We start from the raw sequence: 57,671 nt of genomic DNA, 5'->3' as shown, positions 1-57,671 counted from the left end.
GCTGGTGCGCAGCTTGGCGTCCAGGTTGCTCAGGGGTTCATCCATGAGCAGCAGCTTGGGCTCGATGACGATGGCCCGGGCCACGGCTACCCGCTGGCGCTGCCCACCGGAGAGCTGGGCCGGACGCCGGTTTTCATAGCCGGCCAGGTCCACCAGGGCCAGCGCCTCCCGCACCCGACGCTCCACTTCCGGCCCCCGCAGTCCCCGCATGCGCAGGCCAAAGGCCACATTTTGGAAGACGCTCAGGTGGGGAAAGAGGGCATAGCTCTGGAAGACCAGGCCGATGTCCCGCCTGTTGGGCGGCAGGCGGGTGTAGTCCTGGCCGTCCACCAGGACCTGGCCCCGGCTGGGTTCGATGAAGCCGGCGACGGTGCGCAGGGTGGTGGTCTTGCCACAGCCGCTGGGCCCCAGGAGGGAGACCAGCTCGCCCCGCTCCACGCTCAGGTGGAAGCCATCCAAGACCGGCACGTTGCGGTCATATGCGACTTGTAGGTCGATCAGTTGAAGATAGGCCATAACGCTCACAGGTACCTGACAGTTACACGTATTGCGACAGCCCCAGGAGCCGCTCCGTCCCCTGCACCAGGATCACCGAAAAGACGATGAGCAGGGTGGAGAGGGCGGCGACGGTGGGGTCGAAGTAGTACTCCATGTAGACCAGCATGGAAATGGGCAGGGTGGTGACGCCCGGGCCGGTCAGGAAGAGGGAGATGGGTACGTTGTTGAAAGAAGTGATGAAGGCCAGGATGAAGGCCGCGGCGATGCCGGCCTGGATGTTGGGCAACACCACCAGGAAGAAGCTGCGCAGGCGCCCCGCGCCCAGGCTGATGGCCGCCTCTTCGATGGCCGGATCCAGGTTGCGCAGGCTGGCCGAAACCACCCGCACGCTGTACGGGAAGAGCACCGCGGTGTGGCCGATGAGCAGGCCGGTGAAGACGTCGAAGTTGCCCAACAGCACGAAGAAGCGCAACATGGCGAAGCCCACCACCAGTCCCGGCACCAGGATGGGCGAGGAGAAGAGGGTCTCCAGGAGCCCTTCCCCCGGAAAGCGGAAGTGGACCACCACGTAGGCCACGGGCACGCCCAGCAGCAGGGCGATGGCCGTGGCCAGCAGGCCCACCCCCAGGCTGATCCAGAAGCTGTCCACGAACTGGGAAGTCTGGAAGACGTTGCTGAACCAGTGGAGGGAGAAGCCGCCCCGTGGGGGGAAGGCCAGGGTGGCCTCCGCGCCAAAGGCGGCGATGAAGATGATCAGGAACGGGCCCAATAGAAAAAGGTAAACGGTAATCAGGCTGACGTAGAGCCAGCGGGATGTTCGCATCATCCTATACCATCTTGGGTCGGAAAAGTCGCAGGAAAAGATTCACCAACAACGTGGTCACCAGCATGACGCCGGCCACCACCGTCGCACCCTCCCAGTCGATGGCCACCAGCGCCCGCTGGCGCAGCAGGGTGGCCAAGACCAGCACCCGATTCCCGCCCAAAATGGCCGGGGTGACGTAGGCGGTGATGGCACCGGTGAAGACCAGGGTCCCTCCCATCACCAGGCCGTCCGCGGAGAGGGGGACGATGACCCGGAAGAAGGTGGTGAGCTCCCCCGCGCCCAGGCTACGGGCCGCCTCCACCACTTCGTGGGGGATGTTTTCCAGGGCGCTCACCAGGGGCAGGATCATCAGGGGCAGGAAGAGTTGCAGCAGCCCCACCACGATGGCCGTCTCATTGAAGAGCAGCCGGCGGGGTTCTTCGGTCAGGCCCAGGGCCAGCAGCACCTGGTTGATCAGGCCAAAACGCCCCAGGATGATGAGCCAGGCGTAGGTACGGGCCACCGGATTGGTCATGAGGGGGAGAATGACCAGGGACATGAGCAGGGAACGGCGCCGGGGCGGCATCTGCGCGATGAGATAGGAGGCCGGATAGCCCAGGAGCGCGGCCAACACCGTGACGATCACGCCCAGGCGCAAGGTGCGCCAGTAGATGATCTGGGCGTTGCGATCCTGGAAAAAGGCCAGGTAACCGGCCAGGGAGAAAACGCCGGCCTCGTTTTGAAAGCCGCCGGCCAGGGTCACCAGGATGGGCAACAAAAAAAAGATGCTCAGAAAGAGCAACGCCGGCGAGACCAGGATGAGGATGGTACGGGTTTGATTCAGTTGACGCATAACGGCTGCGGGGGATCCACAGATTTCATCTCCAAGCTCTGTGGATCCCCCCTCCTCCTGCTACTTCAGCATGATCTCGTTCCAGCGCTCCAGCCATTCCTCCTGGTAGGCATTCAGTTTGGCCTGGTCCAGGAAAATCAGGCTGTTGATCATCTCATCCCCGTAGGTGAGCAGCCCGGCCACATCTTCGGGCACCTCCACCGTCATGTTGGTGGGCGAATCCACCAGGTCCAGGGCCATGGCCGTCTGCACCTCGTTGGAGATGAGGAAGTCGATGTACTTATGGGCCAGGTCGACCTTCTGGCTGCCGGCCACAATGCTCACCACGCTGGGCGTGCCCGGGATGCCCTCCACCGGGATCACCCGCTGGAGGGGCAGGCCCGTCTCCAGCAGGTTGCCGATGGCAAAGCTGGAGTAGGGCGCCAGCCAGACTTCCTCCTGCTGGAAGAGGGAGACCAGCTCCGAGCTGCGCTGGTAGGTGGTGACGATCTGGTCGGCCAGTTGGGGCAGGCGCTCCCAGGCCGGCTCAGTGTTGTCGATGTCGCCGCCAAAGGCCTTGGCCAGCATGACGATGGTGGCCGGCCCGTTGGTGGTGGCCAGATCCGGCACGGTGACGTAGCCCTTGACGTCTTCCCGCAGCAGATCGGCCCAGGAAGTGATGGGCTCGGCGATCTTGTCGGTGCGATAGATGAGCAGGTAGCTGCTGATGGCGTAGCCGACGCCCGCGTTCTGGCCGATGGGATCCTTGGCCCAGTCGTAGAGCTCGTCGTAGTGGGTGAGCAGGCTGGGATCGATGGGCTGGAGGACGCCCTCCTCCAGGGCCCGCACGGTGAAGGAGCCGGCAAAGTGGACCACGTCCACGTTGGGGTTGTCCTTGCGGGCGATGAGCTTGGTCAGCCGCTCCGAGTTGTTGCCCGTCTCGTAGACGATCTTGACGTTGTACTTCTCTTCAAACGGACGGGTCAGGTTCTTGTCGATGAGGTCCTGGTTGAAGCCCCAGGTGGAGACCACCAGTTCCTGGGGTTCCCCGGCAGGAGCCGCCTCGGCTGCGGGCGCTTCCTCACCGGCCGCCGCCGGCGCTTCGGCCGCGGGCGCGCCGGTTGGCGCCGGCGCCACACAGGCCGTGACGAGCAGGCCGACCAGGGTGACAAGGGTCAGGATCAGGGAGAATCTGCGCATATTGCCTCCTTTTTGCGCTGTTGAAGAAGGGGTGCTGGATGGCTGGAAAGCAGCCTGCATCGATCCGCTATGAAAAATCCGGGGCGGAGGCCCCCGGGGTTCGCCGCCAGGACAGGAAGCAAACCGGCAGTTTCTCCTGGATAAAAGCTGCCGGGCGGGGGTTTGTGATTATTATAACAAAGAGCCCGAGGGAGGCCAACCTTACGGATTGCCGGATCAAGAGCCATCGCAGGTCCGGTTTCCATACCGGACCTGCGAAATCATGCATGCCATTTCACAAGACGATCAGTGACTCTTCTGCAAAAAGGGTATTTTTAAACGCAAGGGCGCAAAGGCGCAAAGAAACGCAGAAGAGAATCACCGAATCAGCGTTCATCTGCGTGGGTCAGCGTCCTAATTGGACCTTTTGGCGGCAGAGCCATCAGTACTCATCCGTCCATGATGGCCAGCCGTTGGGCGATGGGGCCGGCCCAGGCCAGCAGCCGCTCGTCGTCGCCGAAGGGAGCCACCAGTTGCAGGCCCAGGGGAAGTCCTGTTTCGGTGCGGCCGGCCGGCACGGTCACCGCAGGCATGCCCGCGTGGGTCCAGGGGAGGTTCATGTTGGGGTCGCCGGTGGCGTGGAGGCCGGCCGGCGCGGGGCCGGTGGCTGCAGGGCAGGCCCAAAGGTCAATGCCTGCCTGGGCCATGAGGTTTGCCAGCTCCTGTCGCAGCTCGAGGCAGTGGGCCCAGGCCGCGGCCAGTTCGTCCGGTCCCACGGTGAGCCCGGTGCGGATGGCCTCCAGGGTCTGGGGCCGGTAGAGGTCCACGTACTGCTCCCAGAAAGGGGCATGTTCCTGGGCAAACTCGGCAAAGATCAGGCGCCGATGCAGCCGATTCAGCTCCTGGATGTCATCCAGGGCGGCCACCCGTCGTACCTCGTAGCCCCCCACCTGAAGCCACAACAACTGCTCCTCGAAGGCTTCCAGGGCCGCGGGCTCCGCCTGGGCCAGGTAGGGGCCGTCGGGCACCCCCAGGACGGGCAGCGCCTCGGGCTGCACAGGCTGCCAGCCTTCGCAGAGAACCGCCGCGGCCAGGGCCATCCCCGCCACATCCTGGGTGAAGAGGCCCACGTGGTCCACCGTACGGGAAAAGTAGATGATGCCCTCGGTGGCGATGCGCCCCAGGGAGGGCTTGAAGCCCACCACGCCACAGTAGGCGGCAGGTCGGATGACGGAACCGATGGTCTGGGTGCCCAGGGCCAGGGTGCAGAGGCCCGCAGCCACGGCCGCGGCAGAACCGCTGCTGGAGCCGCCCGGGGTGTGGTCCAGATTGTGGGGGTTGCGGGTGGGCCCCGGCTCAAAATAGGCGAACTCGGTGGTGACCGTCTTGCCCATGATGAGCGCGCCCGCCTCCCGCAGCTGGCGCACACAGGTGGCTTCGGGGCCGGCAAAGAGCTCCGGCGGCAGTTGGCTGCCGGCCCGGGTCACGAAGCCGTCCACGTGGATGATGTCCTTGACCCCTACCAGCGCACCGTACAGGGGCGGCCGGGCGTGGGGATCTGGGAAGCGGTCCCGCAGGCTGCTCACATCCTGGCGCAGGCGGGCCAGTCGGCCTTCCTCGGGCAGGAAGGCCTGGATGACGGGGTTGATCTGCTCCAGGCGGCGACACATGCGCTCCACGTAGAGGGAGAGGCTGTGCTGGCCTTCCTGGAGAGCTTTGAGGGCTGGAGCCAGGGGTGCGTCGTATAGGTACATGGGTCTCCTGGATGGTGGCTTGGGCGCCGGCGGCATTCATTCGCCCGCCAGGGCGCGCAGTTCGGCTTCGGAAAGGGTAGGAATGCCCAGCTCCTGGGCTTTGACCAGCTTGCTACCCGGGTTCTCGCCCACCACCAGATAGCTGGTCTTGCTGCTGACGCTGGAAGTGACCTTGCCGCCGTGGGCTTCGATGTAGCGCTTCACCTCGTCTCGGGAGAAGGTGGGCAGGGTGCCCGTCACCACGAAGGTGAGGCCGGCCAGGGGCAAGGATTCCGGGGCGGCGGGCTCTGGGGGCGCTTCCTCTTCCACCCGAACCCCGGCCGCGGCAAACTTGCGGATCAGGGCCCGGTTGGGCTCCAGGGAGAAGTACTCGACGATGCTTTCGGCGATCTTGGGGCCGATGCCGTCGATGGCGGCCAGCTCTTCCTGGGACGCTTCCATCAGCTGGTAGAGGCTCCGGTAGTGGTCCATGATCAGCTCCGCCACCACCGACCCCACGAAGCGGATGCCCAGGCCGGTCAGCAGGCGGTGGACCGGGCGATTTTTGCTGGCCTCGATGCCGGCCCGCAGGTTCTCCACCCGCTTCTCCTTGTAGCCTTCCAGCTTTAGAATTTCGTCCCAGGGCAGGTAGTAGATATCCGCCAGGTCCTTGATGAAACCCTTGGAGACGAAGAGCTCCGCCTGCTTGTAGCCGAAACCGGCGATGTCCATGGCCTCCCGAGAGACGAAGTGCTCCACTTTGCGCACCAGTTGGGCCGGGCAGGCGTTGTTGACGCAGTAGGTGGCGGCTTCCCCTTCGGGCCGGACCAGGGGTTGGCCACAGGCGGGGCAGGTCTTGGGCATCACCCAGGGACGCTCGCTGCCATCCCGCAGCTCCACCAGGGGGCGGATGACCTTGGGGATGACGTCGCCGGCCCGCTTGACCACCACCTTGTCGCCGATGCGGATGTCCAGCTCGCGGATGTAGTCCTCGTTGTGGAGGGTGGCCGCCCGGACGGTGACGCCGCCAATCTGGACCGGCTCCAGCACTGCGTTGGGGGTGATGGCGCCTGTCCGCCCCACGTTGACCACGATGTCCAGCAGGGTGGTGACCGCTTCCTGGCCGGCAAATTTGTAGGCGATGGCCCAACGGGGGTCCTTGCCGGTGAAGCCCAACTCCTGCTGCAGGGCCAGGGAATCCACCTTGATCACCACGCCGTCCACTTCGAAGGGGAGCTGGTGACGCTGCTCGCCGAAGTCGGTGACGTAGGCCACCAGCTCGTCGAAGGCCCCATCGTCGAAGCAACGGTAATCCGGCCAGACGGGCAGGCCCAGCGCGGCCAGGTAGGCCAGGCTCCCGCTGTGGGTGGCCGGCGGGTCGTCCACCCCTTCCAGGACGACAATCTGGTAGACCCACAGCTTGATGGGCCGGGACGCGGTGATGGAGCTATCCAGCTGGCGCAGGCTGCCGGCGGCAAAGTTGCGGGGGTTGGCGAAGGTCCGGCCGCCTTCCGCTTCCTGGCGTCGGTTGAACTCCTCAAAGTCGGCCTTGTCCACGTAGGCCTCGCCCCGCACCACCAGGCGGGCCGGCGCGGTCACCTGGGCCTGGGGATCCACCGGGATCTGGAGGGGGAGGGAGCGGACGGTACGCAGGTTGGGGGTGATGTCCTCGCCGTACTCGCCGTCGCCCCGGGTCGCGCCCAGGACGAAGCGCCCATCCTGGTAGTGGAGCACCACCGTCAGGCCGTCGAACTTGGGCTCTGCCACATAGCTGAGCTGGGCATGTTGCTCCGGGGGCAGGAAGCGCTTGATCCGCTCCCGCCAGGCGTAGAGATCCTCCGTCGTGAAGGCATTGGCCAGGCTCAGCATGGGCACCGGATGTCGGGTGCGCTCGAAGCGGTCGGAAACCACGCCGCCCACCCGCACGGTGGGGCTGTCCTCGGTGCGCAGCTCGGGGTGGGCCTCCTCCAGCGCCTGGAGCTCCCGGAAAAGCGCGTCGAACTCCTCGTCACTGATGACCGGATCATCCAGGACGTAGTAGCGGTACTGGTGATAGCGGATGGCCTGGCGCAGCTTTTCCAGCCGCTCCACCAGGGCGGGGTCGGCGGTCGATGGGGCAGAGGACGTTGTCGTTTCGGTTGTCTCGCTCATGGAACCTCAACTCGGCAGCGTCAATTCGATTGAATCCATTGTCCGGCCAGGAGCCCGGACCTACGGGTAATTTTCGTAGGTCACGCAAGGATGCGTGACCTGGGTACATGAAGCGACCAGGAGACCGGACCTACGGGCCGTCTGTGACGGGCACCAGGCGGTCCACGGTCGTCCAGCCCACCAGCCCATCGGCCGCCCGGACCCGGACCCACAGGCTGCCCTCCCGGGCCACGGGAAAATCATCGTAATCGCCACTAGGCTCCAGGACGGTGAAGCGAGCACCGGCGGGATACCGGTCCAGCAGCACTGCCTCGAAGGAGGCATCGGCGTACAGGCGCAGGCCCCCTTCCGCGGCCAGGGCCGGCCGTTCCGGCGCCAGGGCTGGGGTGGGCGACGGCGTGGGAGTGGGCGATGGCCCGGGCGTGGTGATGGCCATGCCGCCCACCACAGGCGTGAGCTGCACCTCGGGCGTCCCTCCGGTTTCACCCGGCCCCAGGGTCCGCACGCCCACCACCAGGGCCACGACGACAAAGAGCAACACCAAGACAACGATGGGCCAGGTGGGCCCGCCTGAAGATCGGCCGCTGGGGCTCTGGGCCGGTTTCACGGGTTCTGCCTTGCCGGACGACCTGACCATGTTCCCTCCTGGGGCTCAGCCCTTGAGCAGGGCCAACATCTCCGGCAGCGGCCGGGTGTTGACCACATCTTCGGCCCGCAGCCAGGCCCGGCGGGCGACGCCGATGCCATACTCCAGGATCTCCATGCCCCCGGGTGCGTGGGCATCGCTGTTGATGGCCAGCTTGCAGCCCAACTCCATGGCCCGGCGGGCGTAGGCGTCGTTCAGGTCCAGCCGACTGGGGTGGGCGTTGATCTCAACCACGGTGCCCGTCTCGGCGCACGCCTGCAAGACCCGCTCCACATCCAGGGCGGAGGGCAGACGGGAGCCCAGCAGGCGGCCGGTGGGGTGGCCCAGGATGTCCACGTGGGGATTGCGCACGGCCCGCAGGCAGCGCTCGGTGATGGTCTCCCGGTCCTGGCGCAGGCCGCTATGGATGCTGGCCACCACCACATCCAACCCGGCCAGCACCTCATCGGGCAGGGCCAGGCTGCCGTCGGCCAGGATCTCCACCTCGATGCCCCGCAGCAGGCGAAAGTCCACGCCCTCCGCTTCCCACTGACGGTTGAGTTGCTCGATCTCCCGGGCCTGCTCCGCCAGCCGGGCGGCATCCAGCCCGCTGACCATGCCCAGGCCGACGCTGTGATCGCTCACATTCCAGTAGCGGTAGCCGCGGCGGCGGGCTGCTTCCGCCATCTCGGCGATACTGGCCGTGCCGTCGCTCCAGGTGGTGTGGCCATGGAGCTCCCCCTGGATGTCTGCCAGGGTGATGAGGGGCGGCAGCTCGTGGCGGCGGGCGGCCTGGATTTCACCCCGGTTCTCCCGCAACTCCGGCGGGATCCACTCCAGGCCCAGAAAGTCGTAGAGGGCCTCTTCGGTGTCGAAGAAGCGCTGGGTACCCTCCGGCTCCTGGCCGCTGCCGGTGGCGGTGAGGCCATACTCGTTGAGGCTCCAGCCCTGGCGGAGGGCCAGCTCCCGCAGGGCCACGTTGTGTTCCTTGCTGCCGGTGAAGTATTGGAGGGCAGCGCCCCAGTGGCGGGCCTCCACCACCCGCAGGTCTGCCCGCAGGCCGGTGGTGAGAATTACGCTGGTCTTGGTCTCGCCGCTGCCCACCACGTCGCTCACCTGGGGCAGGCTGCGGAAGGCTTCCATGACGGTGGAGGGGTCGTTGCTCACGCAGAGGATGTCCAGGTCGCCGATGGTCTCCCGCCAGCGGCGCAGGCTGCCGGCCACCTGGATCTGCTGGATGGCGCCAGAGGCGGCGGTGTGCAGGCCCTCCACCAGGGCCAGGGCCAGGGGACGGGCCTCGCCCAGGGGCGTCCGGCTTTCCCCGCCGCGCTGGCTCCAGAGTTCGATCCCCTTGAGGATCTTCTGCTCACTTTTGGCGCCAAAGCCTTTGAGCTCCCGGATTCGGCCGGCTTCGGCCGCCTGGCGCAGCTCCTCCACGCTGGTGATGCCCAGCTCCTGCCAGAGGCGACGGGCCGTCTTGGGGCCCACGTCCGGCACATGGATCATCTCCACCACGCCCGGCGGGACCTGGGCCTTGAGCTCCTCGAACTCGGCCACGCGGCCCTGTTCCAGCAGCTCGGCGATGGCGCCGGCAATGCCTTTGCCCACGCCGGGGATCTCCTGGAGCTTCCCCGCCGCGTGGACGGCGTTGATGTCCTGGCCGTAGGTGCGGATGGCTTCGGCCGCGTTCTGAAAGGCGATGATGCGAAAGCGGTTGGCATCCAGGATCTGGAGAATGTCGGCTACTTCCGACAGGATGTCGGCCACGTCTCGGTTGCTGAAGCGGGTGGTCTGGGACTGGCTGGACATGGCAGACGCTGGACCTTTCCATGGCTGGACACGGTGTTGTTACAGAGTGCTGTCACATGAGGTGTGGGCGCGATGGCGGGCCGGACCCCCGGCCTGCCATCGGCCTGTCGCACATCTGTGCGTGTGAGGGCCATTATAGCACGGGCGCCGGGCGCGACCAATCCTCATTCGTCCAGCCGGCGGCACCTTTTCCCTGGAAACGAAAAATTGTATCATAAAGGCGAAACCGTCAAGCCCACCCTGCAGATCCCAACCCATTTGCACCCAACAGGAGTCGCCCGATGAAACTGCAAGGCAAAGTCGCGCTGGTCACCGGGGGCGCCCGGGGGCTGGGCCGGGCCTACGTCCTGCATTTGGCCCGCCTGGGCGCCGACGTGGTCATCAACGACATCGACCTCAACGCGGCGGCTGAATACGACGAGCCCCTGACCGCCGCCACCGTCATGGAGGAAGTGGAGGCCCTGGGACGGCGTGCCCTGGGCATCCAGGCCGATGTCACCGATCCGGATGCAGTGGAAGCCATGATGGAAGAAGTCCTGGGAACCTTCGGCCGGCTGGACATTCTGGTGAACAATGCGGGCGGCGCCCTGCGCCCCCAGCCCCACCACTCGGCCTCGGACACGCCGCCCGATTATCACCGTTACATCATGGACATCAACCTCACCGGCACCATCTACTGCTGCCAGGCGGCCAGCCGCCCCATGAAGGAGGCCCGCTCCGGCAAGATCGTCAACGTGGCCTCCCAGGCAGGCCTGTGGAGCGGCCGAGATGGCGGCCACATGTCCTACAAAGTAGCCAAAGCAGGCGTGATTCAGTATACTCGAGTTCTGGCAGCTGAATTGGGACCTTTTGGCATCTGCGTGAACTGTATCGCGCCGGGATGGATCCTCTCCTCCCGGGCCATTGCCGGAGGCCGCAACAGCGAAGAAAGCCGGGCCCGGTTGGAGCCCCAGATCCCGCTGCGCCGGCTGGGTACGCCGGAGGACTGTGCCAAAGTGGTGGAATTCCTGGTCACCGACCTCTCCGACTACGTCACCGGCCAGTGCATCCCGGTCTGTGGCGGCTATGTGGCATTTTGAAGAAAGTCCGGAGTCCGCAGTCCGGGGTCTGGACTCAGGACTTCGGACTCCGGACTCCGGACTACTCCCTACCATTCACCCAGAAAGGATCATTCCATGCTGCTACAGGACAAAGTAGCCATTGTCGCCGGCGCCGCCTGGGGAGGCATCGGGGCCGCCACCGCCTACCGCTTCGCCCAGGAAGGGGCCAAAGTGGTCATCAACACCCGACAACGGGCGGAAAAGCTCGAGGAGACCGCCCAGCGCATCCGCGAGGCAGGCGGACAGGCCGTCACAGTCATGGGCGACGTCCAGGATGCCAGCGCCTGGGAGGCCATGGTCCAGGCGGCGCTGGACCACTTCGGCCGCATCGACATCCTGGTCCACAACGCCAGCCACTCCTACCTGCGACGGGCCGTTGAGTTCACCCAGGAGGAGTGGAACCATGGCCTGGCCGTCACCCTGACCGGCCCCTGGCTGGGCGCCAAGCATTGCATCCCCGAGATGGTCAAGGTGGGCGGCGGCGCCATCGTCTTCATCTCCACCGTCAACGCCACCATCACCAACCCCCACTTTGGCCTGTACGGCGCGGCCAAGGGCGGCCTCAACGCCCTGACCCGCAGCATCGCCCTGGACTACGGCCGGGACGGCATCCGCTGCAATGCCATCGCCCCGGGCCAGATTGTGGGCGAACGGGAGTCGGCCCGCATCGCCCAGGACCCGTTGGAGGACTACCTTTCCCGGGACTGCTACCCCCTGGGCCGCTACGGCCGACCCGACGAGATCGCCAACGTGGCCCTCTTCCTGGCCTCGGACCTGGCCTCGTTCGTGACGGGCATTGTGCTCACGGCCGACGGCGGTCTTACCCTCCAGTCGCCCGAAGCCCTGGTGCGGCCATCCTTCCGCAAACGCTGGCGAGACGACATCCTGGTGCCCAAACCCCTGGATGAGGTGGAGCTCCACTATTGAAGATGATAGGATGACACCAAATCCCGAGGATCTCACAGGAAAGGAAGCGAACCGTGACGATTATCGATGCCCATATCCACTATGGAGACGACGATCCGGATTTCCTCCGACTGCTGGAGGAGCTGGACATCAAATTGCTCAATATCACCCTGGTCCAAAGCCACGACAGCCGGTGGCGGGAACAGGCCGATCGCTATCGGGACCTGGCCCAGCGCTACCCCCAGCGCTTCAGCTGGTGCACCAGTATCGATCTGCCCCGCTTTGATGACCCGGACTATGCCAACTTTGCCATCCTGGGGCTGGATCGGGACTTCGAGAACAAGGCCGTGGCGTGCAAAATCTGGAAAAACATCGGCATGGAGGTCAAAAATCCGGCCGGGGACTACGTCATGATCGACGATCCCATCTTTGCTCCCATCTTCAAACATATCGCCGCCCGAGGCCGGGCCCTGCTCCTCCACATCGCCGAACCGCTGGCCTGCTGGCAGCCGCTGGACGAAAACAACCCCCATTACGGCTACTACAGCCGCAACCCCCAGTGGCACATGTACGGCAAAAGCGACGTCCCCTCCCACGCCGACCTGATCGCGGCCCGGGACCGGGTGGTGGAGAAAAACCTGAATCTGCGCATTATCGGCGCCCATCTGGGCAGCCTGGAACATGATGTGGACGAGGTGGCCAAGCGGCTGGATGCCTATCCCAACTTCGCCGTGGACATTTCCGCCCGGCTGGCCGACCTGGCCCGGCAGGACTCGTCCAAGGTGCGCCAGTTCTTCATCGACTACCAGGACCGCATCCTCTTCGGCACCGACATGGTGATGGGCACGCCCATCTCCCAAATGGCGCCGGCCGAGAAGGCAGAAGCCCTGGCACGCATCCGGGAGACCTACGAGATGCACTTCGCCTACCTGGAAAAAAGCGGCCCGGTCACCGTGCGGGGCTACGAAACCGAGGGGCTTCACCTGCCGCCCGAGGTGCTGGAGAAGGTCTATCGACGCAACGCACAGCGCTGGTATGCCGGGGTGTAGGGATTAGGGGATTGGGGGATTGGGTGGTTCGGATAACCAGGTGATACCCCTCCTCCCTTGCCCCAATCACCGAATCATCCAATCACCTAATCCCCCTGTCACCCTCAGCGCCAGCCCCAGCGCAACGTGTGCACAGCCAGCAGCAGGTACTCCAAACGGCGAACTCCACACAGGCGCAGCCGCAGGCCACATTCATGCAGAACATCCAGGATCTCCTCGTCGTAGAGGGTGGCTGGCGCCTGGAGGAGGAGCTGGCTGAGCGCCTGGGCGGCTGCCAGCAATTCTTCCCGGGCAAAGAGCTCGGCGCAGGTCGCCAGCTCGGCCAGGCGGGGTTCCTCTTGCCCCAGGTGTCGACGCCACTCCCTGGCCACTGCAGACACGGCCTGGGACAGGGCCGTACCCGGTTGACCCCGTGCCTGACGCCACAGCCGAATGAAACGCCCCTCCTGGCCCACCAGCCGGGCGACCGCCAGGGCCAGCTCCATGCGGGTGGCTTCGTCCCGGCAGTCCCGAAGTAGCGTCAGGAGGGGACGGGTGGCCCCCCGGGCCCCCAGCTTGCCCAGGGCCGAGGCGTAGGCGACCCGCAGCCCCTCATCCGATTCCTGTGCCAGCCGCGCCAGCAGCTCTGGCACCATGGCCTGATCGCCCAGGGTCCCCAGGGAGCGGGCGCTGTGGGCCTGGATGGAGCGGTAACCGGCATTCAGGCTGGCCCGCAGGGCATCCAGCGCGCCCCGGTCGCCGATCCGGCCCAGGGCCCAGGCCGCAATCACGCTCAAGGCTGGCGACTTGCCGTTGAGCACGTCCACCAAGGCCTGGGTCAGGCGTGGGTTGGGCGGCATCCGGGCGATGGCCAGGATGGCCTCAAAACGCACGTTGAAGCGGGGATCGGCCAGGGCTTCCAACAATTCGTCCACCGTCAGCGGGCTGTGGGCGTCGCCCAGGCGAGCGGTCACCCGCACCGCGTCGTGCTCTTCCTGGGCCCGGTAAAAGCGGATGAGGGAACCCATGGCCAGAAAGGGATTGCCCCGCAGGAAGATCCCCGCGAACTCGCCCATGCTCACCGGGCTGTCCCCCCGCACCTGGCGCAGAAGCACCACACTGACCAGCGGAAGCCCCAGCGCCAGGACAAACAGCGGCGTATAGGCATCCACATCCAGCAGCCAGATCCGGCCAGAGAGATCCCGGGAGCCATCCAGAATTTGCCCCCCAATCCATTGGCTGGCGCCGGCCACCAGCCCTGCCCAGGCAAAGTAGAGGGCCAGGTAGTCGTTCTTCTTGTCCGTCGGCACAATCCCCACGAAGAGGAGACGCCCGGCGCCGATGCCCCAGCCCAGGTTGGCCACCCCCTGGAAGAAGGCGATCAGCAGGGCCACGTAGAGGCTCCAACTCTCGTGACGGGGCATGGCCCACCAAAAGAGGGGCAGCAGGACAATCATCCCGGCCCCGGTCAACATGACGGGCCGACTTCCATAGCGGTCGGCTGCCCAGCCCCATAGATAACTGGATGCCAGAGTGCCGACCAGGGTGCCCAACTGCAGGAGGATGACGCTGCCTGAGCTCAGCCCCACCTTCTCTTCCATGAAGAGGGGCAAAAAGGAGGTCAATGGCGTGATGCCCAACGTCATCACCCCCAGCCCCAGCAAGTAGCGAACAAAGTTCCCGTCGTGCAGGGCGTGGAGCAGGTGCCGCTTCCGGCTGGCCTCCAGCTCCGGCCCCTGGAGGGGCGCCCCCCCGGGGATGTGGGCCGATGCCCACACGGAGGCAAAGCCGAAGAGAACCCCCACGGCAATCAGGAGCATGAAGCCGTTCAGCCCCTGGGAGCGCTCGATCACCAGGCCCGCCACCGCCACCGAGGCAACGCCGACCAGCGCCGTGAAGATGTTGCTGGTGGCGGCGTACTTGCCCCGGACGAAATTGGGGACAAATTCCTGGTTCCAGGGGTAGTAGGCGGTCTCCTCCACCGTGCGAAAGATGGCAAAGAGGGCCACCACACTGGCCACGAACCAGAAGGCCAGCTGGCTTCCCCAGTGGGCTACCACCCAGGGCGTCAGCAGCAACAGGGCCGTGACCGCTTTGCGCGCGCCATAGAACCAGAGGAAAGTGCGCTTGAAGCCAAAGCGCGCCACCGCCGGGGCCACGCCCAGGGCGACCAGGTTGGAAAAGGGAATCAGGGAAAGGATGAAACCGATGTCCGCCTTGCTCAGGTGGAGCTGGTCCAGGAACAGAACAAAGGCCGAACCGAAAAAGGTGAACTGGACAAAGACGGTGTTGGTGGCATTGGTGGCGACGCTCCAGGGCAGGCCACGGAGCTTTTCCACCGTTGTGGGTTCTGCGGGCATAGGCGTGATACCGGATGGCAGGCGGATTCTGGATCCGAGTATACCAGAATCCGCCTGTATCACCCCGTTTGCCGGGGTGGCAAACGCTTCTCCGGCATCCTACTCAGGCCAATTCCGGCGGCCCTGGCAGCAAGTTCACGTGGCCTGGTGGCGGGCTTTGTACGCTTCCACCAGCTGGATGATCAAGCGGATGTCATCCCGGGCCGACTCGACAGGGGTGCGGCATGGTATCCCCTGGGTGATGCACTGGTGGAAGTGGCGCAGCTCCCGCACGAAAGCGCTTTCCCAGTCCAGGGCCGGCTCCCGCCGGAAGGTGATCCCCTCCTCGTCGATGCCCTGAACGGTCACGGCAGAGAGGATGCCCCGGGCAAAGCCGGTGGGATACGAGACAATAACCCGCTTGTCGTCGCCATAGACCTCCAGGGTTTCCTTGAAGTCCCACAGATCGGGCAGGTCCACCCAGCTGGCCACGCAGCGGGCGCCGTTGGGGTAGGCCAGGGTCGCGCTGACGGCCCGGCCATCCAGCCAGATCTCGCTGCTGATGATCTCGGCCGGGAGCCCCAGCATGACCCGCATGCCGTACAGGTCGTGGATCATGCTGCCGGCCATCAGGTGAAAGGCTCGTTCCACCGCCGGCGACACTTCACCGATGGCCTGCTGCCGGGCCGCCCGCCGGGCTGCCTGGGTCGCTTCCATCACCCCAGCCGGGACGTCGTTAAAGCGGCGGATGTCAAACTGACGCAGGTGGAGTTCGTTACGGGGATGCAGATGATTCACCTGGACAAACCGAATGTTGGCCATGCCGGCCACTTCCCGGCGGGCGTACTCGTACGCCGGATCGTAGACCTTCATGTAGCCCACCTGTCCGACGGTGCCGGCGCGCCGCCGGGCATCGATGATGGCGTCGGCCTCCTCCAGGGAGAAGCACATGGGCTTTTCGATGAAGAGATGCTTGCCCGCCTCCAACGCGGCCACGGCCACCTCCGTCTTGGGGTCGCTCTGGCAGAGGAGGACCGCGTCCACATCCGCGGCCAGCAGGTCCCGGTAGTCGGTGAAGTGGTGGGGCACATGAAATTTGCGGGCCACGTAGGCTGCGGCGCCGGGCGACACATCGCAGACCGCGGTCACCTGGAAGAGGTCCGGCAGGTCAGAGAGGTTGGGCAGGTGGTGGACCTGGGCAATGGCGCCGCAGCCGACCACGCCGATTTTGACTGGGGACATGGGTTCCTCCGCTATGGAAGTCGGGTGGGTAGATGGGTTTTCAGCCGGGTTCCCGGTTGCGTGCCCTGGTGACGGGAAACACGGGAAACGTAGTGCGTGGTAGGTGTCAAATTGGTTCACGCACTACTGCAGTCTGGTGGACACCATCGGCGAATTTCTGCCGGGATTTACTACGCTCCACGCGTCACAGCGCCTGGACGACCTCCTTCAGGGCCGCGATGCCGGGTTCCGGGCTGGAGAGGATGGGAACGGTGCGCGCGGATGACGGCAATGTTTCCACTACCCGAGCCATGGAGGCCTGGGCCAGGACGATCACATCGACCTGGGCGTCCATCAGGGCCTGGAGCCCCTCCCGGACCAGCCGGTCGTGGGTGGCGGTGTCGCCGGCGATCACCGCCTCGAAGGCCCCTGTGCAGAGGTGTTGCACGATCTCCACCTCCTTGCCCTGGGCGGCAGCCCGGGCCCGCACCAGCTCGGTGGTGGGTTCCAGGGTGGTGGACAGGGTGGCGATGACCCCGATACGTCGCCCCAGGCGCACCGCCTGGTCTGCCATGGGCTCGTCGATGCGCAACACGGGCACGTTGACCAGGGGCCGCGCGGCTTCCACGGCCGGGCCGATGGAGGAGCAGGTGACCAGGATCGCGTCGGCGCCGGCCTCCTCGGCGGAGGCGATGTAGCCGGCCACCCGCCGGTAGGTGGTGGGGGTGAGCTTTTGGGCGGCGATGGTGTTGGCGATGAGGCTTTCATCCACAATGTTAAAGATCTCAGCATCGGGCAACGCTTCCCGGCATAGTTTCGTGAGGGCTGGCGCCAGCATGGTGGCGGTGTGAATCAGGGCAATCTTTTTTCGGCTCATTGAAACACTCTTCTACGCTGCGTTAAATCTGTGGACATCAAGCGCCTGGAGAAACATCAGCCCGGGGTTCTGTCATGCGGGGCGCCAGTTCATTCCAGGTACTGCCCAGGGCGTACATGGCTTTGAACAGGGTATACAGCGTCTCCCACATGGCGTTGCGCGCCGTGGCCGCTGCTTCCAGGTCGTTGGCCCCCCGGGCCTGGCGCAGGGCATGGGCCATGGCCCGGTGCCGCTCCAGGTTCGCCTGGGCCGCTTCAGCCGCCACCTGGGCTGCCTCCAGATGGCGCTGGAGAAGGAGGTCCACGGGCACGTTCGGGTCCGTTTCCGCGTGGTAGTTGGCGTTGGGCACAAAACGGGGCGGCTGGGGCGAATCGTCGTCGTTGCGGCCGGTGTGGGTGGGCTGGATGTGGGGCGTCACCGATAGGTACATCACCGTCTCCCGGTCGGGCAGCGTGTTGCGCACCTGGTGGATCTCGTCGGCCAGGGCCACACACATCTGGCCGGGCCCCAGCACCCGGGTCTCGCCGTTGATGGTAAACTCGGCCTCCCCTTCCAGGATCAGGAAGACCTCGTGGCCCAGGTCGTGGCTGTGGCGCCGGTCCACCTGGCCGGGCTTCATGTGATAGAGCCGCGCCCGGATCTCCGGCGTGACCAGCACGTTCCGATCCACGGTCCGATAGTCGAAGACATCAAATCCCATGGCAATGGCCTTTCATGGTCATTCTGACTATTCCAGTCGCTTCTTCAGTTTGGGGTCCAGGAAGTCCCGCAGGGCATCGCCCATCAGGTTCGCCGCCATGATGGCGATGGTGATGGCCACCCCCGGGAAGACCACCAGCCACCAGGGCGGCTTGAAGGCAGCCGCCAGCACGCCGCCCAGCATGTTGCCCCAACTGGGCGCGGGCGGGGGAATGCCCATGCCCAGGAAGCTGAGGGCGGATTCGGCAAAGATGGCCGCGCCCAGGTGAAGGGTCGCCACCACCAGGATGGGGGCTACACACTGGGGGGCGATGTGTAGCCGCATGATGCGAAGCTGGGATGCGCCGATCATGCGGGCAGCCTCCACGTAGGCGGTCTCCTTGATCGACAGGACCACCGAACGGGTGATGCGGGTGGACGAGGGGATCCGGGTGACGGCGATGGCCACAATGACCGTCGTCAGGCCAGCCCCCAACACCACCAGGAGCAGCAGCGCCAGGATCAGGGCGGGGAAGGACATGAGGATATCCACCAGGCGCTGGCTGAGCATGTCGAAACGGCCGCCCAGATAGCCGCTGGCGATCCCCCAGATGAAACCCAGCAGATCCCCCAACAGCACCGAGGAGAGACTGACGATCAGGGTGATGCGGGAGCCGTAGATGATGCGGCTCAGCACATCCCGACCCAGGTGGTCAGTGCCCAACCAGTGGGCCGCGGTCGGCCCCTGGCGTACGGCGCCGTAATCGGCTTCCAGCGGGTCGTAGGGAGCCAGCACCGGCGCAAAGATGGCCACCAGGATGAGCGCCAGCCAGATGAGGACAGCCACCGTCCCGATGGGCGATGAGCGCACAAAACGCATCACGCTTCGCTGCCAGCGGGTTACCAGGCCTGGTTGCTCTGGCTGCATCACCACGGAGGCACCGGGCTTTTCACGGGCGAGGGCAGGAGTTAGTTCGCGCATGACGGTCTCAAGGGAATGTCCTTCATTCGTAGCGAATCCGCGGGTCGAACCACGCGTAGCTGATGTCCACCAGCAAGTTGATCACCGCGAAAATGACGCCGTAAATCAGCACCAGATTCTGGATCATCATCCAGTCCCGTTCGGTCAGGGCCTGGACCAGCAACGTACCCAGCCCGGGCACGCCGAAGGCCCGCTCCACCGACACCGCGCCACCCAGGAGGCCACCCAGGGCCAGGCCCGAGGTGGTGATGACCGGCAACATGGCATTTTTGAAGACATGCCGCCACATGACCCACTGATCGCTCAACCCCTTGGCCCGAGCCGTCCGGATGTAGTCCTCGTAGAGCACTTCCAGGGCCGAGGAGCGGGCCATGCGTGCCGTGGCTGCGGCCAGCCCCAGGCCCAGGGCCAGCGCCGGCAATGAGGTCATGGCCAGGTTGGCGCCGGGATCCTCCCAGATCTGCACAATGGTCAGGGGCGGGCGCCAGGTGAACCAGAGGACCGTGGCCAGGATGATGAGCAGGCCCACCCAGAAGCTGGGCACCGCGATGAAGATGGTGATGCCCAGTCGGGAGAGGTGGTCGAACAGGGAATTGCGCCACATGGCACTGAGCATGCCGATGGGCACGCCGATGAGCCAGGAGAAGATGACGGCCATCACCGCGATCTGGGCCGTGATGGGCCCCCGCCGCAGGATCAGATCCCGAATGGGCTCCTTGGTCCAGAAGGAGGTGCCCAGGTCGCCGGACAACACCTGGGCCATCCAGTCCAGGTACTGGAGGTGATAGGGCTTATCCAGACCCAGGCTGGCCCGGGCCGCCTGGAGCTCCTCCTCGCTCAGCACGTAGGTGCCCGACGATTCTGAGATGATCAGGGCCAGGGGATCGCCGGGCAACACCCGCATGGCCAGGAAGATCAGAATGGTGATCCCCAGCACCGTGGGCACAGCCAGCAAAACCCGGTTCAGAATGTAGCGCTGCATGGTACTCAGACATCCAGCCAGACAGTCTCAATCCGCCCCCACTCGGCAAAGGCCCGGTTGTCCAGGGCCAGCCCCTTCACCGTGTTGCGCCACATGGGCAGGTGGAAGGTGTAGCCGATGAGGAACCAGGGCGGATCCTGGTCCAGCAGATCTTGGGCCTGGGCGATGAGATCGCGGCGGGTTTCGACGTCGGTCTCATTGTCAATCTGATCCAACAGCGCGTCAAATTCGGGGTTGGAATAGCCGCCCCAGTTCTGGGAGCCGCCGGTGCGCCACCACAGGTTGGCCCGGGGGGAGATGTCGGAAATGCTGTGGCCGTAGGTATCCAGCACCATCTGGAAGTTGCCGGCCTGCTCCTCCTGGCCCAACAGGGAGCGCTCGATGATGCGGATGTCGGCCTGGATGTTGAGGTTGCGCAGCAACATGTCTTGGAAGGCCGGCGCCAACAGCTCTGCCTGGGGGCCCGACGCGGCCAGCAGCTCCACGCCGGTGATGCCATCGGCGAAGCCGGCCTCGGCCAGCAGTCCCCGGGCCGTTTCGATGTCCTCGGTCTTGTCCTCGCGGTAGCCGGGAAGCTGGGCGATCACCTCCGGCGGCGTGGCGTAGGGATCGCCGTAGGGCACCCACCGGGTCAGGTTGATCTGCTCCTGGGTGGCGAAGGCCTTGATCAGATTCTGACGGCTGACCGCCAGGTGGATGGCCCGCCGCACCCGGGGATCGTCGAAGGGCGGCTGCTTGGTGTTGAAGAGCACCCAGTAGGCGCCAAAGTTGGCCAGCTTGTTCACCTGGACGATATCCGGCCGGTTCTCGCCCTCGGTCCACGTTTCAAAGGCCACGTTCCAGGACATGTCCGCCTGCCCCGTCAGCACGGCGGTGCCCCGGTCCGACCAGGCCGGGACGTGGAGCATCTCCAGGGTGTCGATGTAGGGCAGCTCGCTGTCCCAGTAGTCGGGATTGCGCTCCAGGACCCATTTCTCCGCGGTCTTGTACTCCACGTAGCGGAAGGCGCCGGTACCCGGGGCGATGACTTCCCGCAGGTCGTAGTTGTGTTCTTCCAACGTCTTTTTGGAGTAGATGCCGAAGGCGGTGCCAGCCAACAGATCCACGAAATAGGCCCGGGGCGCGCTGAGGGTGAAGCGCACGGTTCGGGCGTCCACCGCCTCCACCGATTCCACCATGGCGAATTCGTTCTTAAACTGGCTGATGATGCCTTCCGGCGGGTTGATGATGCGGTTGAAGGTGGCGACCACGTCGTCGGCGCTGAAGGGCTCGCCGTCGTGGAACTTCACCCCTTCCCGCAGGGTGAAGGTGTAGGTCTTGCCGTCCTCAGAGACTTCCCAGCTCTCGGCCAGGTCCGGCACCACGCTGCGCAGGCCATCCACCAGGTTGCGACGCACCAGATTGTTGTACATGTGGCAGAGGACATGGGCCGCGCCGCCCTGGTGCAGGTCGAAGCTGGCCGTGGTCACGCCGAAGGCCGTACGCAGGGTTCCGCCCCGTTTGGGGTTGCCGCCCGGGCGCAGGAAGCCGCCCTCCCAACTGGCGGGCTGCTCCGGTTCAGCCGGTGCCTGGGGCGCGGCCGGCGGCTCCGAGGGGGCCGGCGTGCTGGGGGCACAGCCGGCCAGCAGGCCCATACCTGCGCCGGCACCCAAGATCTGAAGAAAAGTACGGCGGGAGATGGAGCGGGCCGCTCGCGGACGGGGATCGGTGGGTTGGACTGGGTTCATGGCACTACCTCCTCTGGTGATGGGTGAAAATGGGGAGCCAGAAAAGATGGCCGGCGTGGTCAGGTGGTATAAAGATCTGTCCAATCATGGCAAAACGCACCAAGAATGCTGGACCGCTGGAAATATCAACCGATTCTGATCATGCCGGGCCGGATGGACCCGATGGGGTCCGAGAGATTGGGCTGGCCGATGGAACAGGGTTGCCGGGGTCCTTCGAGGGGAGGGAGCAGGGCCGCCGGCTCTCCACGTCGCCGTCATGCGTCATTCCGTCATGCGCCATTCCGGACGGGACGAAACCATCCAGCCTCGTCCATTATAGGTGGCGGCTTGAACGTTTGTCAAACGTCGAATGAGCCCCCCTGGCGCCTTGCTTTGGGCGAAGAGAGGGCCACCCCCTGGCAAAACTCGGGGTTCACCCGGCATGGCTGTCACACATAGGAGCGGATATCCGTCTCCTGATTGACGGCACCATCCTGGCCGATCGGATTCGATGCGAAGACGCAGAGGGCGCAGCGGAAAACCAGAGCGATAGAGGAGGTATCCATGCAACACCAGAACGCCTCACCCACGGTGGCCATCGTCGGCGGCGGCCTGGCCGGTCTGACGGCCGCGGCGCTGTTGGCCCGGGCTGGGGCGGACGTCACCCTCCTGGAGCAGGCCCGGGAGATAGGCGGCCGCGCCCGCACCCAACGGGACGACGGGTTTCACTTCAACCTGGGCCCCCACGCCCTCTACCAGGGCAGCCCGGCCCTCACCATTTTCGCAGAGCTGGGCGTGCCGGTGCCCGCCGGCCGGGTGGCGGTGGCCGGTTACGCCATCCACCGGGGCCGGCTCTTCCCCTTCCCCGCCACAGGGCCGGCCATCCTGGCCAGCAGGCTCCTGGGGCTGGCCGACAAGTGGGCACTCCTCAAAGTACTGGCCCGGCTGGAGGGACTGCGCCTGGAGGGCCTGGGCGCCATCTCCATCGGCCAGTGGATCCAGGAACACGTCCGGCCGCCGGTGGCCCGGGCATTTCTCCACAGCCTCATCCGCCTGACCACCTACAGCCACGCCCCAGAGGAGCTCAGCGCCGACGCCGGTCTGGAGCAGCTGCGCCTCTCCACCCGAGGGGTGCTCTACGTGGATGGCGGCTGGCAGACCCTGGTGGACGGCCTGCAGCAGGTGGCGGAGGCCGCAGGGGCGCGCCTGCTCACCGGTACCCGGGCCGAGGCTGTGACGGTCGATGAGCAGGGCACGGTGACGGGCCTGCGGCTGGCCGACGGCCACAGCCTGCCCGCTTCGGCCGTCCTGGTGGCCGCCAGCCCGGAGACGACGGCGGCCCTGCTGCCCCCCCAGGCGCCCACACTGCGCCGGCTGTTGGCGCAACAGTTGCCCGTGCAGGCAGCCTGCCTGGACCTGGGCCTCTCCCGCCTTCCCAGACCAGCGGCCACATTTGCCCTGGGCGTGGACGCGGCCGTATACTTTTCGGTGCATTCGGCCGCCGCCCGGCTGGCTCCGGACGGCCGCGCGCTGATCCACGCGGCCCGCTACCTGCCAGCCCATCCCCGGAATGATCCGGAAAGTGACCGGCGTGAGCTGGAAGAGATGTTGGATCGGATTCAGCCCGGCTGGCGCGGGGCAGTGGTCAAACAGCGCTGGCTGCCCCGCCTCACCGTCTGCCATGGGTTGCCCCGGGCCTCCCTGGGCGGCCTGGCGGGGCGGCCGGGTCCGCTGGTGGCCGAGGTGCCCGGCCTGTACCTGGCCGGCGACTGGATCGGGCCGGAAGGGCTGCTGGCCAATGCCAGCCTGGCCAGCGCCAGACAGGCGACCCAGGCCATCCTCGCCTCCGCCCATAGCCAGCAGGGAAACACCCGCCGAGCCAGGGTCGCTTTGTAACGCCAGGCCCGCCGTCGCCCCAGCCAGCTCCACCGACGCCCACCCTCGACGACCATGGAACCGGTGTGCATCAAGGAAAGACCGATGAACCATGAAGCCATCTTCAACCGCCTCAGGCCCTTGCTCTTTTCCATCGCCTACCGGATGGTGGGCAGCGTCATGGTAGCGGAAGACCTGGTCCAGGAGGCCTACCTGCGCTGGCACCAGGTGGAGCTGGCCGGGGTGACCTCGCCCAAAGCGTATCTGACCACTGTCACGACCCGCCTCTGCCTGGACTATCTGCGGTCGGCCCAGGTGGAGCGGGAATCCTATGTGGGCCTCTGGCTGCCGGAACCCCTGGTCCAGCAGCGGGCTGGCGGGTGGGGGCTCGGTGGGCAGCCGGCCGAGCAGCTCCTGCAGGCGGAGTCGCTTTCCATGGCCTTCCTGGTGCTCCTCCAGAGCCTGAGCCCCATCCAGCGGGCTATCTTTCTCCTCCACGATGTCTTTGACTACACCTATCGGGAAATTGCCGAGATGTTGGGGGAAAAGGAAGCCACCTGCCGCCAGCTGGGTCGTCGGGCCCGGCAGTACATCCAGGAGCAGCGTCCCCGCTTTGAGCCGGAGCCGGCTCGCCAGGCCCAACTGATGGAGCAGTTCTGGGTCGCATGCCAGCAGGGCGACCTCTCCCGGCTCATGTCCACCCTGGCTGAGGACGTCGCCCTTTGGTCGGACAGTGGTGGCAAGGTGCCTGCGGCCCGCAAGCCGGTACAAGGCGCAGATCCGGTGGCCCGTTTTCTGCTGGGGATCGTGCGTCGGGCATCCGCGTCCATCCAGGTGGTACCGGGCAACGCCAACGGGCAGCCGGCCATCTTCGCCTACCAGGACGGCACGCCCACGGCCGCGCTGCTCTTCCAGATTGCACCCGAAGGCATCGCCCACATCTACATCGTGCTGAATCCCGATAAACTGCAGGCGTTACTGCCACTCGAGTAAAGTCCACAGACCTCACAAAAGGGAAACAAAAAAATACCAGGAAGCCGTCTCCCCGGCAGCATCCCCCCACAGGATACCGTCACAATGGCAGCTTCCTGGTATTTGCTCATGGCCAGTATAGCAGGGGCCCGGCGCCCATGCCCGATGCCAACCTGTCAACGAACTGACGTCTGCCGTACGCCCCTCTGTCGCACGGGATGGCGCCCTGGTTCTACTCGCCGACGCCATTGCGCACGTAGGCGATGGTCTGGGGCCCCTCGGGCAGAACGCAGATGCGGGCGTCTGGCCCCATCTGCTCCAGCAGACAGGTGACGGTGGCACTGATGTTGCGGCAAGGGGTGAAGAGGGCCTGCTCGATCTGGGCGTCGCTGAGGCCATCGCTGTAGACTCGCACATCCGCGTGGAGCTGGATCTGGGCCTGGATCTGGACCTGCCACTGGTCCTGGGCGGCGAAGCCCGGCCGGGCGATCAGGTCCAGCACCCCCTGGGGCGAGCCGCCTTCGGCCAGGAGCTGGGCGTAGCGGCCATGATCCGGCAGGCCATCCTGGCAGGCGCCGGCCAGGATGATGACCCCGCCGGGTCGCACGATCTGGCGGGCGGCGCTCATGCCCTTCACGCACTGGTAGAGGTTCTGGTCCAGGGGGTAGCCGCTGTTGGTGGTGATGACAATGTCGTAGGGCTCATCCACCGGAACCATGGCGTGCTGGCGGACGAACTCACAGCCAGCCCGGTGCGCGGCCAGCAGATCCCCCGCGAAGACACCCGTGATCTGCTTCTGGGCGTTGAGGGTCACGTTGAGGAGGAAAGTGGGCTGCACCATCAACGCCACCTCCCGCATCTCCTCCCAGATGGGGTTGCCCTCGGTCACGCCCCAGGTGGCCTTGGGATGGGCGATCATGGCCCGGCCATGGTTGCTGAGGACGCTCTCCGCGCCGGCCAGGGCAGGCAACACCCCCTTGGGGCCACCACTGAAGCCAGCGAAAAAGTGGGGCTCGATGAAGCCGGTCAAAATGGCCAGGTCCGACTCCACCAGCAGCCGGTTGACCCGGACAGGATGGCCGAAGGAAGTGGTGCCCAGGGGCACCAGGTTGGCGTCGTCGTAGGCGTCGTGTTGCAGGCAACGGTAGTTGTCCACGATGGCGTCGCCCAACATACCCCGCAGCTCGGCCTCGGTCTGTGGGCGGTGGGTCCCCAGCGCGTTGAGCAGGGTGATGTCCTGGCGGGCCACGCCGGCCGCCTCCAGCTCCGCCAGCAGCACTGGCAGGATGCGGTCGTTGGGGGTGGCCCGGGTGATGTCGCTGTGGACCACCAACACCTTGTCCCCCGGCTTGACCCGGGCCGCCAGGGGTTCCGAAGCAATGGGGGCTCGCAGGGCCTGGCGCAGCGCGGCCCTTTCATCCGGCAGGCCGGGCACCGGCCGGGACGTCAGCACGTGGGTCTGCTCTGGCAATTCGACCTCCAGACCATGGCGGCCATAGGCCAACTCTACCCGCATGATGCTCCTCCTTCCCTTGCCCAATTCATCACTCGCCGGCGGGTACCGCAGCGCCCCGGGCCATGGGTGGCCAAACATGGTCCGGGTTCACGGCGAACAGGCGCTGTAGCTGCCCGACCCTGGTCAGCCCTTGCACTTTGATCTGCCCCTTGAGCATGGCCAGCATGGGATTCTGCAGCGCAAAGGCAGAGACCTTCAGGTAGGTGGCAATGTCGGTCTCCATGCGGATGTCCGGCGCATCCACCGCCCCCGGCTCCACCTGACAGCCGCCATCGCCCACGTAGAAGGTCCACTCACCGCCGCCTTCCCCGCTCAGGCTCAAAGTCCAGCGCAGGACCTGCCGGGTCGGCGTGACTGCGCCCGCGCTCAATTCCATATGGAAGTTCAGGGCCCGCTCCACCAGCGAGGGCGGCAGATGGGGCAGCGTGTTGTCCCGGCGAAGTTGGGCTTCGACGAAATGGAACCACTGATGCCAGAGGTTATACTCCAGGGCCAGGCGCAGGGTACGCCAGCCCCGCACCCGCAGGATGGGCAGCCACACGGGCCAATCCAGGACCTGAGGACCGTGGTGATCCAACAGGCGATGAAGGAGGGTGCGCAGGGCATCCTGGCTGGACCGCATGGTGTCAAAGGCCTGGCGCCCGGTCTGGCCGATGGGCCGGCGGGCAAACTGGGCCTGGTTCCAGGCATCCAGCTCCGCCAGGGTGGTGATGGCCTCGGGCTCAACCACGGCCGTGCCCTGCTCAATGGCGTCCACCAACAGGCGGTTGAAGATGGCCAGGTGGTAAGGCACATCCGCAAAGGTCCAGGTCTTGCCGTGGGGATGAGACCACTCAGCGGAAGTCAGGCGATTTAGAAAACGATTGAGGGCCGTCCACAGCGCCTCTTGCTCGGCGATGAGATCGGCATCCATCTGGGAAAATGAATTCATAACCATATGCTGGTAGGTACATGGCACGTAATGGGTAGTGCGTGGTGCGTGAACCGACTGACTGGGCCCAGGAGGATCTCCTGGGCCATTGCTCGACGCGCCACGCGCTACGCACTACGTAACTGCTCGAGAACTTCTCCGCTCGCTGCGGCACACTGCACTTTTCCGGTTTCACCGGGGCGGATGGACGCGCGACGGAAATTCGGGTAGGCCCCGGATGCCCAGGCGCAGGCGGAAGAGCGCGCCCGCTCCCGGGCCGTTGGTGGCCTTGTCGTTGCCACCCGCGGTGGTGACGTAGACGTCCGTGCAGTCCGGGCCGCCGAAGATGACGCTGGAGACCTTTTTGGCCGGAAAGAAGATGCGCTGCAGCTCCTCGCCTTCCGGCGAATAGCGCACCAGGCAGCTCCCATCCCAGCGGGCAGACCAGACGCACCCCTCCGCGTCCACGGTCATACCGTCGGGCACGCCCTCCTCACCGCTCAGATCCTTGAAGATCCGCCGGTTGGAAAGTTCGCCCGTGGCCTGGTCGTAGTCGAAGAGGTAGATCTTCTTCGCGCCCGATTCGGTGTAGTAGAGCTGACGACGGTCCAGGGTCAGGCCCATGCCGTTGGAAACCTGGATGCCATCCAGCAACTTGTGCAGGGAGCCGTCGGTGTCCAGGCGGTACAGATGGCCGCCCCGCTCTCGAGTGGGCATGGTGCCGCAGAAGACCCGCCCTTCCGGGTCGGCAAAGACGTCGTTGAAGCGGGATTCCCGCTCCTCCGGGATCTCCTCGATCACCGTCTCCAGCTGGCCGTCTCGCCAGATCTTGACCGCGCCCCGGGCCATGAACAGCAGCAGGGCGCCGTCGTCCTGGATGGTGAAGCCGCCCACCACGTCGCCCTGGTAAAACTGTTCGTGGTGGCCCGTGGCCGGATCATAGCGGAACATGCGCCCGGTGGGGATGTCGACCCAGTAGAGGCGGCCCTCCTGGGGATGCCAGAGGGGACCTTCCCCGGTGACACATTGATAGTCGGCAATCAGTTCGGGTTCCATGTGCTTTCTCCATCAGTTTGTATCCACAGATAAGTCCGTTGCAGACACCACAGATTTCACCGATGGAGGCGCCTTGACGCCTCTCGGTGCTAGGGGCTGTTGGGGAGGATAGGGACCGCGGCCAGGGGATCGCCCACGGCCTGCATCCAATCGGCCAGGGCCTGGGCCAGCCGCTCCAGCTCGTGGCGATAGGCCGACTGGCCGGCCAGATCTTGGGTTTCCCAGAGGTCTTCGGCCAGGTGGAAGAGCTGGAGCCGATCCTCGCCCACGCCGCGCTCGTGGGCCCGGTAGTAGCGGATCAGCTTCCAGCGGCCATCGCTGACCATGCGCTGTACATCCTTGTAGACCGCGAAGACCGTCTCCCGGCCGGATGTCTCCCGCCCCTGCACCAGGCCAGCAAAGCTGCGGCTGTCCACCGTGGGCGGGATGGGCAGGCCCACCAGGTCGCAGAGGGTGGGGAAGAGGTCGTAGCTGTAGACCAGCTCGTTCACCTGGCGGCCGGCGGGCACACCCGGCCCGCGTAGGATCAGGGGCACCCGGATGCTGTGGTCGTACAGGTTCTGCTTGCCCATGAGGCCGTGCTGCCCCACGGCCAGGCCATGGTCCGCCAGGTAGACGACCAGGGTGTTGTCCGCGTGGCCGGCTTGATCCAGCGCATCCAACACCCGGCCGATCTGGGCGTCCATGTGGCTGATCATGCCGTAGTAATCGGCCATGTGCTGGCGGATCACCTCGGGCGTGCGGGGCCAGGGCGCCAACTGTTCATCCCGCACCCGCAGCTCACCATTGTCGAAGGGATGTTCAGGCAAGAAATTGGGCGGTAGCGGGATGGCAGCCGGGTCGTAGAGGGCGGCGTACTCTGGCGGTGGGGTGCGGGGGTCGTGGGGGGCAGTGAAGGCCAGGTACAGGAAAAAGGGACGGCCGTCTGCGTGGTTGGTCAGAAAATCCACCGCGGCGTCGGCGAAGAGCTCGCTGGAGAAGCCCTCGCCGATGTAGGCCTGCTCCGGCGGGTAGGCGCCCGTGGGGTCAAAGTCGTGCAGGGGGACCTTGTCGTGGTCGCACATGCCGCCGAAGAAGATGCGGGCCGCGCCTTCAAAACTACGGGCGAAGCTGGCCCGGTCGTTGTGCCACTTCCCCGTGGCAAAGGTCTGGTAGCCGGCCCCACGCAGGGTTTCCCCCAGCAGGGCCAGCTCGGGGTTCAGGGTGGAGAGCGCCCGGCCTGCTTCCACGCTGTGGCCCACAGAGCAGCGGAAGACATGGGCCCCGGTGTGGAGGCAGGCGCGCGCCGGAATGCATACCGCGCCGGTCATGCCCCCCATGATGTGGGCCCGGCGCATGGCTACCCCGTCGGCTGCCAGCCGATCCAGAACCGGCGTTTGTACCGCGGGCTCGCCAAAGCCGTGGAGGGCACTGTGGCGATGATCGTCCGAAATGATGAGCAGGATATTGGGATGGGTGGCCATGAGATGTCAGCAGATGATGTAGGATAGTCACTGGTAGGAGTGGATAGGATCCTGGGCAGTACTCTAATGGGAATGGAACCATTTGTCAATCGAAGGCGGGGTTTGAGGGGACGTTTCACCTGCCTGTGGTGCCTGAGAGCCAGCGCCGATGGCTCTCAAGACGCAGCGATCACCAGGCAGGCCAGGGCAATCATTACGGTCAGCGGGCCGGAGACAAAGCGCTCCACCTTGTTCACAGAGGCGAAGTTTCCCAGCGTGTTGAGGGCCATGAATCCGGTGACCCCCCAGGCGGCAATGGGGATCCAGGGCGGCGCCGGTGTCTGCCCCATCAGCCCGGCCCGATAGCGGATGACATAGATAAAAAAGGTCAAAATGAGAGCCGCCGCCACGCTGGCTACGCGCAAAGCAGGCGTCAGCACTGGCTGCCGTCCACCCCAGGCGATGGTGACAGGCAAGACGCCGGCAGCGAGCAGGATCTGCATGCCGATGAAGATGGCGAAGAGCGCCGTGGCGACATGGGCAGCTATGCTGACAACATTCAAGTCGAAAAGAGGCGCCAACTATATGCTCCTTGGATTCGAAGGATTCAAGCCGTTGTGACCCTTGCCCGACAGCGGGACGCGCCAGGTCATAAGTCTCCACCATCGAAGTAGGCCCGGATGGCGGCCAGGCTTTCCACCGGATTTTCGCCAATCATTTCATGTCCTGCGTCCGGAATCACCACCAGTTTTGCCTGGGGGAAAAGGCCCATCTGTCCCCGCTGAAATGCTTCGCCGATAAACCGGCTACATTCCGAAGCCATGAACAGGACATCGCCCCTGAAATTGTCCGCATTGGCGGCAATCGGCGACAGATCCGCCTCGGGGTTAAACAAAGCCTTGTACGCGGTCGCGCCAAAGCGGCGGGGCGGCACAGGGACATCCGGCTGAACGGCGACCACGTTCTCATCTTCGCAGCGGTAGCCGGAAGCAGCCGTATTGGTAAAGTTGGCCGACATCTGGCCGTAGATATAATCCATCTGGGCCTCGGCATCCGGTCCATCCAGGTGGAGGGATTCGAAGATGGCGGAGACGAGCAAACGATAGTAGGCAAAGCTCCAGGCGGAGGCGGCCTGCCGTTCGCTGAAGCGCGCCAACCCGGCATTGTCCAGCGCCCCTGGCTCCGCCAGGACGACCTGCGCCGCGCTGTCGGGATGCTGCCCGACGTAAGCTGCCACCAGCATGGCGCCCCAAGAATGCCCAACGAGGCGTACGGTTTCGCCTTGTCCAAAGTGGTTGACAATGCGGTGCAGATCCTCCACAGAGCTTTGTAAAGTGATCTCCTCTGCTGGGACCCGCGCTGATAAGCCTGCCCCGCGCTGGTCGTAGAAGACCACAAAGTAGTCGTTAGCGAGTTGGTGCAGGTTGAGCAGGTAGCCATAGTCGCCGCCTGGGCCGCCATGCACTACCACCACCGTCGGATTGGCCGGGTCGCCAAAGGTCTCGGCGTGGAAGGTCACACCATCGATCTCGACACGAGGCAGCGTAGTGTCTGTGGCCACCGTGTGAGGCACTGACTGCTCCCCATCTGTGGCGACAAACAGTCCGACAAGCGCTGCCATCGTGACGCCAATCAGGGTCAACAAGCCGAACCCGATCGTTTTGAAAAGTTGTCTCGTTCTCATCTTTCTTCTCCTCCAGGACGTCATCTTGATTGAGATGGTATTTCCCCTGGGACTGCCGGGGCTTGTCGAATCCGGGGACGTTCGACAAGCCTCCCCCGCAGCCAAGTTATCGCCGCGCGTAGACGAGCTGGGAGCCAAGCCGCACCATCTCCGCGGCCATGAAGGACAGAATGGCAATGTTGGCCGTGCAGAAGGGGGTCAGTTCCTGTAGGAAGACGGAGCCCACAGCGGCCAGAAGACCTGTCACAAGCACTGGGTAAGCGTTGCGATTGGCCTTCATGGCGGCGTTCCGCTCATGTGCGGTGGGGGCCGGTGTGCTCCCTGCACCGATGGCCAGGACGGCCTGCAAGACGATCTGGGCCAGGATGATCAGGATGACTGTGCCCAGGACCAGCCCACCGTAGCCGGCGGGGATGGCGTCATTTGCCAGGGCAATAGGGCGCATGGGCCACATGTTGGCGATGTAGTAGGCCGCCGCGCTGGCGGTGATAACCAGGGAGAGACCGGTACTCTTCTGCTGGAAAGAAGCAATGGTTGCCGTTGTTTCCTGTGGATTCGGGTGGCTCTGGGTCACGTTCTGCCCCGTCATGTGAATCAGCCGGTTACCGTGCCGGCGCGGGGTGGACGGCCACCTCTCCCGGCGCAGAATGAAGGGCCAGACCGGCAGGCCGTCGCAGCATGGCAATGCCCAGCCAGACGAACCAGACGATCTGGGTCAGGCCGAAGGTCATGGCGCCTGTTTCGCCCAGGGCAGGGACGACAGTCGCCACGCCGGCGGCTCCCACCACAAAGCCCAGGTAGTTGAGCAGTCGAGGCAGTCCGCCGTTGCGCAACCCAGCGACGCTCAACAGCAGCACCCAGATGCCGCCCACCACCTCCACGCCGCCGCCCAGCCCATTGAAGACGGATTCGATCGCGAGCCAGACCGTGGCCGCCTGTTCTGGATTGTGGGCAGAGAGTTCCACAACCGTCCCCATGCCCACGTTGTAGATCATCCCGCTGGCGATCACCAACACCGACCAGATGATGCCGAAGGCCGTCGCCGTGCGGGCCAGGGCTGAGACGTCTCCCTGCAGACGTTCGTGCAAGGCCAGGGTCAGCACAACCAAAGACGCGCCCCAGATCACGTAGACCAGGAGGTACAGCAGGGTCAGCAGTCCCTGATTTGCGGCCATCGCGGTCACCTTCTGCAGCGGGTCGGCAACCTCGGAAATATTCACCACAGCGATAAATCCGACAATGCCAATGATGTAGGCCAGGGCTTCGTACAGAGCGGCCGCCCCACCCCACTTCTGCAGACTTCCGGCGCCGTTTGTTTTCGCCTCAAAACTCATGATCCGTCTCCTTCCATTAGGGGATTCACCGAGATCAGGGTCAACCCCAGATTGTGGATTTTCCGCAGTACCCCATGTAGTGCGGACTGATCGACGATGGGGCCTCGCAGAATCGTGTTGCCGTCGTGGGTGTGGTGAATGGCCATCTCCTCGAACCAACCTTCCCACTGGACGTCCAGGATGCCCTGGATTGCGAACTCATATTGCCTGAAGGCCGAATCCATGTCGCTCATCATGGTGCTATGGTAGCCGGACGGGCGCGCAAAAGCCCCACAACAAACTGTAGTTGTGGGGCCGAAAAAGCTGTGGTTCGTGTGAGGAAATGCTGTGGGAGCGTGTCGCGAGTGGGTTATAGCAGGCCGAGCTCCTGAGCCCGGCGGACCGCCAGCATCCGCTTGTTGACGCCCAATTTGCCGTAGATGTTCTTGGTGTGATAGAGCACGGTGTTGAGGCTGATCACCAATTCTTCGGCGATCTCCCGGTTCTTCCGTCCGGCGGCGATGAGGGCGAGGATCTCCTGTTCCCGATTGCTGAGGGGCTCCACCAGTGCCTGCGGGAGGCGTTCATGGGTCCTGGTTTGGGCGATGGCAGCCTGGGCATAGGAAAGGGGCGCACCTGCGGCCAGAAAACGGGCCACCTTCACGTGTTCAGGCGACGGGGCCGGCGCGTGCAGAGTCCGCTCGATCATCCCCATCTGACGGCGAATTTCGGGATTCCCCAGCATGGAGGGAATCGTTCGGGCGTCTTCAAATGCCTGCCAGGCCGCCTTGCGCTGGCCCGCCGCCTGTTCGATGAGCGCTGCCAGCATGAGGCTACAGCGCAGTCCGCCTTGCTCGTTTGTCAATCGGCAGTGGGCTACGGCCTGCTTCACTTCAGAGCGCGCCTGGCCCAACGCCTGCTTTGAAAAAGCCAGGTGCGCCAGGCCCAGGTGAACATAGAGAAGCAGCGGGCTTTGCTCCAAACCCAGATGCTGGGCGTGAGCCTGGGTATTCTGCAAAACTGTTTCCGCCTGCTCCAGCTCTTCCAGCAAGATATGGGCCAGCCCCAGGTAACCGCCACTCAGGAAGGCCACGTTCAAGTTCTGCGTCTGCCTGGCCAGATCCAGGGACTGCGACAGGGTCGCTACGGCCGTCGCCGGTTTACCTGTCATGATCTGGACCGCACCGACTTGGAGCAGAGCGGCGCCCTGCGTTAAGGCGTTCTCAGGAGGTGTTAACTGGAGGGCGATCTGCGCTTCATGGAGAGCCGTCTCGATGTCTTCATTGGTGCGCGCAATGTTGCCCCGGATCAAGGCCGTGACAGCGCGGATGGCGTTGTCGTCCGGCGCCGCGAGCTCGGCAGTTCGCAGGTACGGTTCGACCGCATCGGTCCGGCCCTGATTCAGCAACACCCAACCATAGTGGAGGCACAGCCGGGGATGTCGGGACAAGAACTCATCTGGAAAGGCATCCAACCAGCGCTGCAAAGTGGCCAGCTTGCCTCGAAAGAGAAAGGAGAGCCCCTGCTCAGCCAACACGGGAGCGGCCGCCTCGTAGTCCCTGGCAGCCAGCGCGTACTCGATAGCGTCGCCGGTGCGGTTGTGTTCTAGCGACCAGCGTGCAGCCTGCTTGCGTACTGCGCAGGCCAGCTCCGCCGACATGTTCTTCCGCAGCAGGTCGGCGAAAAGGTGATGATAGCGGTACCAACGGCGTTCTTCATCCAGCGGGACCAGAAAAATATTGTCCGCTTCGAGCTGTTCTAGAATTTCCTGGGCGGGGCGTTCGGGCGGTTCGTGGATTCCGGCCAGCACCGCGTCGCACAGTTCACCACAGAGGTGGTGCAACGGGGCGGTCTTCGTCAAGAAATCCCGCACCACGGCGGGTTGATGGGCCAGCACCTCTTCCATCAAGTAGTCCATGATGAAACGGTGACTGCCGGTGAAACTGGCCACAAAGCTGTCGACATCGGTCCGGTTGCGCATGGACAGCGCCGCCATCTGGAGCCCTGCGATCCAGCCTTCGGTGCGGGCTTCCAGCGCTGCGATTTGATGGGACGTCAGGCTCACGCCCATCCCGCGCCGGAGAAACTCGGCGGCCTCCCCCGCGGTGAAGCGCAACTCGTCCGCCCGCAGTTCCACCAACTGACCTCGAGCGCGCAGGCGAGAGAGGGGGAAGCCCGGATCGGTGCGGCTGACCAGGAGCAGGTTCATCTGCGGGGGCATGTGTTGGAGCAAGAAGGAAACCGCCTCTTCAACCGCGGCGGAGGCGATGGCGTGGTAGTCGTCGAGGACAAGGTAGATGCAGCCAGAAACAGCCGAAACGTCATGGATGAAGGCGGCCATCAAGTGCCTGGCGGGCGTGGGCTGTCCGGAACGAAGCAGCTTTGGCAGCGTCGAGCGGACGCCAGGGACGGAACCCATTGCCGCGGACAAATAGGCGAAAAACTGAAGCGGGTCGCTGTCATCCTCGGCCAGGGAGAGCCAGCAGACGCGCACATCGGGCGCATCCTGGAACTGATACACCCACTCCGCCGCGAGGGTCGTTTTCCCGTACCCGGCCGGGGCCGAGATGAGGGTCAGCTTGCCGTGCAGGCCCGCGTTCAGTCGGTCTAGCAGGCGTGGGCGGGAGACAGCTTGAGGCGGCGGCGACGGGATGTAGAACTTGGTGGCGAGGATAGGCGAGGTCATAAAAGGATTATACCATGAGGTAGGCCGAAGACACAGGCGTTGGCGAAGGCAAGGGAGCCCGCCACTTTTTGCTGCTTCCCGCCCTGATGTATAATGAAGGCCACACAAAGCTGTCAACGAGATCCCCTTCTGGCAGGTATACACGATCGCCATCAACTCCACAAGCTAGAAAGAAAGCCAAGATGAATCAAGAACCGATCCGGGTCGGCATCGCCGGCTTAGGCCGCAGCGGCTGGTCCATCCACGCGGGCCTGCTCTCCACCCTGGAGGAGCAGTACCGGGTCACCGCGGTGGTGGATGCCGACGAAGGCCGGCGCCAGGAGGCTGTGGAACGCTTCGACTGCATGGCCTACACCGACTACGACGAACTCCTGAACGATCCGGGGGTTGAGCTGGTGGTAGTGGCCCTGCCCAGCCACCTCCACGCCAGTGCCTCCATCGCCGCCCTGGAAAAAGGCAAGCATGTGGTCTGCGAAAAGCCCATGGCCACCTCCCTGGAGGACGCAGATCGCATGATCCAGGCCGCAGCCGACACCGGCAGGGTGTTGACCATCTTCCAGCAGCGGCGCTACCAGCCCGAATTCATCAAAGTCCGGGAAATTCTAAGCTCTGGCCTGCTGGGCCGCATCGTCCAGATCCGGGTAGCGGCCTCCGGCTTCAGCCGACGCTGGGACTGGCAGACCCTGCAGAAGTTCGGCGGCGGCAGCCTGAACAACACCGGCCCCCACTTCCTGGATCAAGCCCTGCAGCTCTACGGCCCGGACTACCCGGACACCATCTTCTGCCATCTGGACCGGACCCTGACCCTGGGCGACGCCGACGACTTCGTCAAGATCGTCTTCAAAGGCCCCAATGCACCGGTGGTGGATATCGAGATCAGCAGCTGCGATGCCTACCCGCCCGAAACCTGGCACATCCAGGGAACCCTGGGCGGCCTTACCGGCACCCCCCGGGAGCTGCGCTGGCGCTGGGTGGTGCCCGAAGAGATGCCCCCCCGAGAGCTGGATACCCGCCCTACGCCCGACCGCAGCTACAACCGAGACCAGTTGACCTGGCACGAGGAGACCTGGACGCCGCCGGTGGATACCCGGACAGCCTTCCAGGGTTTCTACCGGGACCTCTACGCCACCATCCGGGAGGGTAAGCCCCTGGCCATCACCCCGGAGAGCGTGCGCCGGGTCATGTGGCTGCAGGAAGAATGTCACCGTCTGTGCCCCCTACCCCAGGAGATTGAGTGAACCATGGCCGACCGTTTTCCTCTCGCTTTCAGCACCCTGGGCTGCCCCGACTGGTCCCTGGAGACTGCGGCAGCCCAGGCCGCGGCCCACGGCTACCGTGGGCTGGAGATCCGCCTGCTGGATGGGGAAGTCATCCCCGCCGACTTGCCGACAGAACGCCGTCGGGCCGTCCGGGAAACCATGGCCCGACACAACCTCCAGATCGTGGGGCTGGGCCTCTCCACCCGCTTTTCCTCGCCCGACCCGGCAGAGCGCCAGGCCAACCTGGAACTGCTGGAGCGCTACCTGGCCCTGGCCAATGAGCTGGAAGTGCCCATGGTCCGCACCTTCGGCGGCAACGTCCACCCGGACCACACCCTGGACGAAACGGTGACCTGGCTGGCCGACGCGCTGAACGCGGCCGTACCCGCGGCGGAACGCTACGGCGTAGACATCGTGCTGGAAACCCACGATGCCTTCTCTCGGGGTGAGGACGTGGCCAAAGTGTTGGCCCAGGTGGACAGCCCGCGCGTCGGCGCCATCTGGGACGTGCATCACCCCTACCGCATGGGCGAATCCATCGAGGAGACCTGGCGGTACATCGGCCCCCGGGTGAAACATGTGCACATCAAGGACGCGCGGCGCCGGCCGGACGGCTCGTGGCAACTGGTCCTGCTGGGCGAAGGTGAGGTCCCCTGCCGGGCTGCGGTGGAGCTGCTACATCGGGAAGGCTACCAGGGCTTCGTGAGCGTGGAGTGGGAGAAGAAGTGGCACCCGGAGATCGAAGAGCCGGAGGTAGCCCTGCCCCAACACGCCCGGGTCCTGCGGGAATGGTTCGCAGCGTTGGCGGGATAGTGCCATGAAACTCCAGGGAAAAACCGCCCTGATCACCGGCGCCGGCAGCGGCATTGGCGCGGCCACAGCCCGCCAGATGGCAGCCGAAGGTGCCAACGTGGCCGTCACCGGGATCCCGGCAGCGGGTGTGGAGGCGGTCGCGGCGGAGCTGACGGCCGCCGGCCACCCCGCCCTGGCCATCCCCACCGACGTGAGCGACGCCGGCCAGGTGGAGGCAGCTGTGGCCCGGACGGTGGAACGCTTCGGCCGCCTGGACATCCTGGTGCCCAATGCCGGCATCCAGCTCCACGACCTGGATGTGGACCTGCACCAGCTCCCTGCAGAGGTGTGGGACCGTACCCATGCGGTCAACTACCGGGGCGTGTTCCTGACGGTCAAGTACGGGTTGGCCCAGTTCCTGCGCCAGGGAGACGGCGGCGTGATCGTCATCGTCTCCTCCGTCACCGCCCTCAACGGCGCCTCGGCTAACCCGGCCTACATGACAGGCAAGACCGGCCTCCTGGGCCTCAACCGCCACATCGCGGTTCACTACGCGAAGCACGGGGTACGCTGCAACGCCGTCTGCCCCGGCGCCCTGGAACGCACCCCCAGCCACGAACGCCATCCCGACCCGACCGGACGGGCCGCCCAGCTCATCCAGCGCATCCCCCTGGGTCGCCTGGGCCGCCCCGAGGACATCGCCCCTTTCATCACCTTCCTGGCCGGGCCGGACGCGTCCTACGCCACCGGCGCCTGCTTCGTCATCGACGGCGGGCTGACGGTCACTTGATATAGAGCAGGACCTACGGCTGCAGGCCTGCCGCTCACGGGTAAACCTGCAGGCCGCGCGCTTCCCGCAGCCCATCCCGCCACGCTTCCGCAGCGGCGTTGTGGCGGTGCAGCTCTTTGACCCGCAGGCCAGACTTCGCCGGATCGCTGTAGACGGCGTAGAAGGCATCCAGGCGGGCCTTCAGGTCAGCCAGGATAGGCTGCATGTCCGCACGGTCGGCCAGGTTGCACGTTTCACCGGGGTCGTTGACCAGGTCGAAGAGGTCGTGGGGGCCGTTGGGATAGCGATAGACCAGCTTCCATTCGGGCGTGCGGATCATGCGCAGGTCGCCATACTCGCCAAAACGGGTGTCGTCCCAGGGGATGGTTTCCCCCCGAAGCATGGGGGCATAGGAAGTGCCCGGATAGGCGCGTCCATCGTCCAGGGGAACGCTGGTCATATCCAGGATGGTGCGAAAGGTGTCGTAGTGGTCCACGGCCCGGTCCAGGCGCTGGCCGGCCTGAATGCCCGGTCCTCGCCAGAGGAGGGGCACCTGCAGGGAAATGTCGTACATGTTGAGGGGACGAGTGCTGTTGCCCTTGCCCCAAAAGCCATGATGGCCGATGGCGCAGCCGTGGTCCGAGGTGTAAATGACGATGGTCTCCTCCAGTCGCCCCAGGGCCTCCAGCTTCTCGAGAATCCGCTGGACGTTGTGGTCTATCTCGGTGACGGCGGCGTAGTAGCCGATGTACCGGTCCCGCACGGCCTGCTCTGCAGGCGGATCGCCGGGGCCGTTCTCATTTTTCGCCCAGGGGTGGGGATGGTACGGGGGAATGTCGGCGAAGGTTGCATCCTGGTAAAGCTCTGTGACGGCGGGATGATGCTCCTGCTGGCTGTAGGGCGAGTGGGTGGCGATGTAGCCCACGTTGAGGAAGAAAGGCCGGTCGGCCGGCACCTGGTCCAGGAAGGCCAGGGCGTGGTCGGTGATGAATTGGGACTTGTTGCCGGTGAGGGTCACCTTCTGGCCGTTGAGCACATAGGTGTAGGTGCCGTTGTGGCGGCCCTGCCAGCCCGGCAGGCCGAAGTAGTAGTCCACCCCTCGGGGCGTCCGGTGGGACTGGCCCAGATGCCACTTGCCGCAGAGACCGGTGGTGTAGCCGGCCGCCTGCAGCCGCTGGAAGAGGGTCACCTCATCGGCCAGCCAGTCCCGCTCGCCGATGTCCGGCTCTGCCTCCTGCAGCCAGTCGTGGATGCCCACCTGGCTGGCCGTGCGGCCGGTCAACAGGCAGGCCCGGGCCGGCGAGCAGACCGGTGTGGGCGTGTAGGCGTGGGTGAAGAGGGTTCCCTCTCGGGCCAGTCGGTCCAGGGTGGGCGTCTGGACTTCCCGGTTGCCGTAACAGCCGTTGGCCCAGGCGCCGTGGTCGTCGGTGAGGAAGAGGAGGATGTTGGGCTGTTGGGACATGGGTTGCTTGCTCCGGAGATTTGTGCTTCCAATCGACTCGACAGCGATGGTGTTTCATTGTAAACCGGGCTCGCGAGCTTGTAAAAGCCGGTGAGCCCAGGAGTCGAGGAGCAGGGCTACCTCCTGGTGGAAGGCCTTCTGGATCCACCTTCATCAAGCTCATGGGGGGCGGCGCCTTCTTCGGCAACCGCATTCCCTACAGTGTGGTGGTGTGGGGCGTCCTGGCCTGGGGCTACGCCAGCCTGACCTGGGAGAAAGGGTAGAAACGAGGTTGATGTCACCTCGCGTCCGTAGCCTAGACACCCGAGTCTCCCCGCGGAGCAGGCGGCGGCCTGCCCGTGGCAAGCAGGTATTCGATGGTCTGCCAGGTCTGCCGGGGTAAAGCGACGCGCAACCAGTCGGCGTAGGTTGCGGCGAAGAGGACCGCCCACAGGAGGAAGTGGCCTGTGGGACCGGCGACGGCCGGGTCCACCTGGTAGGCGACGTCCATCTCCACAGTCAGGCCCTCCGGGTGGGGATGCAGGCCCACCTGCCATGTCGGCGTGAGGCCCAGGGCGGCCTGCCACCGGGTCGGACGCCAGGCCCGGATCACCACCCGACCTCCAGTTCGGTCCAGGGCCACCTGGAACCCCTGGGCCCGGTACCACGCCTGGAGTTCCTGGGCCAACGCTTCCACATTGGGCTCCGGGATCCGATAAGCTCGGCGCCACATCTTCTCTGCACTATTTCACATCTTCTCTGCACTATGTAAGGTCGTGGGTCGCGGCTCCGGTCAACCCGTGTGGGCGCTGTCCGGCGGCGTTTCTAGGGACCGGGATTCCTGAAGGACAAACAGGGCCTGCAGTGTGTAGAGCACAGCCAGTTCCAGCAGGCACTCGGTGACCGGCGCGCGCTGTTCCGGCGTGAGGAGCCGCTCCACCCGGCGCAGACAGGCGGCTGCCCGCCGGGCCTGGGCTTGCAAGGTCGCAACGTCGACCGGCGCGGCGGGCGGCGAAGCAAGGCCGTCCACCAGGCGCTCGGTGAAATGGCGCAGGAAGACCGGATCTCCCCGTTCGTCGAACCACCCGGGCCACTCCTGGCGCTCGGTGACCATAGGGCTTATCCCCGTGCGTTCAGCGCACCACCAGGGGCAGACATGATCATTTCATCATCTCACCCCAAAGCGCTCGAGTGTCTCCACGTGGCAGGATCTCCTTGCGCTTGGGCCATGCACTGCTCATGGGCCCAGCAGCGCAGTTCTTCGTAGGCGCCAAAGCCAGGCGGGTACTGCACCGCCACTTGCGGGATCGGAGTCAACAGGGCAACCGGGTCCACCACCTGTCCGTTGACCTGTCCGTCCCCGTCCAACGCCCCTCCGTCCTGGACCTGATAGGTGGCCATGTTCCCAGAGAGCTGGCTCCCGGGAACATCTTGCCAGGTGCCGTTGGCATATTTTTTCAAAACCGCTCCCTGAGGGATGGGCTGGGGAAATGTGAGCATCAGTGTCAGAACACTTCCCGGAGACGCCTGGGCGGTGAAGGCAATGGCGCCGTAGAGGGCCTGCCCCCGCCGGTCCATCTCCCGCCTTGCCTGAATAGCTCGATTGCCCGGGATTCGGGAACATCGTCTCCCTCCTTCTCCTGCAGCCGGCGCGCGTCCGGTACCAGATCGAGACCACCAAGTATCCACGCGGGGCCGCCGGACACATCGGCCCCGCGCCCTTTCAAGAGACTTCACCTCTCTCTGATCACCAGCGGCAGGTAAAGCCGGTGAACGCCGGCCGGTGATGTCACAATGATATACGGTTCATCGGAGCCGGTTTGAGGGTTGAAAGCAGTGCCCACCAGGTACCGGCCATCAGGTGTCATGGCGCTCACCGACTTCAAGACAACACCGTCGGGCAGCAGCGAGGCGAAGACCTGGTTCAGGTCCTCGAGGGTGTTCGTATCGCTGCGCCAGCGGACGGCCCGTGGGGTGCTGTCAGCGCCATAGGCATAGACCACGCCGTTGATCGCCTGCACGTGGTTGACGGCCATATTAACGGAATACGTGCTTCCGGAGAGCCAGACCTTGCTACGAGGAGGCGGTGAATTGGTGTCCGAAAACGCTGCAGCAGACCCATCAGGGGCTATCCTGGACGAGTAAGCTCCTTCAATCGGCATTTGCAAATCACCAAGCCAAATTGCTCCCATCCGGGGGGACAAGTCGAAAATATATGCCCTATATCCTAACTGGGCCGAGGCAAACGCAGCATCTGGCGTGATGTCGTGGAAAATACCGTAGAGTTGTTGGTACTGGTACCACACCGCGCCGTTTCTCCAAATGGTCGCTTTGGGGAACTCGGGAGTCGTTCGGCCCACAATGTAGACGTCCGAGCCGCGTTTGGCGCAGGCGTAGGCCACATTCCCCCCAGATGAGTGGCCCGGGAGGAGCACGCCGGACGGCGTGCCGGCGGAGAGATCCCAATATACAGCGGCGTCGCCTGAGGCGGCGTCAGCCCTAACGCTGGCATAACCGCACGCGATCTGGCCGTCTGCGGTGAGCCCTAACGCGATACCGTAAGGCTTGTCCGCCAATCCTGTCCCGAGGACCTGCGGAGAGGCAACGGACGCCAACCAGTGAAAGCCGGGGCTGAGGGACGAGGGGGTAGCGATCCGCCACACCACCGGTTTGACTGCGCCGTCTACATTCGCGGATCCCACAAGCACATCGGCGTTTTGTGAAAGTCTGAAAACAAAGGCGTTGGTTATTGAAGGGGCGGCGTGGGCGATCCGGCTGATGGTCGGCACGACGACACCGAGCAGCGCCATTAGCACAGCAACACATACCAGCAGCCGGTACCCCCACAGCCGGGCACCTTTCCCCGTCACTTTGCTCGGTTTCATGCTCCCGTTCATCGCACACTTCCCCAATAGATGCACAAGACTCGACACAAAATCGAAACAAGCCCTGATTTTCTTCATCTCTGCCCTACCTCCTTTCAGATGTCCCCTCTATCGCCAAACAAGCACGACGCAATCAGGTGGGTGATTGGAGTGACCGGATGTTACAACGTGCTCTCCCCTGTCCGCGGCCGGACCCGGAGGGGGTATTCCACCCGCAGGTCCCGCTGGAGAGGGCGGTCCAGCACCGCCCGCACGAACCATTCCACCTGATAGAGGGTGCCGGCATACGTGATGGGTCCCTCCACGGGCACGGTGAGGGTGAAGGGCCACTCCCGGCCGGGGGTGGGCTCGAAGGCCGTCTGGGCTACCACGTGCTCCCAGCGCCGCTTCTCCCAGGGCTTTTTCCCGGCCAGCGTGCGGTAGCCCAGCTCGACCCGCAGACCGCGGCCCGGCTCCTCACCCCCTTCGCCCAACCAGGCCACCCGGCCGGAGAGGGCATCGCCTGCGGCCAGGGTTGTACGGTCCACGACCAGGCGCAGGGGCCCCGATGCCTCCGGGGCCGGGACGGGGCCGGAGGCCACGGCAAGCGCTTCCGGCGGCCCGGCTCCGGCCTGCACAGGCGCCACCCGAATGGGGATCTCTTCCTCCACGTCCGGCAGCCGGGGAAGGCCCAGCCGAAAGCGGACAAACCATGCAAAAGCCCACTTCTCGCTGAAGGATTCGTCCTGGGAGAAGGAGGGCATGGCCTCGGACGGCACGGTGAAGCGGGCCGTGTAGGTCTGGGGTTGGCCGGCCACCAGGGTCACCGCCTCGGCCAGAGTGGCCGTCAGGTTGACCGGCTCGGCGGTTCTCTCCTTTGTCCAGCGGTGGCTTTGTCGGATCCGTATCCGCTCCCGCCCGACCAGGGTGAAAACGACCGGTCCGGCCTGCAGGGTACGGCGGGGCATGAGGGTGGCCTGGACTCGCAGGTCCTCGCCCAGACGCGCCTCGAGCGGCTCGACCGTCACCCGCCGCTGTGTCACGGCCGTTGCGATGAACCCTTCCTGGGTGGCCCACAGGCCTGCTACAAAGAGGCCAAAACTCCCCACCAGGACGGACACTGCACTTATCCCCTCCCATCGGGCATCGGCATGCCAGAAGAGCCACCCGCCCAGAGCCATGCCGGCCACTCCCAGCAGCGTCATGCCGATGCCTGTGGCGATCAAACCTGTGGCGCGTTTCATGGTTTCTCCTCTTCACATCCTCCCATCAGATCTCAAACGCACGGGCAAGAGCCTACCTGGCCGTATTGCCGGACAACAGTGTGTATCAAGGAAGGATCGGGATATGGTTTTCGCGCAGGATTCCCGTTGAAATCAACTACTGCTCCAGTAGCCCATTTTGTCCAAAGTTCAAATATCAACGGTGTGAGAACAAAGTGAGAACAAGGCCAAATGGGGCGATGAGGAAAAAGCGGAGGGTAGGTTTTGGTTCAAATCATCTCGCCCCGGCGGAGACACTCGGCCAGGTGCTCGGTGAGGGGAGAAGGGGAGACGCCTAACTCTTGGTCCAGGGCCTGGCGGGCCGCTACGTAGACGGCCAGGGCCTGGGCGCGCTTCCCCTGCCGGGCCAGGGCACGCATCTTCACCTGATAGGCTTCTTCAAGCCAGGGAGCAGCCATGAGGGCCCGGTCGCTCCACTCCACGGCCTGTTGCAGAACGCCCCGTACCAGGTAGGCCTGGGCCACGTAGAGGCACCCTTCTGCGTACAGTTGTTGCCACCGCTCCACCCGTTCCAGCCACCACGCTTCGTACGGCGCGGCGCTTACCGGCGGCTCCCACGCCCGCAAAACTTCCGGCAACTCGTCGGGCAGGGGAGGCAGGTCGGGGAGGTCCCGGTCCCCCAGGGCTTGCCGCACCACCCGCTCGAAGCGCTCCACGTCGGTGGAGACACAGCCCAATGGGTCGAAGGTGTAGACCTCCCAGGCCACGGAGAGATAGCGGAAGGGCCCCCGAGGGCGCATGTGTGGCTCCAGCACATGGGCCATCCAGCTCAGCAGCCGCCGGAAGAGGGCTTCCGCGCGACGGGGCGGGTGGTCGGGCCACAGGTCCTCCAGGATACGGTCGCGAGGCAGGGGCCGGCCCCGGTGGAGGACGAAGTACTGGAAGAGGCGCACCACGGCCGGCCGGGGCCAGGCGTGTTCGGGGATCTCCTCGCCGCCCCGCCAGACGCGGAAGCGGCCGCAGAACTGCACCCGCAGAGGGGGCGGCGGCTCGGCCTCCAACCGGACCAGGGCCGCTTCCAGGGCGCGCCGCACATCAAGGTCGTGCTCCCGTGCCAGGGCAGCATGGAGCGGTGGCATGGCCGTTTCCCGTCGCGTGGCGGCGAGGGCTTGCGCCGCACGCCGCCGCACGGCCGGATCGGGGTGCTCCAGCAGGTCGGCCAGCCCGGCCACGTTGCCGATACGCCCCAACGCCGGGACGGCCTCGTCCTCGTCGCCCAGCAAGAGGGCGACCCGCCAGGTCCGGTGGCCCAGTTCCGGGTCCCGGCCGGTGAGCACGGGGCGCAGGTGGGGGAAACGGCTCAGCGCAGACTTCAACACCCGCAGATGGCGGCGCGCGGCTTCCATCTGTCCGGCCCGGTAACAGCGGCAGAGGAGCATCGCCCGCAGCCGCAACAGGGACGGCAAGGCCCGCGCCTGGAGCAGGGCCTGCAGGTCTGGATGGAGGGTGAGCGGCACAGGGGCCGCTCGCTCTTCCAGCGCGATCTCCCGTTCCAGGGCCACCAGCCCCCGGGGGAGCGGCTCTTGCCACGGTTGAGCCAGAGCGGCCTCGGCCACTTGTATGGCTTCGTCCGGCCGCCCCCGTCGGCGGGCGAGCCAGGCCCGTAGTTGGGCCAGGGCCAACAGGCGGTCCGGCCGGTTTACGTGCCAGGATTCGGCCTGGGCCAGGTGTGCCTCGGCCGTTTCCCATGCTCCCTTGGCAATAGCCAGGGTAGCTTTGAAGGCGTAGAGCCAGAAAAGGGTGCTCCCTGCAGGAGCTTCCACCTGGGACAGAAGCCGGTCAATCGCCGTGAGGCGCGCTTGCAGGCGCTCCCAATCCCCCACCTCGATGTCCAGCGTGGCCCACCCCTCCAGGTGAACCGCCTGGTTGGCCGGACGGGCTTCCCGCTCGTAGTAGGGGCGATTTTGCTCCAGCAGTTTTGCAGCCTGGGGCAGGTAGCCCATGGGCGCCAGCACGTTGGCCGCCAGGTTGTCCCTCATGAAGGCGGCAAAGGTCTGGTCGCCGATCTCCTCGGCCAGGCGAATGGCCTCCCGGTAGACCGACCGTGCGGCGGGCAGTTGACCGGTGCAGGCGCAGGCATTGCCCAGGCGGGTGAGGACTTCCAGGCGTTGTTGGGGGTGACTCACCCGGGGCAAAATGGCCTGGGCACGGGCAATGGCTTCCCCGTAGCGCCCCGTGGTGAAACTGAGGTAACTTCGGGTCTGCCAGGCGCGGAAGAGGGATTCGGGGTCTTCTCGGGCTTCCAGCAAGGCCGCGCCCTCCTCCATCCACTTTGCGCCTTCCTCCACCAAGCCCACCCGGCAGAGTTCAACGCCCAGGCGGGCCAGCAGCGCGGGGTGGGCGTGGGCCACGGTACGGGGCAGGCTGAGCACCCAGCGCCGCAAGGTGTGTACCCGGCCGTTGCGCCAGATAACCTCCATGGGCATATTCTCCAGGAGTTCGGCTGCATTCCCCCAGAGCCCTTCGGCCAGGGCCTGTTCTATGGCCAGGTCCCAGTCGCCTTGTTCTCGCGCCCAGGCAATGATGGCCCTGGCTATGGTTTCGATCCGGAGCGTCTGCGTGCGCAGAAAAGCGCGAAAGATGGGGTGGTAGCGCCAGTGCTCCGGATGCTCCGCCGGCTCCACGAAAAGCCGCCGCGCGAAAATGGCCGCCCAGGCATCCTGGAACGGTCCCGTCTCACCGGCCCACTGCCAGAGATGCTCGCCTACTTCCCGGGTGAAGCGCAAGGGGACGCCGGTCAACAGCAGGAGCTTTTGCACGCCAGGCGGCAGTTCGACCCACAGGCGGGCAAAGAGGGTCTCGTGCAGGTAAGCTTCCAGCGCGCCGGCCAGGTGGGCTTGGGGTGCCGAGAGCCGGGTGGACAGGCGGGCCAGCGCGGCCACGGCCAGCGGCCAGCCCCGGGTGTAGGCGTGCCAGGCCTGGGCTTCCTCTTCACTGTAGCCTGTGGGCGCCAGCCAGAGCGCGACCTCTGCGGGGGAGAGGGCCAGGTCGTCTTCATTCAATACGAGCCAAGATGCGCCGTCCAGGGCAGCCTGCAAGGGCACAGGGATCTGGCGACCGCTGAGCACCCAGCAGCGAGGCCGCGCGTGGATCTGCTCCCTCAGCCAGGTGAGGGATTCTGACGCGCCCTCCAGCACGTGCAGGTCGTCCAGGAGCAGGGGGCGGCCATCTTTCAGGTGTGGAGCCAGCCGTGTGGAGAGATAGGCCACGTCCTGGTCGGCCGGTGAAAGGGGCAACCAGGTGCCGGGAAGGTGTTGGGCCAGCAGGCGCAGAAGGCCAGTCTTGCCGTATCCGGCACCGGCCACTACGATTACTGGCCCGGCTGGAAGTTGGGCCGAGATCCGGCGGGTGAGTTGGGGCCGATCCTGGAGATGGTTCGAAAGGTGCAGCATACCGCCAAAGGGCTTCGGCCCGGGCACGTCTACTTCTTCTGCCCACATTATAGCATAGGAGTCGCACGGCTCATGTCTGCAAATAGGGCTCAAGGTTGAGATGTGGTCAAACTTGTGGTGTAATACCGATTGCCCAATCCCGCGGCATCATGGGTCTGGTTTCCATGGGTGACCGACGGTCCGGTACGGCAGCCGGTCCTACGGAATCGGGGGTGCCCCTGCGCAAGACAGTCGGTGTCATTTCAGCTGTGGACTTTCCAATCGCAGACCTACTGGACGATGATTTGAATGCCGCCTGGCTGCTTAACATCAATCTCAAGCGTATTTCGCCCTTTTTCATCTCGGCTCTAGTACAGTCTGGCGTAAATACCACGGCAGAAATTCCGGGTGCCCTCTGGGCGCGCTCCCTCTGGTGGAAACGATCGGCGAAGCCGCGGGCCCGGGGCCCGATCGGCGAAGCCGCGGGCCAGAGACCCGATCGGCTATGCCGCAGGCCAGAGGCCTGATCGGCGAATTTCTGCCGGGATTTCTTGATCACACTGGTTTTCGGCAGTCGGTTCGCGACCCCATGGCTATTATAAGCCACTGATGACTTCACTGCAGAGACATAGATTTCACAGATGCCCCAGAGGGAGCTGGATAAGCAATCGCTCTTTTCCATTTAGAACCCATTCAACAGGGAACCAAGGAGGACACAACATGACTTTCTTAACCCAAGAGCAGGTACAGCAGTTCGAGGACCAGGGCTACCTCCTGGTCGAGGGTCTTCTGGATCCGGTCGCCGATCTGGATCCCATCATCGAAGAGTACAAGGGAGTGCTGGACAGGCTGGCCAGCGAACTCTATGCTCGGGGCGAGATCCGGTCCACCTATCCAGAGCTGCCCTTTGGCCAGCGCCTGATCCAGATCTACCGGGAAAGCGGCAAAGTCCACGCCCAGTATTTTGACTTCTCCCTTCCCCAGGGGAACGTCCAGCCGGACACGCCCCTCTGGGTGGGGCCGGCCGTCTTCCGCGCCCTGACCAATCCACGCCTGCTGGACGCGGTTGAATCCATCATCGGTCCGGAAATCTACTCCAATCCGGTGCAACACGTGCGCATCAAGCCCCCAGAACATCTCACGCCGACCACGGAGGACGGTCGTCCCCAACTGGGCGCCACGCCGTGGCATCAGGACAACGGCGTCGTCCTGCCGGAGGCCGACGAAACCGAGATGTTGACCGTCTGGTTCCCCCTCCTGGACGCGCCGGTGGAGGCTGGCCCCCTGACCGTGATCCCCTACAGCCACCGGACCGGCCTGCGCACCCACTGTCCACGCCCTGTGGGCCTGAGCATCCCGGATACCCTGCTGGAGCTGGATCAGGCAGTGCCCATGCCCATGAAGCGGGGCGATGTCCTCTTCCTGCACCGCCGCACCTGCCACGCCTCGCTGCCCAATGTGAGCAACGACATCCGCTGGAGCTTTGATCTGCGCTACAACCCCATCGGCCAGGCCACGGGCCGGGGCGCGTTCCCGGGCTTTGTGGCCCGAAGTCGCTCGAATCCGGACCAGGAGCTGCGGGATCCGGCCGTGTGGGCCAGGCTCTGGTACGACACCCGGGATCGCCTGGCCGCCGAGCACTACAACAAGCCCTTCAACCGCTGGGACGGCAACGCCCCGGTCTGCGCCTAGGCTCCCCTGGCCCAGGCCCGCGCGGTTTTCCCACAAACGTGCGCCTGGCAGTAACCCAACCAGAGGACAACCATGCCCAAAATCACCGCCATCCAGACCATCCGCACCCGGGCCGCCGGCACCTGGGTCATCGTCAAAGTCCTCACCGACCAGCCCGGCCTCTACGGCATTGGCTCGGCCAGCGACCACTACCGGGCCAAAACTGTCATCACCACCATCGAGACCATCGCCCCCCTGCTCATCGGCCGGGACGCCGGCCATATCGAGGACATCTGGCAGAGCATCTACACCTGCGGCTACTGGCGCAACGATTCCATCCTGAACACCGTCCAGGCCGGCATCGACATGGCCCTCTGGGACATCAAAGGCAAGGAAGCCGGCATGCCCGTCTACCAGCTCCTGGGCGGCCCCACCCGCTCCGCGGTGATGGCCTATGCCCACGCCGCTGGCGACGACCTGCAGGCGTTGGAGGACGACGTCCGCCGCTACATGGAGGAAGGCTACCAGGTGATCCGCTGCCAGCTGGGCCCCTACGGCGGCGGCGGTTTCATCGACGCGGAACAGGCCCGCCTGCCCAAAAACCACTGGGGACACAGCCGGGTCTTCGACGATGAGGCCTACCTGGAGAACATCCCCAAGATGTTCGCCTACCTGCGGGAGAAGCTGGGCTTCGGCCCCAAGCTGACCCACGACGTCCACGAGCACCTGCAACCCACCAACGCGGTCACCCTGGCCAAGCTGCTGGAGCCCTACCGACTCTTCTTCCTGGAGGACCTGCTCCCACCGGAGCAAATCCACTGGTATCGCCTGGTGCGCCAGCAGTGCACCACGCCCCAGGCCATGGGCGAGCTCTTCATCAACCCCCACGAGTGGATGCCCCTGATCACCGAGCGGCTCATCGACTTCGTGCGGGTGCGGGTCTCCAAAGGGGGCGGCATCACCAACTGCCGCAAGATCGCCACCTTGTGCGAATGGTTCGGCGTGCGCACCGCCTGGCAGGAAGGAGGCGACAACGACCCCGTCAACCAGATGGCCGCGGTTCACCTGGACCTGGCCAGCAGCAGCTTCGGCATCCAGGAGGAGAACCACTTCCGGCCCGAGGAGTATGCCGCCTTCCCCGGCCACGCGGTGCTGGAGGGCGGCTACCTCTATGCCAACGAGCAGCCGGGCCTGGGCATCGACGTGGACGAAGATCAGGCCCGGGCCCTGCTGGACCCGGAGCTGGCCGCCCGCTCCTTCTACATGGCCGAAGACCGCCGCGCCGACGGCAGCATCGTGCGGCCGTAGGCGCCGGCAGGTCCGGGCGCGAGGCTATCCAGTCCCATGGGCTGGATCCGATGCCGGAAGCCCCCCATGGGCGGCCACAATTGACCGACCTGATTGGATCGCATACACTATCCATCAGCAACCCGATACATCCTGCCATGGCGTTGACCATTTCAAATCCCCAAACCATCCACCCACCTGACAGGTCACAGCAAGGAGGAATATGGTGACCCAACTCAGCAAGGTGGAGATCGAGCCGGGGCTCAAGATTGCGGCCCAGATGTCGCCTGAGCCCAGCGAGGAAGATCTCCAATTCGTCAAGCAGATGGGCATCGACTACGTGGTGCTCTGGACCGATGCGTCCAAGGCCAGCTACGAATACTTTGCCAGCCGACGCAAGCTCTTCGAAAACCACGGCCTCAAAATCTACGGCTTCGGCAACCGGGACGTCCACAACCAGGACGCCATCGTCCTCGGCCTGGAAAACCGGGACGCCAAGGTGGAGCAGTACAAGCAACACCTGCGGGACCTGGGCCGGGCTGGCATCCCCTACACCACCTACGCCCACATGGCCAACGGTATCTGGAGCACCGACCGGGAAACCACCCGGGGCGGCGCCAGCGCCCGGGCCTTCGACCTGGCCAAGGCTGAAAAGGGCCACTGGAACGGCCGCTACTACTACACGCCCCTCTCCCACGGCCGCCGCTACACGCCGGAAGAGATCTGGGACAACTTCACCCGCTTCATCCAGGAGGTGGCGCCCGTGGCCGAAGAGGCCGACGTCAAAATCGGCATCCACCCGGATGACCCGCCCCAGCCCGAGCTGGCCGGCGTCCCCCGCTGCATCTTCAGCAGCTACGACGGCTACCAGCGGGCCCTGGAAATCGCGGACAGCCCCAACGTGGGCATCTGCTTCTGCGTGGGCTGCTGGCTGGAAGGCGGCCCCCTCATGGGCAAAGACGTCCTTTCGTCCATCCGCGACTTTGGCCGGGCCGGCAAGATCTTCAAGGTCCACTTCCGCAACGTGAGCGCGCCCCTGCCCCACTTTGTGGAGACCTTCGTGGACAACGGCTACATGGACATGTATCAGGTGATGAAAACCCTGCGGGAAGTCAACTTCGACGGCGTCATCATCCCAGACCACATCCCCCTCATGGCCAACGATCCCCGGGTGGGCACCGCCTACACCATCGGCTACATGAAAGCCCTGGTGCAGCGGGCCAACGAGGAAGTGGCCGCCAGCCAGGCAGGAGCCCCGGCATGAGCGCGAACAACTCCTTCAGCTACGAGCAGCTCTTCGCCCGCAATGCCGCCGAGCCCGCGCCCCTGGGCATGCCCCGCCGGGGCCGGTACGACTTCGCCGTGGCCTACCCCGACCCGGAAACCCTCCCCCTGGACGAGCTGGTGGAGGGGCTGCGCCAGGCCCTGGCCGAAGAAGGCCGGGATCTGGCCATCTACCACCATCGCCAGGGCTATCCACCCCTGCGGGAATATGTGGCCAACAAGCTGGCCCGGGATCGGGACATCCACGTCAGCCCGGACGACATCATCCTGGGGGATGGCTCCAGCCAGCCCATCCACATGATTGTGGAGACGCTGGTGGACCCCGGCGACGTGCTCCTCACCGAGGACTTCGTCTACAGCGGCACCCTCAACACCATGCGCCGCTTCCGGGCCGACATCCGGGGCGTGCCCTGCGATGAGCAGGGCATGCTGCCCGACGCGCTGGAGGCGGCCATCCGCCAGGCCCGGGCCGAGGGCAAGCGGGTCAAATTCATCTACACCGTGCCCACGTTCCAGAATCCCCAGGGCTGGACCATGCCCCTGGAGCGACGCCAGGCCATGGTGGAGCTGGCCCAGCGCTACGACGTACCCATTCTGGAGGACGACTGCTACGTGGACCTGCGCTACGAGGGCAGCGACGTGCCCTCCCTCTACGCCCTGGACGGGACGGGGCGGGTGATGTATGTGGCGTCCTTCTCCAAGATCATCGCGCCGGGGATGCGCCTGGGCTACATGACCGCGCCCCGGGAGCTGCTGCAGCGAGCCCTGGCGGCCAAGAGCGGCGGCGCCGTCAACACCTTCGCCGCCTTTGCGGTCCACCGCTTCGCCACAGGCCAGCTCCACTCCCACATCGAGGTCATCAACGACGTGCAACGGCGCAAGCGGGATGCCATGCTGGCCGCGCTGGAGGAGCACTTTGGCGACGGCGTCACCTGGAGCCGGCCCCAGGGCGGCCTGTACATCTGGGTCCGGCTGCCGGAGCAGGCCGACCTGGTCAGCATCCGCGACCGGGTGCTGGAGACGGAGGACGTGGGCTATGTGCCGGGCACGGCCTTCGCGGCCGACGGCGTCTCCGGCCGCAACTACATGCGCCTCTGCTTCGGCTACAACACCCCGGAAGAGATCCAGGAGGGCATCGCCCGCCTGGCTGCCGCCTGCCGGCGGGAAGGAATGCTGGCCGACTAGTACAGTCTGACGTAAATACCCCGGCAGAAATTCGGCGACACTACCCCTGGTGGAAACTATCGGCGAATTTCTGCCGGGATTTACTCGCCCAGCCGGACCGGTCGTGTTGGGCTAAATTGGGCGGGAATGTAAAACCAACGTGGTGCGTGTACCAGTTTACGCACCACGTACCACGCAACCAGCGAGCGCCATCCATCCAAGGGGAGTACCACCATGTTTTTCGAATTACGTCAATATCGCACCAAACCGGGACAGCGGGAGCGCTGGGTCCGCTTCATGGAAGAGGTCATCATCCCCTACCAGGTCTCCAAGGGGATGGTGGTGGTGGGTTCCTTCGTGGGACAGGAAGAGGAGGACCTCTACGTCTGGATCCGCCGCTTCGACAGCGAGGAGGAGCGGGAACGCCTCTACAAGGCCGTCTACGAAACCGACTACTGGCAGAACGAAATCTCACCCCAGGTGGGTGAAATGCTGGACCGCACCAAGACCGTGGTCACCCGCATCGAGCCCACGCCCAAGTCGGTCATCCGCTGACAGCCTCCCCCCGCCGCATGCCACCCGGGGCGCGGCATGGGAGGCCCCATCCCCTGCCCGCCCCCCATCGCCCAGCCCGAAATCCCAACCCGCAGAACCCCGACGAGGAGTCTTGCCATGAAAGCCATCCTGGTGATGTTCGACACCCTGAACCGCCGCATGCTGCCTCCCTACGGCTGTGACTGGGTGCATGCGCCCAACTTTGCCCGCCTGGCCGAACGGACCGTCACCTTCGACAACTGCTACGTGGGCAGTATGCCCTGCATGCCGGCCCGACGGGAACTCCACACCGGCCGCTACAACTTCCTCCACCGGAGTTGGGGCCCCCTGGAGCCCTTCGACGACTCCATGCCCGAGATCCTGGATCGCCACGGCGTCTACACCCACCTCTCCACCGACCACCAGCACTACTTCGAGGACGGCGGCGCCACCTACCACCAGCGTTACACCACCTGGAACTTCGAGCGGGGCCAGGAAGGCGACCACTGGATCGGCCAGGTTCGGGATCCGGAGATCCCGCCCGTGGTGGCAGACCGGAGGCATGGCGGGGAGACCCGCTTCAAAAGCACCTGGCGACAGGATTGGATCAACCGGGCCTTCATGCGCCGGGAAGAGGATCAGCCCCAGCCCCGCACCTTCGCCAACGGCCTGGACTTCATCCGCCGCAACCACCAGGAGGACAACTGGTTCCTCCAGATCGAAACCTTCGACCCCCACGAGCCCTTCTTCACCCAGCAACAGTACAAAGACCTCTACCCCCACGAGTACCACGGCCGCCACTTCGACTGGCCCCCCTATCGCCAGGTCCAGGAGACGCCTGAAGAAGTGGCCCACCTCCGCTATGAGTACGCTGCGCTGGTGAGCATGTGCGACACCTACCTGGGCAAGGTGCTGGACCTGATGGACGAGCTCAACCTGTGGGACGACACCATGCTCATCGTCTGCACCGACCACGGCTTCCTGCTGGGGGAACACGACTGGTGGGCCAAGGTGGTACAGCCCTTCTACCAGGAGGTGGCCCACACGCCCCTCTTCATCTGGGATCCCCGCAGCCGGCGGCGCAACGTGCGCTGCGGGCACCTGGTGCAGATGATCGACCTGCCGGCCACCCTGCTGGAATTCTTCGGCGTGGAACGCCCGCCCGACATGCAGGGCATCCCCCTGCGGGAGACCCTGGCCCACGACGCGCCCACCCGGGAGGCCGTGCTCTTCGGCATCCACGGCGGCCACGTCAACGTCACCGACGGCCGCTACGTCTACATGCGGGCCTGTGCCCGGCCAGACAACACGCCGCTGTACGAATACACCCTCATGCCCACCCACATGCGGGCGCGTTTCAGCGTGGAGGAGCTGCAGGAGATCGAGATCGCACCGCCCTTTTCCTTCACCAAAGGCTGCCCGGTGATGAAGATCCCGGCGCGCACCCCGCGCAACCCCTTCCCCTTCGGCACCATGCTCTTCGACCTCCAGGAGGATCCCGGACAGACGGAACCCATCCAGGACCCGGCGGTGGAGGAGCGCATGATCCAGCACCTGGTGCGACTGATGCAAGAGAACGACGCGCCGGCCGAGCAGTTTGCCCGCCTGGGCCTGTAACGCCGACCCTGCCCGCGTCCAGGGAGGGGGCTCCCGCCCTTGGGCGCGGGCAGATCAGGACCAAACAGCCTGTGGCCGGGTGTGCATTTTGGCCCGTTCAAGGGTATACTTGGGGGCCGGGTCCGCGTCCGGCGTGCCAGCCCACGGGGCATGGCGCCCGGCGCAACGAACGTTAGGCCATCGAGGAGCCCCATTGAGACACATCTACCGACTGTTTGAACGAACCAGCCGTTTTCTCTTTCGCCATTTCGGCCAGATCGCCATCGGTAAACAGTTGACCGTGGAGCAGATCCGGCTGTCCATCCCGGGGCTGCATCCGGCCCTGGACGGATTCAAGATCGTCCAGCTGAGCGACTTCCACCTCTACCCCTTCACCCAGGTCTCCTTCATTCGCGAGGCGGTGGCCCGGGCCAACGAGCTGCGCCCGGACCTCACGGTGCTGACCGGGGACTACGTCTCCCACATCGCCGAGGCCATCTTCGAGCTGGCGCCGGCCCTGGCCGGGCTGAACGCCCGCCTGGGCGTCTTCAGCGTCCTGGGCAACCACGACATCTCCACCAACCGCTCCGTGGTGGAACAGGGGCTGAGCCAGGTGGATCTGGCCCCCCTCCACAACCGCAGCCACCTCTTCCAGGTGGGGCAGGGGCAGCTGGCCCTGGCCGGCGTGGATGACGGCTGGATGGGCCGGCCGGACCTGCGGGCTGCGCTGGCGTCGGTGCCGGAGGGGGTGCCAGTGGTGCTGCTGGCCCACGAGCCCGACCTGGCCGACCAATTCACCCGCCATCCCCAGGTGGCAGTGCAGCTCTCCGGCCACACCCACGGCGGCCAGATCCGCGTGCCCCGCCGCCGGCCCTGGTTTCTGCCCCACCTGGGCCGCAAGTATGACTATGGCCTGTATCGGGTGAACCAGAGCTGGCTCTACACCAACCGGGGCTTGGGCTTCGGCTCCGCGCCCATCCGCATCAACTGCCCGCCCGAGATCACCGAGATCATCCTCATCCGCGACGACCAACCGCCTCAAGCGCAGAATGGAAGACATTAGCGGCTCTTTGCTCCCATCCCTGGGCACCGTGGCGGCGGCCGCGATCACCCTCTACACCCTGAGCGTGATCGTGTTCATCATCTCCGAGAACCGCAGCCCCCAATCCACCTTTGCCTGGATGTTGCTGCTCCTGATCTTTCCCGTGGGCGGCGTGCTCATCTACTTCCTCTTTGGGCGGAGCTGGCGGGCCTTTAGCCGGGAAAAGCAGTTCGTCTACCAGGATCTGGGGCGGGAGCTGACCCAGGGGCTGGGTCCCATCATCGCCCGCCAGGAAGAGCGCATCCGCGAGGTGCAGCAGAAGCTGGGGAACCAGTACGTCAAGCTGTTGGAGCTGGTCTACAACAACTCCTTCTCCGCCCTGACCGTCCACAACGACGCAGAGATCCTGCAGGATGCCCGGGAGAAGTACCCCCGGCTGCTGGAGGACATCCGCCAGGCCCGCCACTCCATCCACCTGGAGTATTACATCTGGCAGACCGACCCTTTCACCATCCAGCTGAAGGATTTGCTGATTGAAAAGGCCCGCTCCGGCGTGGAGGTGCGCCTGCTCTACGACGCGGTGGGCTCTTTTCGGACCTTGAAGCGCTGGTACAAAAAGGAACTCCAGGCCGGCGGCGTCCAGGTGCATCCCTACTCGCCGGTGTTGCGCCTGCACACCATCGGCTACCGCAACCACCGCAAGATTGCGGTCATCGACGGGAAGATCGGCTACACAGGGGGGTTGAACATCGGCCAGGAGCACCTGGATGGCAGCGCGGGCTTCAAGTCCTGGCGGGACACCCACCTGCGCCTCACCGGGGAGGCGGCCCGGGTACTCCAGGGGCTCTTCGTCACCCACTGGTACTACGCCACCAAGGAAAAATTGACCCACCCCAGCTACTTTCCGCCCCTGGAAGAGCCCTACCGCTACCTGCCCATCCAGATCATCACCTCCGGGCCGGATTCCCAGTGGGCAGCCATTCGGCAGCTCTACTTCCTCATGATTGTGGCCGCCCAGGACCACATCTACCTGCAGTCGCCCTTCTTCATCCTGGATGCCAGCATCGCCGAGGCGCTGAAGGCCGTGGCCCTGGCCGGCGTGGACGTCAAGGTGATGCTCGCGCCCCGGGGCGTGGAGCGCAGCCAGATCCCCTACTGGGCCGCCAACACCTACATCCGGGAGATGGTGCGGGCGGGGGTACGGGTCTTCTTCTACGAAGATGGCTACTTCCACGCCAAAACCATGAGCATCGACTCCACCGTCTGCACCATCGGCACGGCCAACATGGACATCCGCAGCTTCGGCATCAACTATGAGATCAACGCGGTGATCTATGACCGGCAGATGGCCGCTGAGCTGGAGGCCGACTTTCGCCGGGATCTGACCCACTGTCGGGAGTTCAACCTGCGGGAATATGAGGAAGGGCCGTTCCTGCTGCGCTTCCGGGATTCGGTGGCCCGGCTCTTTTCGCCCCTGCTGTAGAGACTAGAGACGCACGGCCGTGCGTCTCTACAGCCTATGCGTGCCGTCGTCGCAGGGCCACGGCCGCGAACAGCACGGCCAGTCCGAATCCAGAAGCTTTGGCCTGGGGCCGTTGTTCACGCCGGCAGCCCCCAACGGAAACCCGTCTTCTCTTCAGAGATCTCCCAGAGCTTGGTCGCCGCCTCCCGGTCCAGGACGATTGCATCTAACGAGCACTCACCGACAGGGCCGACTGTCTCACCTCGCCTGGTTGGACCGTAAAGCGCCTCCTGTTTCAGTCCCTCTTCCGTTGCGCACATGACTTCGGGCCAGGCGCCCCTTTCGGCGGGCTGTGCGATTATCCGAGAGAGAATGGCCCACAGGATTTTGTTAAAGCGGCCGGCATTGCTGTCTATCAGACTCGTTCTGGATGCGCCGGGATGGCAGACAAACACCTGGACCTGCTTGCCCGCAGCCCGGACGCGCCGCTGGAGTTCGTAGGCGAACATCATCTGCGCCAGCTTGCTCTGGGCGTAGGCGTTCCAGGCGGAGTAGTTCTTTTCAAAATTGAGGTCCTCGAACTGGATTCGCCTCAGCCCCATTTTGTACGCGTTGCTGCCGACGACAACGATGCGCCCCTGTGACGCTTCGATCCGCGGGAAAAGCAATCCGCAGAGCAGGAAATGGCCGAAGTGGTTCACGCCGAGCTGGCTTTCAAAGCCATCCACGGTGAACCGAAGTTCAGGCACCTGGGCAATGGCAGCGTTGCAGATCAGCGCGTCGATCCGGGGAACCTGCTCGAGCACCTCGGCGGCTGCCTTCCGGACCGAATCCAGGGACGCGAGGTCCATCTGGATGAAGGACACATCGGCATCCGGGCCAAATTCCTCCTTCAGCCGCGCGATGGTAGTGGCCGACTTCTCAGGATTGCGGTTCAACATCACCAC

49 protein-coding genes (2 of these 49 running past the window's edge) are annotated in these 57,671 nt (G+C 65.1%); 16 read left to right on the top strand and 33 right to left on the bottom strand.

The features are described 5' to 3' along the window. The 8 genes from FKZ61_RS06160 to polX form a co-directional block, all read right to left on the bottom strand. Window positions 1-516, bottom strand: partial view of an ABC transporter ATP-binding protein gene (locus FKZ61_RS06160; protein ID WP_141609201.1) — the 5' portion only. Its footprint begins 666 nt before the window's first position; 516 of the gene's 1,182 nt are visible here — the first part of the coding sequence; its start codon is at window positions 514-516; its stop codon lies beyond the left edge, outside the window. A 22-nt stretch (window positions 517-538) separates the two neighbouring features. Then, complete coding sequence (locus FKZ61_RS06155) at window positions 539-1,324, bottom strand: ABC transporter permease (RefSeq protein WP_211358436.1); 786 nt, start codon at window positions 1,322-1,324, stop codon at window positions 539-541. A 1-nt stretch (window position 1,325) separates the two neighbouring features. After that, the gene (locus tag FKZ61_RS06150; protein ID WP_141609200.1) at window positions 1,326-2,156 is read right to left on the bottom strand and encodes an ABC transporter permease; all 831 of its coding nucleotides are present in this window, start codon (window positions 2,154-2,156) and stop codon (window positions 1,326-1,328) included. A 60-nt stretch (window positions 2,157-2,216) separates the two neighbouring features. Next, on the bottom strand, window positions 2,217-3,335 hold the full coding sequence (locus FKZ61_RS06145) for an ABC transporter substrate-binding protein (RefSeq protein ID WP_170199341.1): 1,119 nt from the start codon (window positions 3,333-3,335) through the stop codon (window positions 2,217-2,219). Between the two features lie 428 nt (window positions 3,336-3,763). After that, window positions 3,764-5,068 (bottom strand): amidase, encoded by a 1,305-nt coding sequence (locus FKZ61_RS06140; protein WP_141609197.1) that lies wholly within the window; start codon window positions 5,066-5,068, stop codon window positions 3,764-3,766. A gap of 36 nt (window positions 5,069-5,104) precedes the next feature. Then, on the bottom strand, window positions 5,105-7,198 hold the full coding sequence (ligA, locus tag FKZ61_RS06135; protein WP_141609196.1) for an NAD-dependent DNA ligase LigA: 2,094 nt from the start codon (window positions 7,196-7,198) through the stop codon (window positions 5,105-5,107). Window positions 7,199-7,328: 130 nt separating this feature from the next. Next, window positions 7,329-7,835 carry an SH3 domain-containing protein gene (locus FKZ61_RS06130; RefSeq protein ID WP_141609195.1) on the bottom strand — a complete coding sequence of 169 codons (507 nt, stop codon included), beginning with the start codon at window positions 7,833-7,835 and terminating at the stop codon, window positions 7,329-7,331. 15 nt (window positions 7,836-7,850) lie between these two features. Then, a complete protein-coding gene (gene polX / locus FKZ61_RS06125; protein WP_141609194.1) occupies window positions 7,851-9,632 on the bottom strand; it encodes a DNA polymerase/3'-5' exonuclease PolX in 1,782 nt (593 codons plus the stop codon). 281 nt (window positions 9,633-9,913) lie between these two features. Between polX and FKZ61_RS06120 the strand changes: the two genes are divergently transcribed. The 3 genes from FKZ61_RS06120 to FKZ61_RS06110 all read left to right on the top strand — a co-directional run bounded on the left by FKZ61_RS06120 (window position 9,914) and on the right by FKZ61_RS06110 (window position 12,687). Further along, window positions 9,914-10,711 (top strand): SDR family NAD(P)-dependent oxidoreductase, encoded by a 798-nt coding sequence (locus FKZ61_RS06120; RefSeq protein WP_141609193.1) that lies wholly within the window; start codon window positions 9,914-9,916, stop codon window positions 10,709-10,711. 96 nt (window positions 10,712-10,807) lie between these two features. Beyond that, complete coding sequence (locus FKZ61_RS06115; protein WP_141609192.1) at window positions 10,808-11,659, top strand: SDR family NAD(P)-dependent oxidoreductase; 852 nt, start codon at window positions 10,808-10,810, stop codon at window positions 11,657-11,659. Between the two features lie 53 nt (window positions 11,660-11,712). Beyond that, window positions 11,713-12,687, top strand: coding sequence for an amidohydrolase family protein (locus FKZ61_RS06110; RefSeq protein WP_170199339.1), 975 nt, complete (start codon window positions 11,713-11,715; stop codon window positions 12,685-12,687). A gap of 104 nt (window positions 12,688-12,791) precedes the next feature. On the opposite strand, the gene FKZ61_RS06105 is transcribed toward FKZ61_RS06110, so the two are convergent. From FKZ61_RS06105 to FKZ61_RS06075, 7 genes are all read right to left on the bottom strand, one after another. Continuing rightward, window positions 12,792-15,026, bottom strand: coding sequence for an MFS transporter (locus FKZ61_RS06105; RefSeq protein ID WP_141609190.1), 2,235 nt, complete (start codon window positions 15,024-15,026; stop codon window positions 12,792-12,794). Between the two features lie 135 nt (window positions 15,027-15,161). Further along, entirely contained in the window at window positions 15,162-16,247 is a 1,086-nt protein-coding gene (locus FKZ61_RS06100) for a Gfo/Idh/MocA family oxidoreductase (RefSeq protein ID WP_141609189.1), read from the bottom strand. A 184-nt stretch (window positions 16,248-16,431) separates the two neighbouring features. Beyond that, complete coding sequence (locus FKZ61_RS06095) at window positions 16,432-17,103, bottom strand: aspartate/glutamate racemase family protein (RefSeq protein ID WP_141609188.1); 672 nt, start codon at window positions 17,101-17,103, stop codon at window positions 16,432-16,434. Window positions 17,104-17,140: 37 nt separating this feature from the next. Next, entirely contained in the window at window positions 17,141-17,803 is a 663-nt protein-coding gene (locus FKZ61_RS06090) for a cupin domain-containing protein (protein WP_141609187.1), read from the bottom strand. Window positions 17,804-17,830: 27 nt separating this feature from the next. After that, window positions 17,831-18,763 carry an ABC transporter permease gene (locus FKZ61_RS06085; protein ID WP_141609186.1) on the bottom strand — a complete coding sequence of 311 codons (933 nt, stop codon included), beginning with the start codon at window positions 18,761-18,763 and terminating at the stop codon, window positions 17,831-17,833. A 22-nt stretch (window positions 18,764-18,785) separates the two neighbouring features. After that, on the bottom strand, window positions 18,786-19,745 hold the full coding sequence (locus FKZ61_RS06080) for an ABC transporter permease (protein ID WP_141609185.1): 960 nt from the start codon (window positions 19,743-19,745) through the stop codon (window positions 18,786-18,788). Window positions 19,746-19,750: 5 nt separating this feature from the next. Next, complete coding sequence (locus tag FKZ61_RS06075; RefSeq protein WP_141609248.1) at window positions 19,751-21,472, bottom strand: ABC transporter substrate-binding protein; 1,722 nt, start codon at window positions 21,470-21,472, stop codon at window positions 19,751-19,753. A 459-nt stretch (window positions 21,473-21,931) separates the two neighbouring features. Here FKZ61_RS06075 and FKZ61_RS06070 point away from each other — a divergent pair, with 459 nt between their 5' ends. Both FKZ61_RS06070 and FKZ61_RS06065 read left to right on the top strand, forming a co-directional pair. Continuing rightward, a complete protein-coding gene (locus tag FKZ61_RS06070) occupies window positions 21,932-23,347 on the top strand; it encodes a phytoene desaturase family protein (protein ID WP_326838557.1) in 1,416 nt (471 codons plus the stop codon). An 84-nt stretch (window positions 23,348-23,431) separates the two neighbouring features. Continuing rightward, window positions 23,432-24,319, top strand: coding sequence for an RNA polymerase sigma-70 factor (locus FKZ61_RS06065; RefSeq protein WP_141609183.1), 888 nt, complete (start codon window positions 23,432-23,434; stop codon window positions 24,317-24,319). A gap of 211 nt (window positions 24,320-24,530) precedes the next feature. On the opposite strand, the gene larA is transcribed toward FKZ61_RS06065, so the two are convergent. The 10 genes from larA to FKZ61_RS06015 form a co-directional block, all read right to left on the bottom strand. Then, window positions 24,531-25,814 carry a nickel-dependent lactate racemase gene (larA, locus tag FKZ61_RS06060; RefSeq protein WP_141609182.1) on the bottom strand — a complete coding sequence of 428 codons (1,284 nt, stop codon included), beginning with the start codon at window positions 25,812-25,814 and terminating at the stop codon, window positions 24,531-24,533. A gap of 28 nt (window positions 25,815-25,842) precedes the next feature. Beyond that, window positions 25,843-26,745 carry a DinB family protein gene (locus FKZ61_RS06055; protein WP_170199337.1) on the bottom strand — a complete coding sequence of 301 codons (903 nt, stop codon included), beginning with the start codon at window positions 26,743-26,745 and terminating at the stop codon, window positions 25,843-25,845. Between the two features lie 171 nt (window positions 26,746-26,916). Then, window positions 26,917-27,780 (bottom strand): SMP-30/gluconolactonase/LRE family protein, encoded by an 864-nt coding sequence (locus tag FKZ61_RS06050; protein ID WP_141609180.1) that lies wholly within the window; start codon window positions 27,778-27,780, stop codon window positions 26,917-26,919. Window positions 27,781-27,869: 89 nt separating this feature from the next. Further along, window positions 27,870-29,243: a sulfatase-like hydrolase/transferase gene (locus FKZ61_RS06045; protein WP_141609179.1), complete on the bottom strand. Its 1,374-nt coding sequence runs from the start codon at window positions 29,241-29,243 to the stop codon at window positions 27,870-27,872. A gap of 155 nt (window positions 29,244-29,398) precedes the next feature. Continuing rightward, window positions 29,399-29,785 (bottom strand): hypothetical protein, encoded by a 387-nt coding sequence (locus tag FKZ61_RS06040; RefSeq protein ID WP_229964167.1) that lies wholly within the window; start codon window positions 29,783-29,785, stop codon window positions 29,399-29,401. Window positions 29,786-29,871: 86 nt separating this feature from the next. Next, window positions 29,872-30,906, bottom strand: coding sequence for an alpha/beta fold hydrolase (locus tag FKZ61_RS06035; protein WP_141609177.1), 1,035 nt, complete (start codon window positions 30,904-30,906; stop codon window positions 29,872-29,874). 106 nt (window positions 30,907-31,012) lie between these two features. Continuing rightward, window positions 31,013-31,495 carry a hypothetical protein gene (locus FKZ61_RS06030; protein WP_229964166.1) on the bottom strand — a complete coding sequence of 161 codons (483 nt, stop codon included), beginning with the start codon at window positions 31,493-31,495 and terminating at the stop codon, window positions 31,013-31,015. A gap of 13 nt (window positions 31,496-31,508) precedes the next feature. Next, the gene (locus FKZ61_RS06025) at window positions 31,509-32,240 is read right to left on the bottom strand and encodes a DUF4386 family protein (RefSeq protein WP_141609175.1); all 732 of its coding nucleotides are present in this window, start codon (window positions 32,238-32,240) and stop codon (window positions 31,509-31,511) included. Then, entirely contained in the window at window positions 32,237-32,476 is a 240-nt protein-coding gene (locus tag FKZ61_RS06020; RefSeq protein ID WP_229964165.1) for a hypothetical protein, read from the bottom strand. Before FKZ61_RS06020 ends, FKZ61_RS06025 begins: the two co-directional genes overlap by 4 nt. Window positions 32,477-32,589: 113 nt before the next feature. Further along, a complete protein-coding gene (locus FKZ61_RS06015) occupies window positions 32,590-34,905 on the bottom strand; it encodes a LuxR C-terminal-related transcriptional regulator (RefSeq protein WP_170199335.1) in 2,316 nt (771 codons plus the stop codon). Between the two features lie 182 nt (window positions 34,906-35,087). Between FKZ61_RS06015 and FKZ61_RS06010 the strand changes: the two genes are divergently transcribed. The 3 genes from FKZ61_RS06010 to FKZ61_RS06000 are packed head-to-tail and all read left to right on the top strand — an operon-like array spanning window position 35,088 to window position 37,746. Next, the gene (locus FKZ61_RS06010; RefSeq protein ID WP_170199333.1) at window positions 35,088-36,143 is read left to right on the top strand and encodes a Gfo/Idh/MocA family protein; all 1,056 of its coding nucleotides are present in this window, start codon (window positions 35,088-35,090) and stop codon (window positions 36,141-36,143) included. 3 nt (window positions 36,144-36,146) lie between these two features. Further along, window positions 36,147-36,977, top strand: coding sequence for a sugar phosphate isomerase/epimerase family protein (locus tag FKZ61_RS06005; RefSeq protein ID WP_141609172.1), 831 nt, complete (start codon window positions 36,147-36,149; stop codon window positions 36,975-36,977). A gap of 4 nt (window positions 36,978-36,981) precedes the next feature. Continuing rightward, on the top strand, window positions 36,982-37,746 hold the full coding sequence (locus FKZ61_RS06000; RefSeq protein ID WP_141609171.1) for an SDR family NAD(P)-dependent oxidoreductase: 765 nt from the start codon (window positions 36,982-36,984) through the stop codon (window positions 37,744-37,746). 34 nt (window positions 37,747-37,780) lie between these two features. Here FKZ61_RS06000 and FKZ61_RS05995 read toward each other — a convergent pair whose 3' ends face one another. From FKZ61_RS05995 to FKZ61_RS05965, 7 genes are all read right to left on the bottom strand, one after another. After that, window positions 37,781-39,187, bottom strand: a complete 1,407-nt coding sequence (locus FKZ61_RS05995) for a sulfatase family protein (RefSeq protein ID WP_141609170.1) — start codon at window positions 39,185-39,187, stop codon at window positions 37,781-37,783. 295 nt (window positions 39,188-39,482) lie between these two features. Then, a complete protein-coding gene (locus FKZ61_RS05990) occupies window positions 39,483-39,899 on the bottom strand; it encodes a hypothetical protein (protein ID WP_141609169.1) in 417 nt (138 codons plus the stop codon). A 60-nt stretch (window positions 39,900-39,959) separates the two neighbouring features. Continuing rightward, window positions 39,960-40,280: a hypothetical protein gene (locus FKZ61_RS05985; protein WP_141609168.1), complete on the bottom strand. Its 321-nt coding sequence runs from the start codon at window positions 40,278-40,280 to the stop codon at window positions 39,960-39,962. Window positions 40,281-40,339: 59 nt separating this feature from the next. Continuing rightward, window positions 40,340-40,744 carry a choice-of-anchor U domain-containing protein gene (locus FKZ61_RS05980; RefSeq protein ID WP_170199314.1) on the bottom strand — a complete coding sequence of 135 codons (405 nt, stop codon included), beginning with the start codon at window positions 40,742-40,744 and terminating at the stop codon, window positions 40,340-40,342. Between the two features lie 155 nt (window positions 40,745-40,899). Beyond that, entirely contained in the window at window positions 40,900-42,129 is a 1,230-nt protein-coding gene (locus FKZ61_RS05975; protein ID WP_141609166.1) for a nucleoporin Nup120/160, read from the bottom strand. Window positions 42,130-42,212: 83 nt separating this feature from the next. Next, complete coding sequence (locus FKZ61_RS05970) at window positions 42,213-43,274, bottom strand: hypothetical protein (protein WP_141609165.1); 1,062 nt, start codon at window positions 43,272-43,274, stop codon at window positions 42,213-42,215. Window positions 43,275-43,522: 248 nt separating this feature from the next. Further along, window positions 43,523-46,705, bottom strand: a complete 3,183-nt coding sequence (locus FKZ61_RS05965; protein WP_141609164.1) for a BTAD domain-containing putative transcriptional regulator — start codon at window positions 46,703-46,705, stop codon at window positions 43,523-43,525. 699 nt (window positions 46,706-47,404) lie between these two features. Here FKZ61_RS05965 and FKZ61_RS05960 point away from each other — a divergent pair. From FKZ61_RS05960 to cls, 8 genes are all read left to right on the top strand, one after another. Next, the gene (locus FKZ61_RS05960) at window positions 47,405-48,376 is read left to right on the top strand and encodes a phytanoyl-CoA dioxygenase family protein (protein WP_170199331.1); all 972 of its coding nucleotides are present in this window, start codon (window positions 47,405-47,407) and stop codon (window positions 48,374-48,376) included. 72 nt (window positions 48,377-48,448) lie between these two features. Further along, window positions 48,449-49,663 (top strand): enolase C-terminal domain-like protein, encoded by a 1,215-nt coding sequence (locus FKZ61_RS05955; RefSeq protein ID WP_141609162.1) that lies wholly within the window; start codon window positions 48,449-48,451, stop codon window positions 49,661-49,663. Window positions 49,664-49,865: 202 nt separating this feature from the next. Further along, entirely contained in the window at window positions 49,866-50,906 is a 1,041-nt protein-coding gene (locus tag FKZ61_RS05950) for a mannonate dehydratase (RefSeq protein WP_141609161.1), read from the top strand. Beyond that, window positions 50,903-52,111 (top strand): aminotransferase-like domain-containing protein, encoded by a 1,209-nt coding sequence (locus FKZ61_RS05945; RefSeq protein ID WP_141609160.1) that lies wholly within the window; start codon window positions 50,903-50,905, stop codon window positions 52,109-52,111. The genes FKZ61_RS05950 and FKZ61_RS05945 overlap by 4 nt, the downstream gene beginning before the upstream one ends. A 213-nt stretch (window positions 52,112-52,324) precedes the next feature. Further along, the gene (locus FKZ61_RS05940; RefSeq protein WP_141609159.1) at window positions 52,325-52,645 is read left to right on the top strand and encodes an NIPSNAP family protein; all 321 of its coding nucleotides are present in this window, start codon (window positions 52,325-52,327) and stop codon (window positions 52,643-52,645) included. Between the two features lie 117 nt (window positions 52,646-52,762). Continuing rightward, window positions 52,763-54,241 (top strand): sulfatase, encoded by a 1,479-nt coding sequence (locus FKZ61_RS05935; protein ID WP_141609158.1) that lies wholly within the window; start codon window positions 52,763-52,765, stop codon window positions 54,239-54,241. Window positions 54,242-54,434: 193 nt separating this feature from the next. Next, a complete protein-coding gene (locus FKZ61_RS05930) occupies window positions 54,435-55,283 on the top strand; it encodes a metallophosphoesterase (protein ID WP_170199329.1) in 849 nt (282 codons plus the stop codon). Further along, entirely contained in the window at window positions 55,270-56,745 is a 1,476-nt protein-coding gene (gene cls, locus FKZ61_RS05925) for a cardiolipin synthase (protein ID WP_141609156.1), read from the top strand. Before FKZ61_RS05930 ends, cls begins: the two co-directional genes overlap by 14 nt. Window positions 56,746-56,861: 116 nt before the next feature. Here cls and FKZ61_RS05920 read toward each other — a convergent pair whose 3' ends face one another. Further along, window positions 56,862-57,671: the 3' portion of an SDR family oxidoreductase gene (locus FKZ61_RS05920; RefSeq protein ID WP_141609155.1), read on the bottom strand. 144 nt of this gene lie beyond the right edge of the window; the window shows 810 of its 954 coding nt (coding positions 145-954); the start codon falls outside the window, past its right edge — the gene reads right to left on this strand; the stop codon is at window positions 56,862-56,864.

This window comes from Litorilinea aerophila, assembly GCF_006569185.2.
Taxonomy (GTDB): Bacteria; Chloroflexota; Anaerolineae; order Caldilineales; family Caldilineaceae; genus Litorilinea; species Litorilinea aerophila.
This window is presented reverse-complemented; position numbering and strand designations above follow the sequence as displayed.

Coding starts and splice junctions, on each gene's coding strand:
- FKZ61_RS06010 (WP_170199333.1), top strand. CDS start 35,088: ATGAATCAAGAACCGATCCGGGTCGGCATCGCCGGCTTAGGCCGCAGC.
- FKZ61_RS06025 (WP_141609175.1), bottom strand. CDS start 32,240: ATGAGTTTTGAGGCGAAAACAAACGGCGCCGGAAGTCTGCAGAAGTGG.
- FKZ61_RS06030 (WP_229964166.1), bottom strand. CDS start 31,495: ATGACGGGGCAGAACGTGACCCAGAGCCACCCGAATCCACAGGAAACA.
- cls (WP_141609156.1), top strand. CDS start 55,270: ATGGAAGACATTAGCGGCTCTTTGCTCCCATCCCTGGGCACCGTGGCG.
- FKZ61_RS06090 (WP_141609187.1), bottom strand. CDS start 17,803: ATGGGATTTGATGTCTTCGACTATCGGACCGTGGATCGGAACGTGCTG.
- FKZ61_RS05935 (WP_141609158.1), top strand. CDS start 52,763: ATGAAAGCCATCCTGGTGATGTTCGACACCCTGAACCGCCGCATGCTG.
- FKZ61_RS06065 (WP_141609183.1), top strand. CDS start 23,432: ATGAACCATGAAGCCATCTTCAACCGCCTCAGGCCCTTGCTCTTTTCC.
- FKZ61_RS05990 (WP_141609169.1), bottom strand. CDS start 39,899: ATGTGGCGCCGAGCTTATCGGATCCCGGAGCCCAATGTGGAAGCGTTG.
- FKZ61_RS06120 (WP_141609193.1), top strand. CDS start 9,914: ATGAAACTGCAAGGCAAAGTCGCGCTGGTCACCGGGGGCGCCCGGGGG.
- FKZ61_RS06155 (WP_211358436.1), bottom strand. CDS start 1,324: ATGATGCGAACATCCCGCTGGCTCTACGTCAGCCTGATTACCGTTTAC.
- FKZ61_RS06000 (WP_141609171.1), top strand. CDS start 36,982: ATGAAACTCCAGGGAAAAACCGCCCTGATCACCGGCGCCGGCAGCGGC.
- ligA (WP_141609196.1), bottom strand. CDS start 7,198: ATGAGCGAGACAACCGAAACGACAACGTCCTCTGCCCCATCGACCGCC.
- FKZ61_RS06115 (WP_141609192.1), top strand. CDS start 10,808: ATGCTGCTACAGGACAAAGTAGCCATTGTCGCCGGCGCCGCCTGGGGA.
- FKZ61_RS06140 (WP_141609197.1), bottom strand. CDS start 5,068: ATGTACCTATACGACGCACCCCTGGCTCCAGCCCTCAAAGCTCTCCAG.
- FKZ61_RS05980 (WP_170199314.1), bottom strand. CDS start 40,744: ATGGACCGGCGGGGGCAGGCCCTCTACGGCGCCATTGCCTTCACCGCC.
- FKZ61_RS06055 (WP_170199337.1), bottom strand. CDS start 26,745: ATGAATTCATTTTCCCAGATGGATGCCGATCTCATCGCCGAGCAAGAG.
- FKZ61_RS06095 (WP_141609188.1), bottom strand. CDS start 17,103: ATGAGCCGAAAAAAGATTGCCCTGATTCACACCGCCACCATGCTGGCG.
- FKZ61_RS06105 (WP_141609190.1), bottom strand. CDS start 15,026: ATGCCCGCAGAACCCACAACGGTGGAAAAGCTCCGTGGCCTGCCCTGG.
- FKZ61_RS05940 (WP_141609159.1), top strand. CDS start 52,325: ATGTTTTTCGAATTACGTCAATATCGCACCAAACCGGGACAGCGGGAG.
- FKZ61_RS05985 (WP_141609168.1), bottom strand. CDS start 40,280: ATGGTCACCGAGCGCCAGGAGTGGCCCGGGTGGTTCGACGAACGGGGA.
- FKZ61_RS05960 (WP_170199331.1), top strand. CDS start 47,405: ATGACTTTCTTAACCCAAGAGCAGGTACAGCAGTTCGAGGACCAGGGC.
- FKZ61_RS06015 (WP_170199335.1), bottom strand. CDS start 34,905: ATGACCTCGCCTATCCTCGCCACCAAGTTCTACATCCCGTCGCCGCCG.
- FKZ61_RS05995 (WP_141609170.1), bottom strand. CDS start 39,187: ATGTCCCAACAGCCCAACATCCTCCTCTTCCTCACCGACGACCACGGC.
- FKZ61_RS06045 (WP_141609179.1), bottom strand. CDS start 29,243: ATGGCCACCCATCCCAATATCCTGCTCATCATTTCGGACGATCATCGC.
- FKZ61_RS06050 (WP_141609180.1), bottom strand. CDS start 27,780: ATGGAACCCGAACTGATTGCCGACTATCAATGTGTCACCGGGGAAGGT.
- larA (WP_141609182.1), bottom strand. CDS start 25,814: ATGCGGGTAGAGTTGGCCTATGGCCGCCATGGTCTGGAGGTCGAATTG.
- FKZ61_RS05955 (WP_141609162.1), top strand. CDS start 48,449: ATGCCCAAAATCACCGCCATCCAGACCATCCGCACCCGGGCCGCCGGC.
- FKZ61_RS05970 (WP_141609165.1), bottom strand. CDS start 43,274: ATGAAACGCGCCACAGGTTTGATCGCCACAGGCATCGGCATGACGCTG.
- FKZ61_RS06005 (WP_141609172.1), top strand. CDS start 36,147: ATGGCCGACCGTTTTCCTCTCGCTTTCAGCACCCTGGGCTGCCCCGAC.
- FKZ61_RS06085 (WP_141609186.1), bottom strand. CDS start 18,763: ATGCGCGAACTAACTCCTGCCCTCGCCCGTGAAAAGCCCGGTGCCTCC.
- FKZ61_RS05945 (WP_141609160.1), top strand. CDS start 50,903: ATGAGCGCGAACAACTCCTTCAGCTACGAGCAGCTCTTCGCCCGCAAT.
- FKZ61_RS05975 (WP_141609166.1), bottom strand. CDS start 42,129: ATGAAGAAAATCAGGGCTTGTTTCGATTTTGTGTCGAGTCTTGTGCAT.
- FKZ61_RS05950 (WP_141609161.1), top strand. CDS start 49,866: ATGGTGACCCAACTCAGCAAGGTGGAGATCGAGCCGGGGCTCAAGATT.
- FKZ61_RS06020 (WP_229964165.1), bottom strand. CDS start 32,476: ATGATGAGCGACATGGATTCGGCCTTCAGGCAATATGAGTTCGCAATC.
- FKZ61_RS06150 (WP_141609200.1), bottom strand. CDS start 2,156: ATGCGTCAACTGAATCAAACCCGTACCATCCTCATCCTGGTCTCGCCG.
- FKZ61_RS06080 (WP_141609185.1), bottom strand. CDS start 19,745: ATGCAGCGCTACATTCTGAACCGGGTTTTGCTGGCTGTGCCCACGGTG.
- FKZ61_RS05965 (WP_141609164.1), bottom strand. CDS start 46,705: ATGCTGCACCTTTCGAACCATCTCCAGGATCGGCCCCAACTCACCCGC.
- FKZ61_RS06130 (WP_141609195.1), bottom strand. CDS start 7,835: ATGGTCAGGTCGTCCGGCAAGGCAGAACCCGTGAAACCGGCCCAGAGC.
- FKZ61_RS06035 (WP_141609177.1), bottom strand. CDS start 30,906: ATGAGAACGAGACAACTTTTCAAAACGATCGGGTTCGGCTTGTTGACC.
- FKZ61_RS06145 (WP_170199341.1), bottom strand. CDS start 3,335: ATGCGCAGATTCTCCCTGATCCTGACCCTTGTCACCCTGGTCGGCCTG.
- FKZ61_RS06075 (WP_141609248.1), bottom strand. CDS start 21,472: ATGAACCCAGTCCAACCCACCGATCCCCGTCCGCGAGCGGCCCGCTCC.
- polX (WP_141609194.1), bottom strand. CDS start 9,632: ATGTCCAGCCAGTCCCAGACCACCCGCTTCAGCAACCGAGACGTGGCC.
- FKZ61_RS06100 (WP_141609189.1), bottom strand. CDS start 16,247: ATGTCCCCAGTCAAAATCGGCGTGGTCGGCTGCGGCGCCATTGCCCAG.